The organism is Paractinoplanes polyasparticus (assembly GCF_019710575.1).
Taxonomy (GTDB): Bacteria; Actinomycetota; Actinomycetes; order Mycobacteriales; family Micromonosporaceae; genus Actinoplanes; species Actinoplanes polyasparticus.
Genome location: NZ_JAHWFK010000006.1, coordinates 1 through 56,482, shown reverse-complemented (window position 1 = coordinate 56,482; position 56,482 = coordinate 1). Strand labels below are relative to the sequence as shown.

Genomic DNA, 56,482 nt, shown 5'->3' with positions numbered 1-56,482 from the left:
GCGACCAGCTCGACGACGCGCTGACCCGCCTCGACGACGAGGTGATGCGCCGTCGCGTCCGGCACATCGTGACCGAGGACGACCGCGTGCTGGCCACGGTGAAGCTGCTGCACGCCGGCCAGGTGCGCGAGATCGGGCCGCTGCTGACCGCCTCGCACGTCTCGATGCGCGACGACTTCGAGATCACGGTGCGCCAGGTCGACCTCGCGGTCGAGACCGCCCTGCGGGCCGGCGCGTACGGCGCCCGCATGACCGGGGGCGGCTTCGGTGGGTGCGTGCTGGCCCTGATCGACTCGGACAAGGCGGCCGAGGTCACCGCGGCGGTCGAAGAGGCGTACGCCAAGGAAGGCTTCACACCCCCGACAGCCTGGACCGTCACGGCGGGACCGGGCGCGGGACGGCTTTAACGCTGGGTGGCTTCAAGGGCATGCCCATCGGGTAACCGATGGGCATGACTGCACAGAACGAGGGCCGCGAGCAGGAACACGACGAGCCCAACGAGTTCGGCTTCGCCGGCGGGGCGACCGCGCCCGAGCCCGAGCGCGGCACCGGTGAGGGCCTCGGCGAGAGCGTCGCCGTGCCGGCCGGTGACCTCACCGAAGCCATCAGCGAGGCGATCGACGAGGCCACCACCCGGGACGACAAGTCCTAACGCGGAACTGCTTGAGCCTCGACGGTCGGACCCTTCACCACGGGTCGCCCGTCCACCCAGTCGACCCGGTCGAGCCAGAGCTGCCGGCCGGGTGCGACGCTGCCGACCGCGCTGGGTGGCCAGGCGTGATAAAGCATCCACGACTCACCCGCCGGCGTGGTGACCAGGAAGCCGTGCCCGGGGCCGGCCGCGGCCGGTGACGTGTGCAGGATCGGGTTCTCCGAGGCCTTGACGCACGGCCCGAACGGACCTTCGCAGGTGGCGTAGCCCAGGGCGTACTCCTCCTTGTCGAAGGCGTTGGCCGAATAGAACAGGTAGAGCCGGCCGTCGTGGCGCACCATCTGCGGCGCCTCGATGACGTGGGCCTCCCAGCCGGCGTCGTTGACCAGCAGTTGTTTCGGCTCGCCGCTGATCGAGAGCCCGTCGTCGCTGAGGCGGGCGCCGTAGAGGTACGTCGGCTGCCCGATCGCGTTGCCGTCGTTCTTCCAGTAGAGCCAGCGCTCCCCCGACTCGTCGGTGAACGGGCTGGCGTCGATCGACCCGCCCTCGTCGGCCTGGCAGATCAGCGGCTTGTCGGAGTCGTCGACGAAGGGTCCCTCCGGCTTTCCGGCGACGGCCACGCCGATGCACTGACGGTTGGTCGCCGTCGAGCGGGCCGTGTAATAGAGCAGAAACTTGCCGCCCGGGGCGGTGATGACCTCGGGCGCCCACGTGTTGCCGCGCTCGGCCCACCTGCCCACCTGCGGCAGGACGTCGCCGACGGGCGTCCACGCGACCAGGTCGGGCGAGGTCAGCAGGGGCACGTTCTCGGTGGAGTTGTTGGTTCCGTACGCGTACCAGGTGTCCCCGACGAGCAACGCGCCCGGATCGGGGAAGTTGTCGCTGAACACGGGGTTCGTGAAAGTCACCTCGGCCTGTTCCTTCTCCGCCGGAGCGGGTGACGGGGACGAGCAGCCGGACGAGCAGCCGGCCGCGACCAGGGCCGCGGCCAGGGCCGCGGCCAGCAATGCTCGCTTCACCACTGGTAGAACCGCAGATAGTCGAACGACGCCGTGACTGCCGGCTCCGCCCCGCCGTGGGCGACCAGGCCGATCCGCGGGTTGCTGTCGGCCGGCAACGTCCACACGCCACCCCACGTCCAGCCCTTGCCGTCGCGGCTGACGCCGGCGCGGTATTCGTGCTCGCCGTTCACCGGGTCGACCCGGTGCGCCAGCCGCAGCCACGTCGTCGTGAGCCCCGGCGTCCCGGCGATGGTCCCGCCGTACGAGAGAGCATCCGCGAACGGCATCTCCTTGCCGAACTCGACCTGCCGCGTGTTCCAGATCGCGACCGAGCTGAGCCGCGCGAACAGGTCGTCGCCGGCGTAGGCGATGAGCCCGGCCTGCTGGAAGTTGCGCACGACGTCCTCGCCCAGCGGCAGCGTCAGCTTCGTCTCGGCGATCCATCGGCCCTTCGGCGGCGTCCGCAGCAGCACACCCGCGCTGTTCGACGTGCCGGTGAGGTCAGCGCCCTGCACCGGCCAGCGCAGCGCACCCCCGCTCACCGTGGCCGCGGCATCTTGCCGCACCCAGCTCCAGCCCGGCAAAGTCGCGCTGAACTCGTCGGAGGAGGAGGCCAGCAGCCGTCCCGGCACCGGCGTGGGGGCCGGTCGCGCGTCGCGGCTGTCGGAGGCCCAGTTACCGCGGTTCACGGTCGGCCAGCCACCGGTCCAGTCGAGACGGTCGATCAGCATCGGGCGTTCGTTGATGCCGAACGGCTCGTCGAGATAGGGGTCGTTGCGGTCGATCGCGTGATACACGAACCAGTCCTGCCCCCGCTTGTCGGTGATCAAGCCGTTGTGGCCGGTGCCGACCCAGCGGTTGCCGTTGGGCGCGATCACCGGCGTGCCACCGGCGCGCGAGACGTTGAGGCTGAGGCCGTCGCGGTCGGTGAAGGGGCCCAGCGGGCTGCGTGACCGGCCGACCGACACGGAGTAGCCGGTGGTCGGGCCCGCGCAGCAGTTGGCCGACGAGGCGAACAGGTAGTAGTAGCCCGAGCGCCGTACGACGTACGCGCCCTCGAACTTGTTGTCGACGGCGACGCGGGTCGGCGTGCCGGTGATCCGCAGGCCGTCGGCGGTCAGTTCACTGACCCAGATACCGCCGAAGTAGCTGCCGTAGTAGAGGTACTTCTTGCCGTCCGGGGTGGTCAGCTGGGACGGGTCGAAGGTCCACCACCAGCCGCCGTCGGGGGCCGCGCGCGGGGGCACGGCTGGTTCGTCCGTCCAGGTCCACGGGCCGGTCGGCTTGGGCGCGGTGGCCACGCCGATCGACGAGGCCCCGGGGGTGCCGGCCGTTTCGGTCACCGTCGCGTACAGCACCCAGCGGTTGCCGATCTTGCGGACGTCCGGCGCCCACAGCGAAGCGTTCGCCGCGGCGTACGGGGGCAGCTCGCCGAAGGCGTCTCCCACGTACTTCCAGTTCTTCAGGTCGGTCGAGCGCGCGATCGGAATCCGGTGCGCGACCTTCTCGCCCTCGCGCAGCGGGTCGGATGTGCCGAAGCCGTAGTAGTAACCGTCGTCGCCGCGGACGATCACCGGGTCGGCGAAGGTGTCGGCGAAGCTCGCCGAGATCGGGTTGCGCGGTCCGGGCGCGCTGCCGGCGTGCGCCGCCGACGCGGTCAGACCGATCAGAGTGATCGCCGCCGCGAGTGCGGCCGTCAGACGTCGCATGATCATCCTTTCAGGCCGGAACGGGAGACACCCTCGATCACGTAGCGCTGCGCCACCATGAACAGCAGCAGCACCGGGATGCTGGCCACGAGCGCGCCCGCCATGATCACCGGGTAGTTGATCGTGTACGCGCCCTGCAGGATGGCCAGGCCGGGCGGCAGCGTGAACTGCTCGGGGCTGAACAGCACGTAGATCGGCCAGATGAAGTCGTTCCAGTTGGTCAGGAAACTGATCACCGCGAGCGTGGCCAGGGCCGGCTTGGACAGCGGCAGGACCACGCGGGTGAAGATCTGCCAGGAGTTGGCCCCCTCGAGCACGGCCGCCTCCTCGAGCTCCTTGGGCAGGCTCAGGAAGAACTGCCGCAGGAAGAAGACGCCGAACGCGCCGGCTGCCCCCGGAATGATCAGGGCCCACAACGTGTCGAGCATCCCGAACCGGTCGACGATCAGGAAGTTCGGGATGATCAGCACGAAGCTCGGGATGAACAGCGTCGCGATGATCATGCCGAAAATCAGCTTCTTGCCCCGGAACTCGAGCCGGGCCAGGGCGTAGGCCGCCATCGAAGCGACCGCCAGCACCAGCACGGCCTGGCCGGTAGCGGCCAGCACGCTGTTGAGGAACCAGCGCAGCACGGGCGTCTGGGAGTTGCCCAGCAGCGTGTCGAAGGCGCCCGTGGTGGGCTCCGCGGGGAATACCGTGGGCGGCACCCGGGTGGCCTCGCCCGGCGTCTTGAACGCGGTGAGCAGCATCCACACCAGGGGCGCGATGAAGACCAGGCTCAGTCCGATCAGGACGGTGTACCAGGCGATCGGGCGTACGCGTCTCATGATGCGTCCTTCTCCCGGAACATGCGGAACACGATCAGGCTGATCACCAGCAGGCACGCGGTCAGCAGGTAGCTCATCGCCGCGGCGCTGCCCATCTTGTAGTCGCTCAGGCCGACCTGGGCGATGTACATGATCGCCGTGCGGGTCTCGGTGCCGGGCGCGCCCTGAGTGATCAGATAGGACTGCCCGAACATGTTGGCCGACACCAGGACCGTGTTCACCGTGACGAACAGCAGCACCGGGCGCAGACCGGGCAGCGTCACGTGCCGGAACTCGGCCCATTTGCCGCCGCCGTCGATCCGCGCTGCCTCGTACAGCTCACGCGGAATGTCCTGCAGACCGGCCAGATAGATCACGGCGTTGAAGCCGAGCGTCCACCAGACGGTCACGCCGACGAGCGTGACCCAGGCCCAGGGCAGCGCTGTGGTCCACGGCGTGTCCCCCGGCAACCCGATCGCGCCGAGCACGGAGTTGACCACGCCCAGGTTGGGGTCGAGCACGAAACGCCAGAGCACACCGATCACGGCGACCCCGAGGACGTACGGCGCGAAGTAGACCGCCCGGAAGAACGTGCGGCCCCTGAAGCTGCGGTTGAGCAGCAGCGCCAGCATCAACGGGATGATCAGCAGGAGCGGAACGCTGAACAGCGTGAAGATGCCGGTGGCCGACAGGCTTTCCCACCAGAAGCTGTAGACCGCCGAGTTCGAGTCGAACAGTGCCTTGTAGTTGTCCAGCCCGACGAACGGCTTGCCCGGGAGCAGGTAGTCCCAGTCGTGCAGGCTGATCCACAGGCCGTAGACCGCCGGCGCCAGCACGAAGGTGGCGAACACGACGAAGTACGGCAACAGGAACAGGTACGCCGTGAGTGGCCCGGTCCGGCGCACCCGGCCGCCGGCGCCGGCCTCCCCAGCCTGCGCCGGCGGCGTACGGGTGACTGCGGTCTCAGCTGCCATACTTCTTGGCGTTCTGCTCCAGGAGCTGGTTGGCCTTGGCGGCGCCGTCGGAGAGCGCCTTGGCCGGCTCCTTGCGTCCGAGGACAGCCTCGTTGATCGCCGTGACCATGGTGGCCATGACGTCGGCGATTCCCGGCTTCGGCGGCAGGAAGTGCAGGTAGTCGATCTGCGTGCCGATGGCCGCCTGCTCGGGCAGCGCCTTGAACTCGGCGCCGTTGCGGATCTCGGCACGGGCCGGCACCTGGCCGCCGCGGGCCCACTCGATCGAGTGCTGGCTGATCCAGTTGATGAAGACCTTGCCCGCGGTCAGCTTGTTGTCGTCCTTGGTCTTCTGCTTGAACTGCACGAACTGGTGCGAGCCGGCCCAGGCCGCCTTCTGCGTGCCGATCTGCGGCAGCGGCGCCACGCCCCACTCGAGGTTCTTGTCCTCCTTGAGCGTGTTGATGGTCCAGATGCCGTTCCAGTTGAACGCGTTCTTACCGTTGCGCAGGGCCACGATGTCGGCGTCCTGAGCCACGTTCTTGGGGCTGAAGCCGTTCTTGACGTGGTCGGTCATCCAGGTCAGCGCCTGCACGCCGGGCTGCTCGGCGAAGAGCGCCTTGGTGCCCTGGTCGTCGAAGAGGTCGCCGCCGAACTGCCACAGCAGCGACTGGAACTGCATGCTGCCGGTGAACTCGAACGGGGTGACCCAGTCGCCCTGGATCCCCTTGGCCTTCATCGATTCCAGGGCCGCCTGGTACTCGTCGTTGTTCGTCGGCGGCTTCTCGGGGTCGAGACCGCCCTTCTCCATCACGGCCTTGTTGTAGAAGAAGCCGAGCGGGTGCACATCGAGCGGGATCGCGTAGCGGACATTGTTGTAGACCCCCGCGTTCCACACCGGCGGCGAGAAGTCCTCGGCCTTGAAGTTGAGCGCCTTGGCCAGGTCGTCCAGCGGCAGGACCACGCCGCGGGCGGCGTTGGTCGAGACGTGGTCGACGTGCATGACCCCGACGTCCGGGCCGTTGCCGGTGGCGACGGCGGCCGGCGTCTTCTGGTAGTAGTCGGCCCACTGGTACGTGTTCATCGTGACCTTGATGTTCGGGTGCTCGGTGTTGAACTGGTCGACCAGCTTCTTCATGAACGGGCCGTCGCCGCCGGTGAAGCCGTTCCAGAAGGCCAGAGTCACGTTCGGCCCGGTGTACGCGGTCGCGGCCGGCGCGGCGTTCTGTCCGCCACCGGTCACCTTCTCGTTGGGGCCGCTGTCGCCACAGGCGCTCAGGAGCACGGCGCCGCCGGCGCCTACGCCCAGACCCATCAAATTACGGCGTGAAAGATTCATCGAGACTCCTCAGGGGTGAGGCACAGCGCGTGCCAGGACACGGGCGGAAGGAGGATTTCGTCGCCGTCGCTCATCGGAACCGAGGTGAGCTCGGGCTTTTCGGCGCTGAGGGTGAGGTGCTCCCGCAGGCGGTGGCGAGGGAAGGCGCGCAGGTCGACAGCGAGCGGCACCGGCTCGGTGCCACGGTTGACCAGGAAGAGGGTGAGGGCGCCCGACTCTTCGTCGTGGGTGGCCACGGCGTCGACGGACGGCACCTCACCGAAGCGGCCGGTGGTCATGTCCGGCGAGGTGAGAGCGGGGCGCAGCACGGTGCCCCGCGCGAGCCGCGCGGTGTGCGCGAACGGGTGGAAGATCGTCTGCCGCCAGGCCTCGCCGCCGGCCCGGGTGCGGATCGGCGCGATCACGTTGACCAGCTGGGCCTGGGCGCCGACGGTGAGCCGGTCGGCGTGCCGCAGCATGCTGATCAGCAGGTTGCCGACCACCACGGCGTCCGTGCCGTTGTAGTCGTCCTCGATCAGGGCCGGCAGCTCCTCGATCGCACGGTCCTCGGGCTCGGTGAACCGGGACTGGTACCAGACGTTCCACTCGTCCAGCGACAGCTTGATCCGCTTCTGGCGGCGCAGCTTGGCGCGTACGTGGTCGGCCGTGGCCACGACGTTGTCGATGAACCCGTCGAGGTCGACCGCGGACGCCCGGAAGCTGGCCTCGTCGTGTTTCTCGGGGTCGTAGTAGCTGTGCAGCGAGATGTAGTCGACCTGGTCGTACGCGTGCTCGAGGACGGTGGCCTCCCACGCGGCGAAGGTCGGCATGTCCGAGTTGGAGCTGCCGCAGGCGACCAGCTCGATGCTCGGGTCGACCCGGCGCATGGCGTGCCCGGCTCGCGCCGCGAGCCGCCCGTACTCGTCGGCGGTGAGGCTGCCGATCTGCCAGGGCCCGTCCATCTCGTTGCCGAGGCACCACAGCCGTACGTCGTGGGGTTGCGCGACGCCGTGCTTGCGGCGCAGGTCGGAGGCGGCCGTGCCCTCGGCGAGGTTGCAGTACTCGACCAGCTCGGCGGCCGCCTCGATCCCTCGGGTGCCCAGGTTGACGGCCATCATCGGCTCGACACCGGCCAGCGACGACCAGCGCATGAACTCGTTCAGTCCGAACGCGTTGCTCTCCAGCGCCCGCCAGGCCAGGTCGAGCCGGCGCGGGCGGTCGCCACGCGGGCCCACCCCGTCCTCCCAGCGGTAGCCGGAGACGAAGTTGCCGCCCGGATAGCGGACGGTGGTCACGCCGAGTTCGCGCACCAGGTCGAGCACGTCGCCGCGCAGGCCGTCGGCGTCGGCGGAGGGATGACCGGGTTCGAAGATGCCCGTGTAGACACATCGCCCCATGTGCTCGACGAACGAGCCGAAGAGCCGCCGGTCGACGGGGGCGATCGTGTAAGCCGGATCGAGGGTGAGCTGCGCCACTGCCATGCCCCACTTTTTACAACGTTGCATTCATCGTTGTAAAGAGACCGCGGCAAAGATCTCGAAACGAAACGGAAACGACGTCAGCCGGACGTGCTCTCGCGGGCGACGAGCCGGTGATCCACTCGCAGCTCGCGCGGGGCTCCGGCCGCGGCCGGCCCGTCACTCAGGCGCTCAGCCAGCAGATCGACCGCGAGCTGGGCTATCCGGGGCGCATCGGGCGCGACGGTGCTCAGCGTCGGCGTCGAGAACCGCCCGTCCTCGATGTCGTCGAACCCGATCAGCGCGACGTCGCCGGGCACCGAGACCCCGCGCGACAACAGCGTCCGCATCGCCCCGAGGGCGAGCAGGTCGTTGAAGCAGAACACGGCGTCCGGCGGTGACTCCAGATCGAGCAGGCGGGCCATCGCGGCCGCCCCGTCGACCCGATGGAAGCCGTCCGCGGGCATCTCCAGCGCCGGATCGAACGGCAGCCCGGCCTCCGCCAGCGCGGCCCGGTAGCCGGCCAGACGCTGGTGGGCGGTCACCGCCGAGGGTCTGTCCTGCACGCCGATCGCGGCGATCCGGCGCCGGCCCAGCGAGGTCAGATGCCGGGTCGCGTCGGCCGCGGCCGCGGTGTTGTCGATCGCGACGTGATCGGCCGGCCCGTGCCAGACCCGCTCGCCGAGCAGCACCATCGGCGTGCCGTCGCGCAATGCCAGCTCCTCACCGGCCAGGGCGAGCGGGCTGAAGATCAGGCCGTCGATTGCGTGCCGCCGCAAGCCCTCGACCAGGTCACGCTCGCGCTCGGCCTGTCCGTCGGTCTGATCGATCAGCACCGTCCATGATCGACGCTCGGCGGCCTGCACGATCAGTCCGGCGATCCCGGCGAAATAGGGCGACTGAAGCTCCGGCACGGCCAGCGCGATGACACCGGAGCGGCCGCTGCGCAACTGGCGGGCAGCCATGTTGGGCACGTAGCCGAGGGCGTCGATCGCAGCCTGCACCCGGGCACGGGTGGCCGGAGCCACGTGCACGTAACCATTGACGACGTTCGAGACCGTCTTGATCGATACACCGGCCCGCGCCGCGACGTCCTTGAGGCCTGCTGGCACGAAAAGGGACTATACAACGTTGCAGGACTTAAGTCCGATCACCCGGCGGAGCTAAGGGGCGCCTCAGAGATCGGCGAGGGGGATTACCGTGGCGACATGTCCCTGAGCGCAGCGTGTCTGCCGGTGAAGGAGTCAGCGGTGCACCTCGAGAGTGAGGTCGATGCGTCGATCGCGCTGCTGACCGTGACCGGGCGATGGGATCGCGCGCTGTGGCAGCGGACCACCGAGCGGTTGCAGCAGTGCCTGGCCGAGCACCCGGAGGCGCTCATCGTCGACCTCACCGGTCTCGACGATCCGACCGGCGCCAGCGCGCCGACCTGGGTGGCGGCGCGGCAGACGGCCGACGCGCTGGCGCCCTCCGTGCAACTCGCCCTCTGCATCCCGCCCGAACTGCCGCTGGCCGACCGCATGCAGCGTCTGGGCTCTCGCACCCATCTGCCCATCTACGCCCGCGTGCGGCAGGCCCGGGTGGCGATCGCGAGCCGCCTGCCCCTGACCGAGCGCCTCACGCTCACCCTGGGGCCCGACCCGGAATCGCCCAGCCTGGCCCGCAACCTGATCAGCGACGCCTGCCTGGCCTGGGGCCGGGTGGCGCTGTTGCATCCGAGCCGGTCGGTGATGTCCGAGCTGGTCAACAACGCCATCGAGCACGCCGGCACCGAGATGACAGTGGCGGTCAGTCTGCGGGGCGCCGGCATCCACCTCAGCGTGGCCGACAGCGTCGACGATCTGCCGCAACCGCTCAAAATGACCCGGGTGCGCCGCGGCCTGCCCCTCGACGAGCGCGGGCGCGGCCTGCAGGTGGTCAGCGCGCTCGCGGTCGCCTGGGGCAGCCTGCCGACCCGTACGGGCAAGGTGGTCTGGGCGACGCTGCAACCACCGCTGGAGACGGAGCGACGGCAGCCGCGGAACGACGCTCCGCGGCTGCCGCCCAATCGGCGTAACGAGGGCCCTACTGAGCCTCGATGATCATGCCGGCCGCGACCGTGCGGTTGGTGCTCTCGTCGATCAGGATGAAGCCGCCGGTGGTGCGGTTGCGCCGGTACTCGTCGGCGAGCAGCGGCACCGTCGTGCGCAGCCGCACCCGGCCGATCTCGTTGAGCTGAAGCTCGCCGGCCTGCTCGTCGCGGTGCAGGGTGTTGACGTCGAGCCGGTACTGCAGGCCGCGGACCACCGTGCGGGCCGAGCGGGTGGTGTGCTTGATGGCGTACTTGCCGCCGACCCGCAACGGGGCCGTCTCGTCCATCCAGCAGACCATCGCCTCGATGTCCTGAGCGACGGCGGGAGCGTTGTGCGGCCGGCAGATCATGTCGCCCCGCGAGATGTCGATCTCGTCGTTGAGCCGCACGGTGACCGACATGGGCGGGAAGGCCTCGTCGACCGGGCCGTCGGCGGTGTCGATGGCGGCGATCGTGCTGGTCATGCCGGACGGGAGCACCAGCACCTCGTCGCCCGGCTTGAGCACGCCGGAGGCGACCTGGCCCGCGTAGCCGCGGTAGTCGGTCACGGTCGTCGACTGGGGACGGATCACGTACTGCACCGGGAACCGCACGTCGACCAGGTTGCGGTCGCTGGCGATGTGCACGTGCTCGAGGTGGTGCAGCAGCGACGGGCCGTCGTACCACGGGCTGTTCTCGCTGCGCGACGCGATGTTGTCGCCGTTCAGCGCGGACACCGGGATGATCGTCAGGTCGCCGATCTCGAGCTTGGCCGCGAACGAGGTGAACTCGTCGGCGATCTTGTCATAGACCGCCTTGTCCCAGTCGACCAGGTCCATCTTGTTGATGCAGAGCACCAGGTGCGGCACGCGCAGCAGCGACGTCAGGAAGGCGTGCCGGCGCGACTGCTCGACCAGGCCCTTGCGCGCGTCGACCAGGATCAGCGCGAGGTCGGCGGTCGAGGCGCCGGTGACCATGTTCCGCGTGTACTGGATGTGACCCGGGGTGTCGGCGATGATGAACTTGCGCCGCGGGGTCGCGAAGTAGCGGTACGCCACGTCGATCGTGATGCCCTGCTCACGCTCGGCCCGCAGACCGTCGGTGAGCAGCGCCAGGTTGGTGTATTCGTCACCGCGGGACGCGCTGGCCGCCTCGACCGCCTCGAGCTGGTCGGCGAAGATCGTCTTGGTGTCGTAGAGCAACCGGCCGATGAGGGTCGACTTGCCGTCGTCGACGCTGCCGGCGGTGGCGAACCGCAGCAGGTCCATGCGCGCGGCAGGCGCCGTCTCGGTCTCCAGGACGGCCTGGCTCATCAGAAGTAACCCTCTCGCTTGCGGTCTTCCATCGCGGCCTCGCTGACCTTGTCGTCACCGCGGGTGGCGCCCCGCTCGGTGATCCGGGTGGCGGCGACCTCGTCGATCACCTTGTCGACCGTGTCGGCCTCGGAGAGCACGGCGGCGGTCTGCGAGGCGTCGCCCACCGTGCGGTAGCGGACCCGGCGCACCTCGGAGGTTTCGCCGTCGCGGAGCCGGATGAACTCGTTGACCGCGTAGAACATGCCGCTGCGCTCGACGACCTCACGGTCGTGGGCGTAGTAGATGCTCGGCAGCGGGATCTGCTCCTTGGCGATGTAGTGCCAGACGTCCAACTCGGTCCAGTTCGACAGGGGGAACACCCGGATCGACTCGCCCGGGTGGTGCTTGCCGTTGTAGAGCCCCCACAACTCGGGCCGCTGGTTCTTCGGGTCCCACTGGCCGAACTCGTCGCGGAAGCTGAACATGCGCTCCTTGGCGCGCGCCTTCTCCTCGTCGCGGCGGGCGCCGCCGAAGAGCGCGTCGAGGCGGTACTTCTCGACCGCGGCCAGCAGCACCGGGGTCTGGATGCGGTTGCGGGTGCCGTCGGGCAGCTCGCGCACCAGGCCGGTGTCGATCGCCTCCTGCACGCTGGCGATCACCAGGTTGAGTCCGAGCGTGGCGACCCGCTGGTCGCGGTATTCGAGCACCTCGGCGAAGTTGTGGCCGGTGTCGATGTGCATCACCGGGAACGGGATGCGCGCCGGGGCGAAGGCCTTCTCGGCCAGCCGGAGCATGACGATCGAGTCCTTGCCGCCGGAGAACAGCAGGACGGGACGCTCGAACTCGGCCATGACCTCGCGCATGACGAAGATGCTCTCGGCTTCGAGGGCATCCAGATGCGAGACGCGGTACGGCTTCGTCTGGCTCATCGGTGGCTCCCAGACATCGGATCTAGAGGATCAGGGGGTTTGCGGCTGTGTTGCTAGTGAAGAACCGTCATTCTGACGGAAGGTGACGCTGCAACGCTGCAAGCAACCGAGGAGCGAGATCCTTACGGCACACCACCAGGTCCGGCAACTTAGGGTCGGCCCCGTTGTATTTCAGCTCAGATCCGTCGATTCGGCTAGCGTGCAGGCCCGTGGCCAACGCCACAGCGACCGGTGCGGCTGAGTCCCACTCGTACTGGCCGCCGGCGTGCACGTAGGCGTCGGCCTCGCCGCTGATCACCGCGGCGATCTTCACGCCGGCCGATCCCATCGGCACCAGCTCGGCCCCGATGTCCTCGGCGAGGGCGGTCACGAAGGCCGGGGGCCGCGTGCGGCTGGCGGCGATCCGGATCGGACGGGCCGTCGCGTCGAGCGGCATCGGCGGATAGGCCGGGGAGTGGTCGGTGGCGATCGTGCGGTGCTGAGCCGGCATCGCGACCGCGCCCGCGGCCAGGCAGGACGGGCTCGAGCAGTCGGCCGTCCAGAGCGCCACGTGGACGGCCCAGTCGGTGCGGCCCTGTTCGGAGAACTCGCGGGTGCCGTCCAGCGGGTCGATGATCCAGACCCGCGAGGCGCCCAGGCGTTCGGGGCGCACGGTGCTCTGCTCGCCCTCGCGCCAGGCGTCGCGCGCGTGGTCGTCCTCCTCGGAGAGAACCGCGTCGGCTGGGCGCCAGCGCGCCAGTTCGGCCCGCATCAGGTGGTGCGCGGCCTTGTCGCCGGCCGCCTTGAGTGCCTTGCCGTCGGCGTAGCCCATCTCTTCCCGTACCTGAAGCAGGGTCTGCCCCGCCTTGTCGGCCAGCCACCGGGCGAAGGCCGCGTCGATCACCGGCGGCGTGCCGCCGTCATTGCTCTCCCGCTGGGAGGTCACACGGGCCGACGTCTCTGTCCGCTCGCCCATCTGTTTGCAGCTCCCTCAAGCTCAGTACGCCCCGGACGAGCGCACCACTGCGGTCATGGTGCGTAACAGGATCACCAGATCCAAACTCAGCGTCCAGTTCTCCACATAGCGCAGGTCCAGCCGGACCGCTTCCTCCCACGGCAGATCCGAACGTCCGGATACCTGCCACAGGCCTGTCATACCCGGCTTGACGGCGAGCCGGCGCCGCACGTCGTCGGCGTACGCCGCCACCTCGGAGGGCAGCGGCGGCCGCGGTCCGACCAGCGACATCTGCCCCAGCGCCACGTTCAGCAACTGCGGCAGCTCGTCGAGCGAGAAACGTCGCAGATAGCGCCCGATCCGGGTCACCCGCGGATCGTCACGCATTTTGAAGAGCACGCCGTCGTGCTCGTTCAGATGCCGCAACTCGGCCAGCCGCGCCTCGGCATCCACATACATGCTGCGGAACTTGAAGATGCGGAACAACCGGCCGTCGCGGCCGACCCGCACCTGTCGAAAGAGTACCGGCCCGCGCGAGGTGCAGCGCACACAGAGTGCGAGGCCGAGCAGCAAGGGACCGAAGATCATCAATAGCGCGAGCGCCCCGATCCGGTCGAACACCTCCTTGACCAGCCTCGATCCGCCGTGCAGGCGCGGGTGCTCGACGTGCAGCATCGGCAGCCCGTCGAACGGCCGGATCGTCGTCCGGGCGCCCGCCACGTCGACCAGGGAGCTCGCCACCACCAGGTCGACCTCGTCGCGCTCGAGCCGCCAGGCCAGCCGCCGCAGTGCCGCGCCGTCGAGCTCGGGGCAGCTCAGCACCACCACCGTGTCCGCGTCGGCCTGCTCGACCGCACCCGCCACGTCCTCGAACGTGCCGTAGACGGCCAGCCCCTGCGGCCCGCTCACGCCCACCCCGTCGTGCCCGGGCGGCAGGCACGCGCCCACCACCTCGAGCCCGTGGTAACGCTCGCGCCGCAGCTGGCGGGACATGCCGATCACCGCGAGCTCGTGCCCGACCAGAATCACCCGGCGGAGGCTCTCGCCCCGGGCCCGCGACAGATGCAGCCGCTTGCGCAACGCGAAACGCAGGACGATCGACGAGACGATCGCCGTCGGCAGGGCGGCCAGCACATAGCTGCGGGCCAGATCAAGATCCAGCGCGTACGACACCAGGGCCACGCCGGCGATCAGGCCGACCCCACCGCGGAGGACCCGCTGGTACTCGTCGGTGCCGACGAACAGGTACCGCCGCTCGTAGGCCCGCGAGACCGCCAGCACGGTCAGCAGCAGCGCCGGCAGCAGGAACGACAGCAGCACGTACGCGCGGTTGTAGCTGGTCACCTCGTCGCCGAAGCGCAGTCCGAAGGTGACCGCGCCGGCCGCCGTGCCCGCCATCAGGTCGCACAGCACCAGCGAGCGCACGTACTGGCGTTCCCAGCGCTGCCGGCGCGACATGGCGGCGTGCCGGCCCCGCACCCGCAGGAAGGGGCGCGCGGCCGGGCGGGTCGCCGCCGACTTGCTGGGGCGCTCCGACCAGTGCCGGTCGACCGCCTGGTTGCGCGCGACGTCGGACTTGCCACCGGCCGACAGCGGCGGGGCGTTGTCGGACCGGCCGGACGGCTGGTCGACCCGGTTGGGCGAGGTCGGCCGGGGGCGGGCCGGTGCGGTGACGCCGAGGTGCATCGTCGAGCCGGGTGACGAGGATCCGGCCGGTGGCGGGCTCAACGGCACGACCGGAGCGGGGATCTTCGTACGCATGGACCCGGTGTTGGCCGGCGGGTGGTTCGCCCACCCGTAGCCCTCGGGCGGGCGCACCGGTGGACGCACCGGCCGGATCGCCGGCAGCAGCACGGTCGGCTGGGACAGCACCGCCTCCTGCGCGGACAGCTTCTGCTGCACCCCGAACCTCCCCCAAACGCCGGTCGCTTTTGCACCGATCCGGTGCATACGTCTGACCAACGGTCGGACAGTCGTGAGCGTCACGGGATCGGGAGACGGACAAAACCGCCCAAACGATCTAAACGTTTCGACCCCGCGGCATCAACCGCCGTGGTATTTGTTCTGCGCCCACTCCACGCCCTCGAGCACGATCGCCTCGACGACGTCGGCTGCCCGGTCGACCAGGAAGTCCAGCTCCTTGCGCTCGGCGCCGGAGAAGTCGGAGAGCACGTAGTCGGCCGGGTCCTGCCGGCCGGGCGGACGGCCGATGCCGAACCGCACCCGTGCGTACTCCTTGTCCGCCAACGACTTCGACATGGAGCGGAGACCGTTGTGGCCACCCTCACCACCGCCACGCTTGGCCCGTATCTGTCCGAACGGCACATCAAGCTCATCGTGCACGGCAATCACGTTCGACACAGGCACTTTGAAGAACTGAGCGAGCGAGACCACAGGCGCACCGGAAAGGTTCATGTAGGTCAGCGGCTTCAGGAGAACCAGCTTCGGACCCCCGAACCCCAACCGCCCCTCGGCCACTTCGCCCTGAACCCGCTTCGCCCGGCCGAACTTCGCGCCCACCCGGGACGCCAGCAGGTCGGCCACCAGGAAGCCCACGTTGTGCCGGTTGCCGGCGTACTCCTTGCCCGGATTACCGAGACCGACCACCAGCCACGGCGACTCGTCGCTCACTGACTTTCCCCTCCCCATCCCGGACACGACTGCGGGGAAAGTGCCTGTAGCGGCACTTTCCCCGGTCACTTGCTCGTACGCCGACTAGGCGGGTCTTACTCCTCGGTCGCAGCCTCGGTGGTCTCGCCCTCGGCGGACTCGCCGGCCTCGCCGGTGTCGCCCTCGAGCTGCTCAGCGGTCTGCGCCTGCGAGATGATCGCGAGCACGAAGTCGGGCTCGACGGCCAGCTCGGTGCCGGTCGGCAGGCTGACGTCGCCCGCGGTGACTTGGGAACCCGCCTCGAGGCCCTCGATGGACACCTCGAAGCCGGAGGGCAGGTGCATCGCCTCGGCGACCACGGCCAGCGTGTTCGACTCGTTGACGACCAAGGTGTTGCGAGCGGCCTCGCCGACCAGCGTCACGGGGACGTCGACCTGGACCTTCTCGCCACGCTTGACGATGATGAGGTCGACGTGCTCGTAGGTGTCCTTGATCGGGTCACGCTGGATGGCCTTGGGCAGGGCCAGCGTGGCGCCGGAGGCACCGACGATGTCGATCGTGAACACGGTGTTGAGGCCACCGTGCCGGATGGCGGCGGCGAACTCACGGGCCGGCAGCGCGATGTGCACCGGCTTCTCGCCGTGGCCGTAAAGCACGGCGGGCACCAAACCGGCCCGGCGCGTGCGGCGGGCACCACCCTTGCCGAACTCGGTGCGGGGCTCGGCGCTGATCTTTACCTCGGACACGGGGAAACTCCTGAAACTCTTGGATCGGGCTGCGACGTAGTCGGCGTTGCTTGCCTTTGCGGTGGTGCAATTCGGCAGTGTGTCGGTGGCTGACGGCCGCCGTCGGTGCTGATGGCCGTCGTCGGCGCTGCCGGGCAAGGGGCGCGCGGGGCACAGGCCCGGAGCACCGCGTCGATCACGGTGCCCCCGAAAATGGCTGCGAACCTCAGCAGACCGCGGGGCACCCTCGCCGTGGCAACCGCACTATCTTACCTACTGCGTGAGCGTACGGATCAGCGGGTCCGGCGCGGTCCGGCACTCTGCGCGAACTTCACCCGCTCGATGCAACTTGCACGGCGAAAACTTCGGTGTATGACCCCATAAAACCGGCAAAGTTCCTCACCCGCGCGACGCATGAATCACAAAGCCGCCTTTCGCGGGATTGCCGCCGCCGCGATCGTCAGCTCAGCCCGCCGAAGAGGGTCGTCACCGAGCCGTCGTCGAACACCTCGCGGATCGCGCGGGCCAGCAGCGGCGCGATCGACAGCACGGTGATCTTGTCGAGCCGCTTCTCGGGCGGCAGCGGCAGCGTGTTCGTCACCACCAGTTCGCTGATCCGGCTGTTCTTCAGCCGCTCGGTCGCCGGGTCGGACAGCAGCGCGTGGGTCGACGCCACGATCACGTCGGCCGCGCCCTCCTCCCACAGGATGTCGGACGCCTTGGTGATCGTGCCGCCGGTGTCGATCATGTCGTCGACGATCAGGCAGACCCGGCCCTCGACCTCGCCGACCACGCGGTTGGCCACCACCTGGTTGGGCTTCAACGGGTCGCGCGTCTTGTGAATGAACGCCAGCGGGCAGCCGCCCAGCCGGTCGGTCCATCGCTCCGCCACCCGCACCCGGCCCGAGTCGGGCGCGACCACCGTCAGCGGGCGGCCGGCGTACTTCTTCTCGACGTGCTCGGCCAGGATGTCCATCGCGAACAGGTGGTCGACCGGGCCGTCGAAGAAGCCCTGGATCTGCGCGGTGTGCAGGTCGACCGTGAGGATCCGGTTGGCGCCGGCGGTCTTCAGCAGATCGGCCACCAGGCGGGCCGAGATCGGCTCGCGGCCGCGGTGCTTCTTGTCCTGCCGGGCGTACGGATAGAACGGCAGCACGACGGTGATCCGCTTGGCCGACCCGCGCTTGAGCGCGTCGATCATGATCAGGGTCTCCATGACCCAGCGGTTGACGCCCTCGGTCATCGACTGCACGACGAACGCGTCCGAGCCTCGCACCGAATCCTTGAAGCGGACGAAGATCTCACCGTTGGCGAACTCGTACGAGTCGGCGGGGGTCGGCGCGACGCCGAGCACCTGGCCGATCTCTTCGGCCAGCTCCGGGAAACCCCGACCGGAGAAAAGCATCAGAGACTTACGGTTCTCCGCGACGATGCTGCCCATCGGCTCGCTACTCCCGTTGGATCGAGGGGGTGGGGGATGTGATTCGAGTGAAGTATCCCCCGCGGCCACTTTCCCGCCACGTTCCGCGCCCGTGGCGTGGGATGCCTCACCCTCGCCGGATCATTCCAGCTCAGGGGCGGTCCACCCCGCGGCGTAGGCGCGTCGGATTCCCGTCAGAGGCGGGCCGTCCCCTCAGCTAACCGCACCCGGCGCGGATCCGCCTGTCACTCGGCCGTGCTGATCTCGCCGCCCGCGTCCTTCTCGGCGATCGCGCGCTCGGCCGCCGCGGCCGAGACCGTGCCGGCCCGGCGCCGGGTCACCCAGTTCTCCACGTTGCGCTGCGGCGCCCGGGTCACGCCCAAGCTGCCCGCCGGCACGTTCTTCTGGATCGCGCTGCCGGCCGCCACGTAGGCCCCCGGCTCGATCTCGACCGGCGCGATGAGCACCGTGTCCGAGCCGACGAACGCGGCCTCGCCCACGGTGGTGTGGCTCTTGTTGACGCCGTCGTAGTTGGCGAAGATCGTGCCCGCCCCGATGTTGGCCTTCGCCCCGATCGTGGCGTCCCCCACGTACGACAGGTGGGGAACCTTCGCGCCCTCGCCCAGCTCGGCGTTCTTCGTCTCGACGAAGCCGCCTACCTTGGCCTTGCGCCCCAGGCGGGTGCCCGGCCGCAGGAAGGAGAACGGGCCCACAGTGGCCTCGGCGCCGATCTCGGCCCCGATCGAGTGGGTCCGCAGCACCACCGCGCCCGCGCCGACGGTGGTGTCGATCAGCGTCGTGTCCGGCCCGACGATCGCGCCCGCGCCCACGGTCGTCTCGCCCAGCAGCTGCGAGTTCTGGTCGATCTCGGCGTCCGGTTCGAGCCGCACGGTCACATCGATCCAGGTGGTGGACGGGTCGAGGATCGAGACGCCGGCCCGCATCCAGGCCTCGTTCACCCGGTCGCGCAGCAGCGCCCGCAGGCTCGCCAGTTCGGCCCGGTCGTTGCATCCCAGCGTCTCGTCAGCGTCCGGCGCCACGAAGACCCCGACCGGGTGACCCACCGAGGCCAGGATCCCGAACACGTCGGTCAGGTATTCCTCGCCCTGGTCGTTGTCGGTCGACAGCTTCGACAGCGCCTCCCGCAGCGACGCCACGTCGAAGGCGTAGATGCCGGCGTTGATCTCACGGATCGCGCGCACCTCGGCCGAGGCGTCCCGCTCCTCGACGATCCGCTCCAGGTTGCCCGCGGCGTCGCGCACGATGCGTCCCAGCCCGGTCGGGTCGCCCACCTCGGCCGCCAGGACGGTCGCGCCGCGCGCGCCGGACTCGTGCGCCTCGATCAGGCTGCCCACCGTCTCGGCCCGCAGCAGCGGCACGTCGCCGTTGAGCACCACGACGGTGCCGGTCACCTCGGGCACGGCCTCGAGCGCCAGGCGTACGGCGTGACCGGTGCCGTTCTGCTGGGCCTGGAGCACCGGCGTGGCGGTCGGCGCGACCTCGGCCAGGTGGGCCTCGACCTGCTCGGCCTTGTGCCCGACGACCACGATCGTCCGCTCCGCACCGGCCGCCGCCGAGGCGCTCAGCACGTGCCCGACCAGGGTGCGCCCGAGCAGCGGGTGCAGCACCTTGGGGGTGGCGGACTTCATCCGCTTGCCTTCACCGGCGGCGAGAACGACGACGGTACGAGGGGCCTGACTCACGCGGTACTCCTGTGCTCGCTGTAGTCATTGAGGAAGAGGCGGCGACAACTCAGCCGCGGAAGACTGCTCCCGGAAGAGGATTCGAACCCCTATAAACGGCACCAAAAGCCGCGGTCCTACCATTAGACGATCCGGGACCAAATGGGACATTTACCCATCGGGCGATGTCCACCGGTCACATCTTAGCGGCACGGTCCGACCACCACCCGCCCCCGGCAGCGTCGGACCGTCACGGGGCGATGGCCGCGGAGGGGACCTGACAGGATGGCCCGGTGACGGATGCGGGCGATGGCGACGGCAAACAACGGCGGGCGCGGCCAACGGCGGCCCCCCGGGTTCGCATGTCGGCCGCCCAGCGGCGGGAGCAGTTGATCGCCATCGGCCGTCAGTTGTTCGCCGAGCGGGGCTACGACGCCACCAGCGTGGAAGAGGTCGCGTCGCGGGCCAAGGTCTCCAAGCCGGTCGTCTACGAGCACTTCGGCGGCAAGGAGGGCCTGTACGCGGTCGTCGTCGACCGCGAGGTGCGGGCGCTGCTCGACCGGATCGCCACGGCGCTGACCGCGGGCCACCCCCGGGAACTGCTCGAACAGGCCGCCCTGGCCCTGCTCGACTACATCGAGGAAGAGCCGCACGGATTCCGGGTGCTCGCGCGCGAATCGCCCGTGCTGTCGCCGGCGGGCACCTTCTCGAGCGTGATGAACGACGTGGCCCACCAGGTCGAGCACATCCTGGGCGCCGAGTTCAAGTCCCGCGGCCTCGACCCGAAGTTCGCCGAGCTCTATTCGCAGGCCCTGGTCGGCATGGTCGCGCTGGTCGGCCAGTGGTGGCGCGAGGCCCGCAAGCCCAAGAAGGAGATGGTGGCCGCCCACCTGGTCAACCTGGCGTGGAACGGCCTGTCCAACCTCGAGGTGAAACCGACCCTGCTGACCCGCAAGACCCGCTAGGCGCGGATCCCGTGCGCCGCTCGCGACTCGCCCGGGGCCGGTTCCGGGGTGCCGACCTTGCCGTAGAGGCCCGCCGTCAGCACGATCAGCCCCAGCACCGTCAGCACGATCACGTTGACCATCGAGACGTTGAAGACGTTGGCGTCGGTCTGGATCATCGCCATCATGATCATCGCGTAGCCGGCCAGCGCCCAGCCCAGCACCAGCGTGACCCGGTGATAGAGGTTGCGGCCGACCAGCACGACGGCCAGCAGCACCACGCCCAGCAGCAGCGTGAGCCACGCCGTGGCCGGGTTGGTGCGCAGGCCGAGCACCCAGTCGGAGCCGCGGTGGAAGACCGGATCCCCGGCCGTCACGCCGAGGCCGATGGCGCCGAAGAGCGTCAGGTAGGCCCCGGCGAGAAAGGCCAGGAAGCGGAAGACGGGACGCAGAGGGTGGTTGAGGGGGTAGTGCGCCATCAGGCCGTACGGCCCTCACGCACCTGCCGCGGGGCGCCGGCCTCGGACTGCGGCGCCACCTTGAGGTAGAGGCCGGCGGTGATCAGGACGAGACCCACGAGGTAGGTCACCACGACCGTCGCGATGGTGAAGCCGAAGAAGTTGGCGTCGGTGCGGCTGGTGGCCAGCTCGTAGCTGCCGACGACCAGGATTCCCCAGCCCAGGTACTTGTTGGCCTCGACGTCGAGGTTGCGGCCGATCGCGGCAGTGGCCAGCACGATCGCGCCCAGGACGACGGCGAGGATCGACCACAGCATGTTGGTGCCCTGGCCGAGGACGCGGACGTCGCTGGCGCCGGTGAAGCTCTCGCCCGACGTCTGGATCAGACCGATGACGCCGAACACGACCAGGTAGGCGCCGGCGACGAAGCTCAGCGCCCGGTAGAGAGGCCGCAGCGGGTGGTTGACCGGGGTGTGCGCCATGGTGTCCGTCTCCAAGGTCAGATGTTGTACCCGCCGATTCTCGCGTATTGCCCCCGAGCGGCGCAGGCACACCCCCCGGATCAGCTTCCGGGCACCTGCTCGGCCAGCTCGAGCCAGGCCTCCTCGACCTCGGTGCGCTCCTGCTGGACCGCCTTGAGCTGCGCGTCGAACTCCATGATCTTGTCGTAGTCGCTGCCGTGCTGGGCCAGCTTCTCGTTGATCTTGACTACGCGTTCGTCGAGCTTGGCCAGCTGCCGCTCGAGCCGGGTCAGATCCTTGCGAGCCTGGCGCAGGTCACCCGCGGAGAGGCCACTCGCGGCCTCTTTCGGTACGCCGGAAGCTGTCACCCCACCGCCACCGCCACCGGCGCCCGCGGCCGTGCGGGCGAGGTATTCGTCGATGCCGCCGGGCAGGTGCACGAGCCGGCCGTCGCCGAACATGCCGTACGCCGTGTCGGTGACCCGTTCGACCAGGTAACGGTCGTGGCTGGCGACGATCATCGTGCCCGGCCACGAGTCGAGCAGGTCTTCCAGCGCGGCCAGCGTGTCGGTGTCGAGGTCGTTGGTGGGCTCGTCGAGCAGCAGCACGTTGGGCTCGGTGGCGAGCAGGCGCAGCAGCTGCAACCGGCGCCGCTCGCCGCCGGACAGGTCGCTGACCGGGGTCCAGATGCGCTTGTCGGTGAAGCCGAAGACCTCGGCCAGCTGACCGGCCGAGAGCTCGCGGTCGCCCAGCTTGACCCGCTTGGCAACCTCTTCGACGGCCTCGAGCAGGCGCAGGTCGCCCGGCAGCTCCTTGAGTTCCTGGGACAGGAACGCGGCGCGCACCGTCGAGCCGGTCACCAGACGGCCGCCGCCGGGCTTGGTGACGCCGGCCAGCAGCCGCAGCAGCGTGGTCTTGCCGGCGCCGTTGGCGCCCAGGATGGCGAACCGGTCGCCCGGACCGACCTGCCAGGTCAGCCCGTCGAGGATCCGCTTGGGCCCGGCGTCGAGCGTCACGTCCTCGAGGTCGTAGACCTGCTTGCCCAGCCGGGAGGTGGCCAGGCGTTGCAGGCTCACCTTGTCGCGCACGGGAGGCACGTCGGCGATCAGCGCGTTGGCGGCGTCGATGCGGAACTGCGGCTTCGACGTACGCGCCGGTGGGCCCCGCCGCAGCCAGGCGATCTCCTTGCGAAGCAGGTTCTGGCGACGGGCCTCGACGGCGGCGGCGACCCGCTGGCGTTCGACCCGGGCCAGCGTCCAGGCCGCGTAGCCGCCCTCGTACGTGAGCACCTGCTGGTCGGCGACCTCCCAGGTGGCCGTGCAGACCGCGTCGAGGAACCAGCGGTCGTGGGTGACGACGATGAGAGCGCCCCGGCGGGAGAGCAGGTAGTGCGCGAGCCAGTCGACACCGGCCACGTCGAGGTGGTTGGTGGGCTCGTCGAGAATCAGCAGGTCGCTCTCGCGGACGAGCAGCGCGGCCAGCGCGACCCGGCGGCGCTCGCCACCCGACATCGGGCCGACCGGGGTGTCGAGGCCCAGGTAGCCCATGCCGAGGCCCTCGAGGATGGCCCGCACGCCGGCGTCGCCGGCCCACTCGTGCTCAGCCCCCATGCCCTCGGACAGCCAGGCGGTGCCGAGCACGACGTCGCGCACGGTCGCCTCGGCGGCCAGGGTGAACGTCTGGGGCAGGCTGGCCACCCGCAGGTCGCGCCGGTGGGTGACCCGGCCGGAGTCGGGTTCCTCACTCTTGGCGAGCAGCCGGAGCAGCGTCGACTTGCCGGCGCCGTTGAGGCCGACGATGCCGATGCGGGCGTCGTCGTCGAGCCCGAGAGAAACGTCGGTGAGAAGCTGGCCGGCGGCGCCGTAACCCTTGCTCACCCGGTCAAGGTTGATGATGTTCGCCACGATGCTTCCTAGGTTACCCGCGCCCCCGGCATCGGACCGCGCGCGGTGACCGCGTCGCGGCACACCCCCGCGGCGTTGAGGCCGGCGGCGACCCGGCCCGCGTGGGCGGCGTCGGTGGCGAGGAACACGCAGGTCGGCCCCGACCCGGAGACCAGACCGGTGACCGCGCCGGCCTCGCTGCCCGCCTTGAGCACGTCGGCCAGTTCGGGCCGCAGCGCGAGCGCGGCCGGCTGCAGATCGTTGCCGAGCGCGGCCCCGAGCACCTCGGGGTTGCGCTGGCGCAGCGCGGACATCAGCTCGTCGGCGTCGCCCAGCGCCTTCGGCGGCCAGGAGCCGTCGCGCAGCTCGTCGAGCTTGCGGTAGACCTCGGGCGTCGACAGCCCGCCCTCGGCCACGGCCACCACCCAGTGCCAGGTGGTGGGCCGGGCCAGGATCGGGCTGATCGCCTCGCCGTGCCCGGTGCCGAGCGCGGTGCCACCGTGCAGCAGGAACGGGACGTCGGAGCCGAGCGTGGCCCCGATCTCGGCCAGCTCTTCGCGGGCCAGGCCGGTGCCCCACAGCAGGTCGCAGGCGATCAGTGTGGCCGCCGCATCGGCGCTGCCCCCGGCCAGGCCACCGGCGAGCGGGATGCTCTTGCGCAGGTGCAGCCGCGCGTAGGCCGGCACCCGCGTGCGCGCCGCCAGGGCCTTGGCGGCCCGGATGATCAGGTTGGTCTCGTCGAGCGCGAGCGCCCCCGTGCCCTCGCCCTCCATCGTCAGCGTGAGCGTGTCGCCCGCGCGCGCGGTCAGCTCGTCGAACAGGCTGATCGCGTGGTAGACGGTGTTGAGCTCGTGGAAACCGTCGGCCCGCAGCGGCCCCACGCCCAGGTGCAGGTTGATCTTTGCCGGCACCCGCACCCGAACCGGCCCGTGATGCCGCCGCGGCTCGTCGTCATCCGGTCCCCAGGCCTCGGTCACGGAGTGATTTCCCGAATCGGCAGCCTAAGTTCGTAGGGAGCCGTGAGAACCAGTTCCTCGTCGGCGTCAGCGACCAGCTCGTAGCGGCCGCCGACGAGGTCATAGGCATATATGTGGACAGGATTCTGCTCGATACGCCAGTAGTGCGGAATCCCGACGGACGCATAGACCGCCGGTTTCTCGAGCCGATCCCGTCGTTTGGTGCCCGGTGAGACGATCTCGATCGCCACCACGACCTGATCCGGTTCGTAGAAGTGATGCTCAAGGTCGACCGGGGCATGCAAGATCAAGCCATCCGGTTCGAGTGTGTTGCGATGTCCCACTGCTACCCCGACCGCGAACAGCGCCTCCAAGCTCTCAGGCAGGTGCTGGTCGAGCCAGGCGATCAGCCGGCCGTTGATCTTCTGGTGTGCGCCCGAGTGCGACGGAACCACGGACAGGACTCCATCTGTGAGTTCAACGCGGGGAACGTCATCCGGCAGCCTGAGGATGTCTTCGATCGTGTAGCCGGCGGCCCGCTGTTTGACCGGGTCTGGCACCCAGAAGCCGGCCGCGGAAAGGTCACTGATCGGCTCCGCGGTCATGAGTCCACCTCCTCGGGCTGCGCGTCGGACGGGCTGAGCTTACCGCCGGGAAGCGACAGTTTTGCTGCCCCGGCGATCGCGGCGAACTGGGCGACGGTCAGCGACTCGCCGCGGGCCTGCGGGCTCACCCCCGCCGCGACCAGCAGCTTCTCGGCGCGGTCGGCGCCACCGGCCCAACCGGCCAGCGCGGCCCGCAGGGTCTTGCGGCGCTGGGCGAAAGCAGCGTCGACCACGGCGAAGACATCCGTTCGATCGACACCGGGCGGGGCGGCGTGGCGGCTGAAGGCGACCAGACCCGAGTCCACATTGGGCACCGGCCAGAAGACGGCCGGCGGCACCTTGCCGGCCGCACGAGCCTGCGCGTACCAGGCCAATTTGACCGACGGGACCCCGTACACCTTGGAACCCGGACCGGCGACCAGCCGGTCGGCGACCTCTTTCTGCACCATCACCAGGCCGCCGCGCAGACTCGGCAGCTCGGCCAGCAGGTGCAGCACCACCGGCACGGCCACGTTGTAGGGCAGGTTCGCCACCAGCATCGTGGGCGCCGGGTCGAAGTCGGCGCCCCGCACGCGCATCGCGTCGGCGTTGTGCACGGTCAGATGGGCAGCCGTCACCGTCTCGGGCAGGGCAGCCGCCAGCCGAGGGTCGATCTCGACCGCGTGCACGTGCCGCACCGCGCCGGCCAGACCCAGCGTCAGCGAGCCGAGCCCGGGACCGACCTCGAGCGCCACGTCGTCGGGGGTCAGCCCGGCGGTCGCGACGATGCGCCGGATCGTGTTCGGGTCGTGCAGGAAGTTCTGGCCGAGCTTCTTCGTGGGGGCGACACCGAGACGCGCCGCCAGTTCCCGGATCTCCGCCGGGCCGAGAAGTGCGTCAGCCATGGTCGGAAAGCCTAGCCGGGGTACGAACGAGCGCATGACGCAGTTGCTGAGTCGCGGGCCGTGGTCGAGGCGGCGCCCGACCTGGTGGCCGAGGTGCTGCTCGACGTGACCGCAGCCTCGGCTAACGCCAGGGGCCGAAGACTCGTTCGCCGTTGGCCGAGATGGCGGCGCACAGCTCGTCGAGGTCGTCCCCGCGGATCGCGGCCAGCGCCCGCACGGTCAGCGGGATCAGGTACGACGCGTTGGGCCGGCCGCGGTGCGGCATGGGGGTCAGGTAGGGCGCGTCGGTCTCGACCATGATCTGCCCGGCCGGCGTGAGGGCCGCCGCCTCGCGCAGGTTGGCCGCGTTGGCGAAGGTGACCGTCCCCGCGAAACTCAGGTGGAACCCCCGGCGTACGCACTCGGCCGCGAACACCGCGTCGCCCGAGAAGCAGTGCATGACCACCGTCTCGGGCGCGCCCTCCTCGTCGAGCACGCGCAGCACGTCCTCGTGCGCGTCCCGGTCGTGGATGATCAGGGCCTTGTCGTACCGCTTGGCGATCGCGATGTGCCCCCGGAAGCTCGCCTCCTGGGCGGCGCGGCCCTCCTCCCCCGTACGGAAGGTGTCGAGGCCCGTCTCGCCGATGCCCCGCACGCGCGGCTGCTGGGCCAGCGCCTCGATCGCCCGTAGCGATTCGTCCAGATCGGACAGCAGTGGGGCCTCGTTCGGGTGCAGCGCGACCGCGGCCAGCACCGACGGGTGACGCGCGGCCAGTTCGGCGCCCCACCGCGAGGACGGCTCGTCCACGCCCACCTGCACGATCCGGTCCACTCCGGCCTTGGCCGCCGCGGTGAGCAGCGACTCGACCGGGTCGGCGGCCTCGCCGCCGGGCACGCCGGCCTCCTGAACGGTCAGGTCCAGATGGGTGTGGCTGTCGAAGACGGCCACGGCCAGCGGCTCGGGCGGCGGCGGAAACTCGCCGGCCCGGCGGCGGGCCTTCTCGCGGCGGGATTCCGAAGGTGACGATGACATGTGAGACATTCTGCACTTCGACCTCGAGGACACCGGCTGTTCACCTGACATCCACCGCTGTTGACTACCTTGCGCCGGGTGACTGTGACCGGCGAGGACAGCGTCATGGAGGCCGATCCGCTCGAGCCCCCGCTCTCCGCACCGCTGAGGCGCGATCTCGGCTGGGCCCAGGTCCAGTCGATGAGCCAGTCGGCCAACTACCGCGACGATCCCGTCCTGCGCCAGATCCGGGCGACGGCGGCGGTCCGGCGCGGCACCCGCATGATCAAGGTGCTCTCGCCGGCGCAGGTCTCCGGGCATCTGGGCGGCTGGCTTCCGTACGGCTTCTGCTACCGCGCCTGCGACGTTGCCCACCTGAGCGACCCGCGCGACCTCGCCCTGCTCGGCACCGACGGCGTCACCGACTCCGAGGTGGCGTACGCCCTGCGCTGGCGGGCCGTCGACCCGCTCGACTACGAGGTGCCCGGCGGCCCGTCGCAGCCCGGCCTGGCCATGCTCCAGGCGCACAACCGGATCGGCGCCATGATCCTGGGCACCGGCTTCACACCCAGCAATTCCGAGCTGATCCCCGAATACATCACGGCCGGGTTCGCCGACCTGCCGATCCCGGCCAACTCGCAGATCATCGCTCACCTGCCCGGCGGCGAAGAGGTCATCCTCTACACGTATCAGCCGGAGCAGAACGGCTGGTTGCGGCTGGCCGGCCCCCGCTGGCGCGGCCTGCTCGACAACCTGCCCGGCGTCAGCCCCGACCGTGAATACGTGCCCTGCACGACCACGGGCTCGGCCCGCCTCGTCGGCCAGATCAAGGGCAAGGAGTACGAAGCGGTCGCCGACCCGCCCGAGGAGTTCCGGGTGCGTGCCCTGACCCGGGCCGCCCGCTATCCGGTCTCGACGCTGAGCCGCCGCGCCGAACAGGCGTTGTGGCGGGGCACCCCGTGCTGGGTGCTGCAGCGCGACGAGGCCTGGGCCCGGCTGCGGCTGGTCCGGCCGGACAACGACTCGCTGCAACACACGGGCGCGCGCTGCTACGAGCGGGGCGTCTACGAGTCGTGGGCGCCGGTGGGCGAGCTGCTCGACCACCACATCGCCGACATCCCGTACGCGCTGTAGCCGTCAACGCCGAAGCCGGCGCCACCCTCGCGGGGTGACGCCGGCTTCGCTGTCTGGCAACAGCTCAGCTGATGCGCCGCGTGTGGACGAACGGGAACGTGGACTCGGGGATCGAGTTCATGTTGCCGGCCCAGTCCGCGGCGATCGCGATGATGCCGAGCTGACCCTTGGGAGTGCTCTTCAGCGGGGTCGAGAACTTACCCTTCGACGGCTTCACCACGACGACACACGCGTCGGGCGTGTCGTTGTTGGCGTTGAGCCACTTCTTCTTGGAGGGCGCATAGCAGACGGCGTTGTTGTTGGTCTTCAGCACCAGGGTGACCATCGCCATTTCCTTGATGCCGGAGCCGGTGTCGGTCGCGGTGCCCTTGACGGCCTTCCACGACGAGGCCTTGCTCGGCTTCGAGGGCGCGGTGACCCTGACGACCGGGCGGGAGGTGTCGTTCTTCAGCGAGACCTTGCCCGCGACCTGCGGGGTGGCGGCGCCGTACTTGTTGTAGGCCGTCACCTTGATGGTCTTCACGCCCGGGTCGACGATGTACTTGTTGTCCGGGGTCGAGTAGTAGTGCCGCGTGATCTTCTGCTTCTTGGGCTTGGTCAGCACCGTGGCCCGCCCATCGCCCCAGGCGATCGTGATCTTGGTGGCGCCGGCCGGCACGCTGAGCAGCTCCCAGACGAACTTCTGGCCGTGGAAGACCGTGGTCCGGCTGAGCTTGTACTTCACCGACTGCGGGACGACGGTGGGGCCGGACGACTTGAGGACCCTCTTGTTGCCCGCGGCGTCGGTCAGCGTCAGCGTGATCGGCTTCTTGCCCGACGACTTGTACGTGTGGGCGACCGTCTTGGCGGTCGGGTTCACGGTCGAGCTCGTGCCGTCACCCCAGGTGACCACGCGCTTGATCTGCGCGGCCGGGCTCACGTTGTCCTTGATCCCGCTCAGGGTCAGCGTGATCGACTGGCCGGGGAAAATGCTCCACCGGTTCACGCCGATCGCACCCGTGGGCGCGGTCTTGTCCACCGGCGGCGGCGTGGTCGTGGTGGGCGGTGGCGTCGTCACCGGCGGCGTGGTGGTGGCGGGCGGCGTGGTGACCGGCGGCGTCGTCTCGGTCGGCGGCTCCGTCGTCGCGGGCGGCGGCGTCGTTTCCGTGACCGGCGGCGTGGTGGCCGGCAGGTCCGTGGGAGGCGGCGGCGTTGTTACGGGCGCCGTGGTGGTCGGCTCCGTGGTAGGAGTGCTCGTCGACTCCGGCGCGCCGGGCGGCGGCGGTTCGGCGAGGGCCGGCGCGGCGAAGATGCCACCGCCGACCAGGAACGCTCCACTGACGACGGCCGCGAGCAGCGGACGTGAGAGGCGAGACTTCAAGGAAATGCTCCTTCGAGGGGTTGAAACCGCACGAAGGGGACGCATAGATGCAACTCCGATAGAACGGAGCCGTATCGATGAAACGCTGGTGTTCCCCCGTGGAGCGCCGACGCTACCTGATCAACATCACGGGGATCAATCCCATGAACGGACCAGGCCCGCCCGCACCTTCGTGCGGACGGGCCCGGCATCCGGCCTAGATCACCCTGCTAGACGAGCCAGCTCCTCCTCGATCACGGACGGCTCGAGCTTGCGGAACACCGGCTTCGGGGCGGCCAGCGGCGTGCCGGCCACCAGCGGCACCGATTCCCAGCGCGCGCCGACCGTGTAGTCGCCGGTGAGCACCGGGTAGGACGGGCCGCCGTCGAGGTCGTCGACCTGCTCGATGCTCGGCATCGGCGCGTGCACGCCCTCGCCGCCGAGCAGCTCGAAGACCTTCTGGGCGGAGTGCGGCAGGAACGGGGTCAGCAGCGTGTTGGCGTCGCTGACGACCTGGAGCGCGACCGCGAGGACGGTGCCCTGGCGAGGCTTCTGCTCCTCGGACTTGAGCTTCCAGGGCGCCTGCTCGGACAGGTACTTGTTGGCCTCGGCGACCACCTTCATGGCCTCGCCGATGGCCGCCTTCTGCCGGTGCTTGCCGATCAGCTCGCCGACCGTCGCGAAGCCCGTCCGGGCCACGGCCAGCAGGGCTTCGTCCTCCGGTGTGAGTTCACTCACGGCCGGGATGGCGCCGAAGTTCTTGGCGGCCAACGAGATCGACCGGTTGACCAGATTGCCCCAGCCCGCGACCAGTTCGTCGTTGTTGCGCCGGACGAACTCGGCCCAGGTGAAGTCGGTGTCGTTGGACTCGGGACCGGCGACCGCGATGAAGTAGCGCAGCGCGTCGGCGTCGTAGCGCTCCAGGAAGTCGCGCACATAGATGACGACCCGGCGCGACGAGGAGAACTTCTTGCCCTCCATGGTCAGGAACTCGCTGGAGACCACCTCGGTGGGCAGGTTGAGCCGGCCCAGCTCGCCCGGGTCGCCGCCCTTGTCGCCCTCACCCGAGTAGCCGAGCAGCAGCGCCGGCCAGATCACCGAGTGGAAGACGATGTTGTCCTTGCCCATGAAGTAGTAGCCCAGGGCGTCCTTGCCCTCGCCGTCGGCCGACCACCACTTGCGCCACGCCTCGGGCTCGCCGGAGCGGCGGGCCCACTCGATCGAGGCCGACAGGTAGCCGATGACCGCGTCGAACCACACGTAGATGCGCTTGTCGTTGCGGTCGCGCCAGCCGTCGAGCGGGATCGGCACGCCCCATTCGAGGTCACGCGTGATCGCCCGGGGCTGCAGGTCGTCGAGCAGGTTGCGCGAGAACTTCAGGACGTTCGGCCGCCAGTTCTCGCGCTGGTCGAGCCAGTTGCCGATGGCCTCGGCGAAGGCCGGCAGGTCGAGGAAGAAGTGCTCGGTCTCGACGAACTCCGGGGTCTCGCCATTGATCTTGGAGCGGGGATTGATGAGCTGTTCGGGGTCGAGCTGGTTGCCGCAGTTGTCGCACTGGTCGCCCCGGGCGCTGTCGTAGCCGCAGATGGGGCAGGTGCCCTCGATGTAGCGGTCGGGCAGGGTGCGCCCGGTCGACGGGGACCGCGCGCCCAGCGTCGTGCGCTTGACGATGTAGCCGTTGCGCTCGAGCGCGGTGAACAGCTCCTGCACCACGGCGTAGTGGTTACGCGTGGTGGTGCGGGTGAACAGGTCGTAGCTCAGGCCCAGACCGTGCAGGTCTTCGACGATCACCCGGTTGTAGCGGTCGGCGAGCTCGCGCGCGGTCACCCCCTCGGCGTCGGCCTGCACCTGGATCGGCGTGCCGTGCTCGTCGGTGCCCGAGACCATGAGCACGTCGTGGCCGGCCATCCGCATGTACCGGCTGAAAACGTCGGAGGGCACCCCGAAGCCGGAGACATGACCGATGTGGCGCGGGCCGTTGGCGTAGGGCCAGGCGACCGCGGCGAGAACGTGACTCATGAGGACTAAGAGTAGTGAGCGGCGGGGGCGGCGAGCGAACGGATTCGTTCTGCCCTCCGCGAGATCCGTATTTATCCCGACACGCCCGATTCAAAACGCCGCACTCACCCGCCCGCGTAGTCCAATGGAGCCGTGCCCGGAGACACGCCACAACCTGGGGAAACGCCTCGCAGCGAAGGCGACCCGTGGTCGTTCGCCGATCCCGACGCGGCCTGGTGGCGCGGCGAGACCGACCGCTCGGCCGGGGACCCGATGCCCGCACCCGCCCGCCATCCGCGCCGACGGCCCGCTCAGGCCACCGAACAGGCGGCCGGCGGCACCGGCGTGCTGCTCCCGCCCGAATCCGTACCCCGCACGGGCGCCGCAGCCGATGCGCACGCCGCCGGAGCCCAGGATGTGGCCGAGGGACTCGGCACGGGCCGCTCCCCGCGCGCCGCCGCCGAGCCTCTCGTCGTGGAAATGCCGGCGGTCGAGCGCGACCACGACCGCCCCGACCCGCACCGGTACGACCCCCTACGCCCCGCGGCGGGCCATGCAGCCCGGAAGTCACCCGAAACGGTGGCCGCCGACGCCCCGCCGCCCGCGTCCCAGACCGCAGCGATGCTGCCGCCAACGTCCCAGACCGCGGTGACACCGACTGCCGGGTCCCAGACCTCGGTGACAACACCGGCTGCGTCCCAGGCCTCCGTGACGAAGCCTGCCGCGTCCCAGACCTCGGTGACGCCTCCCGCCGCGCCTCAAGGCTCTGTGACGCCGCCTGCCGCGTCTCAGGGCTCGATGACGCCGCCGGCCGCCGCGCGGACGACGGTCACGCCGCCACCCGCGCCTCAGACCGTGACGAAGCCGCCAACGCCGCAGGCCTCGACGACGCCGCCGGCGCCCCAGTCCTCGGCAACGACATCCGCGCCTCCGGCCTCGGTGACGCCGCCCACCGCGGAGACCACGGTCGTGCCATCACCGGTCTCGAAGGACGCAGCCGTGCCGCCGCCCGCTCCGAAGCCTCCGATCACTCCGACTCCGACTCCGACTCCACCGGCACCGGCCCCGAAGGCCACCGTCACCCCGCCGCCGGACGACGTGATGGTGCTGCCCGAGCCGAGCCTGCGCCACCGCCCGACCGTGCCCCTGGACCGCCCGATGCCCGCGCGGCCCCGGCAGGGCGGCCCGCGTCCCACCGTGCCGCTGCCCCCGGCGACCGGCTCGCCGTCCACCGACGCCCGCCTGGAACGCCTGGAGAACTCCCCGTTCTGGCGCGGAACCTCGACCGACGACACGATCGAAGTGCCGCCCGGCGAGGAACCCCCGCCCGTGCTGACCCGGCCCCGCCATCGGGGCACCGGACGAGCGGCCCGCAAGCACACCGGTCGCCCGGTCTCGGCTCAGGTCTCGCTGGTGGCGCTGGGCCTGGTGGCGGCGTTCTTCGCCTGGGTCAGCGCCGAGCCCTTCTGGCTCGCGGTCGGCCACGGCGACCACGGGTACGCCACCACGACGCAGTGCACCGGCGACGGTGTCACCCAGCGCTGTGCCGGCCGGTTCGCCGACGCCGGCGGCCGTTACACGATCACTCAGGTGCGCCTGCTCGGCGTGGAAGGGCAGGCGCGCCAGCCGGGCGCGGTCACTCCGGCCCGCATGGTCAGTCCGGACAGCCTTCAGGCGTACGTCGGAGGGACCGGCGCCCTGCTCCAGCTGCGCTGGATGCTCGGCTTCGCGCTCGTGCTGCTCTGCGGCTACGCCATCGCGGGGGTGACGAAGGCGCGGCGGCTCGACACCGCCAAGGCCCGCCGGGCCGCCGTGCTCCTCAGCCTGGCCGGCCCACTGGCGCTCCTGGCCGGCTTCCTGGCCGCCGCCTACTGACCGCCCACACAAGGAAAACAACAGCCGCCGCGATCGACAGCAGCCACTGGCCGCACCCGCACGACCGGCGGCTGCCTACTGGCCGTGCACCAGCGCGTACACCTCGCGCTTGCGGATGCCGTATTCGTCGGCCACCGCCTGGATGGCGTCGCGCCGAGACGAACCGGCCGCCTCGCGCTCGGCCACCGCGGCCCGCAGGTCGTCGTCCGCCGGGCGCTCGGCCGGGCGGGGCGGGGCGCCCCCGACCACCACGGTGATCTCGCCCCGGGGCTCCTCGCGGGTGGCCCAGGCGGTCAGCTCGGCCAGGGTGTCGCGCCGGATCTCCTCGTACGTCTTGGTGAGCTCGCGGCAGACCGCGGCCGGCCGCTCGTCGCCGAAGGCGGCTGCCGCGTCGGCCAGCATGCCCGTGATGCGGTGCGGCGCCTCGAAGAAGACCAGGGTGCGCGGCTCGGCGGCCAGCTCCCGCAGGCGCGAGCGGCGGTGGGAGCCCGTACGGGGAAGGAAGCCCTCGAAGACGAAGCGGTCACTCGGCAGCCCGGAGAGCGCCAGCGCCGTCGTCACCGCACTCGGTCCGGGCGCGGCGGTGACCGGGTAGCCCGCGTCCAGGGCCGCGCGGACCAGGCGGAAGCCCGGATCGGAGACGCTCGGCATGCCGCCGTCGGTGACCACCGCGACCACAGCCCCGCCGGCCAGGGCTTCGACCAGTTCGGGCGTACGCCGCTCGTCGTTCCCCTCGAAGTACGAGACGACCCGCCCGGTGACCGTCACGCCCAGGTCCCGGGTCAGCCGGGCCAGCCGGCGCGTGTCCTCGGCCGCGATCACGTCGGCGGTCGACAGCACCTCGCGCAGCCGGGCCGAGGCGTCGCCGACGTTGCCCAGCGGGGCGCCGAGCAGAACCACCCGGCCTTTCTCTGTCGAGTCCACCGCGAAAGTCCATCACACGCCCGGACGCGGTGACGGCAGGCGTCACCTTCCGGGCGCACGCCCTACGATCGCGGGGTGACTACGGCGCCCACGACGGAGACTGAACTCACCCCGGAACCGCCCGCGGCGGCCGAGTCCGGGGGTGTCCGCGGCGTCCCCGAGATCGTCCGGCGCCGGCTGAGCACGCTCGACAACTGGCTCAACCCGCACTCGTGGCTGGTGACCGCCGTCGTCGTGGCGATCGCGGCCGTCCTGCGGCTCAACGGGATCAGCAACCCGAAGGGCTACATCTTCGACGAGGTCTACTACCCGACCGATGCCTGGGACATGCTGCAGCACGGCGTCGAGTGGGACGAGAAGACCGGCAGCGCGGCCTACGTGGTGCATCCGCCGCTGGGCAAGTGGCTGATCGCCCTCGGCGAGATGCTGTTCGGCAACACCGAGCTGGGCTGGCGCTTCCCGGCCGCGATCGCCGGCACGGTCATGATCCTCATCCTGATCCGGGTCGCCTACCGGCTGTTCCATTCGGTGCTGCTGGCCGGCCTGGCCGGGTTGCTCATGGCGCTCGACGGCTTCCAGCTGGTGCTGTCGCGCACGTCGCTGCTCGACATCTTCCTGGCCACGTTCCTGCTCGCCACCTTCGCCGCGCTGGTGCTCGACCGCGACCACTACCGCCGCCACCTGCTGCGGGCGCTCGAGAACGGCTACGAACCGGACAAGACCCCGTACGTGCCGCGGATCGTCCCGTGGTGGATGCTGACCGCCGGCGTGCTGTTCGGCCTGGCCTGCGGGGTGAAGTGGAGCGCGCTGTTCTTCGCGCCGTTCCTGGCCGGCCTGGTGATCGCCTGGCGGACACAGGCGCGCCGCTCGGCCGGGGTCCGCGGCCCGTTCCTGGCCGGCATCATCGGCGACCTGGGCTGGCTGTTCCTCAGCTTCGTGCTCACCTTCGTCGTCTACCTGGCCACCTGGACCGGCTGGTTCGTCACCGACACCGGCTACTTCCGGCACTACCGCGAGGCCAACGGGCTCAGCGAGCCGCCGGTCATCGGCGCCCTGCTCAACCTGTGGCACTACCACCACGAGGCGTACACGTTCCACAGTGGCCTCACCGAGCGGCACGTCTATCAGTCCTGGCCGTGGCAGTGGCTGCTGCTCGGGCGGCCGGTCGCGTTCTACTGGAACAACGGCGGCGACTGCGGGGCCACAAGCTGCGCCCGCGAGATCCTGCTGCTGGGCACGCCGGTGCTGTGGTGGTCGTTCCTGCCCGCGCTGGCCGGCGTGGTGTGGTTCGGTCTGGCCCGCCGCGACTGGCGCGCCTGGGCGATCCTGGTGCCGGCGGCGGCCGGGCTGTTGCCGTGGTTCTACTACGCGGTCAAGGACGGCCGCACGATGTTCTCGTTCTACGCCCTGCCGGCCCTGCCGTTCCTGATCCTGGCCGTCGTCTACGTGCTGGGCGCGATCATGACACCGCCGCAAGGCATCGCCACGGGTTCGGCCCGGACGGACCGCCAGTTGGTGGGCACGGTGGTGGCCGCGGCCTACATCGTGCTCGTGGCCATCTGTTTCGCCTACTTCTATCCCGTTTTCGTAGGTCAGATCATTCCGTACGAAAGCTGGTCGAACCGCATGTGGCTGGGCGGCCGCTGGATCTGACGCCGCCCGCTCGATCGAGCCGCCGCCGTGGGCACAACTCACGCGGCGGCTCGCTGCCGTTTCCGGCGAGTGAAGAAAGCCCGCGAGCTCGACCGGCGCGACGGAGAACCAGGGCGGCGCGGGAGCAGAAGGCGAAGAAAGTAAGAGCGCGCCCCGATCGCCTGCCACGGGGGAAGCGGGCGATAGGGGCGCGCAAGGTGAAGTTTAACCACCTCGGATGACCAATTCAACGGGTGGCCGAGAGAACTTTCAAATTTCGATCACGCACAGGAAGGACAACTTGGACATAGTGGTATATTCTCGTTAAGACACGCAATTAGGGCCGTGAAGAAGCTTCGCCATTTTGCCTCTTTCATTGTCGCCAATGCGACAGGAAACAAATGCGGAAAACGGCGTAACCTTCGGCCTTCCATCATTCCGATGCAGCTCAGCGATGTGCGCCCAGACGTGGCACAGATGACGTGCCATCTGGTCAAACGCTGGCGCTCATCATTTCGGTTGATTTCCGGGAAACGATCATCCGTCACTCACCAGAGTGAGTATTACCAAGATCGCTATTTATCTTTTTAAGCTCGCCGCGTGACTTCGCAGGAGCCAGAAAACCCGCATTTCGTTGCGACCGATGTCCTCGCGACCGAGGTGATCTCCGTCGAGGTGCCGGCCCCGGTCTTCGTGGACAGCACCGGCCGCCGTAGCCGGTTCTTGCGGCGGATCGCGTACGCCTTCGGCGTGCTGGTCATGCTGTACGGCGGACTGATCAGCGTCAGCCTCGCCGGCGGACCGGTCCGCTCCAGCGCCGTGCTGCCGCTGCCCGGTCTCGAGCCCGAAAAGAAGGAGACACCGGCCCCCAAGCCGCCCGACCCCAAGCCGACGCCCGCTCCGACTCCGACTCAGGTATCGCGGGCCCTGTCCGTCGCCGATCCGCTACCGCGCCGCGCGACCGCACGGCCGCAGACACCCCGGCTGGAATCCACGCGGACGCCGACGGCGACGCGGAAGCCCACGCCGACCCGGTCAGTCGTCAAGCCGAAGCCGGTCACGCCCCCGAAGCAGCCGGAGTCGACCACCACGACCAAGCCGGTGGAGAACCCGCCGGTGCAGAACCCGCCGGTGGAGACCCCGCCCACGGACACCACCACCCCGCCGGTCGACACGAATCCGCCCCCGCCGGTGCCGCCCGGCCCGGAGGGGGCAGGCGGCGCCGGCGGTGGAACGGGTGATGCCGGTGGCGGATCCGGTGGCGCCGGTGGCGGAACCGGCGTCGACAAACCGACGAGCGCGAGCCCGAGCCCGACCGGCTCGGGCTCGTCCGCCTCTGGGGGCAGCACGGGCTCCGGCAACGGCGGCGGTTCCGGCAGCAGTGGCTCCGGCAGCGGATCGGCCGGCAGCGGAGGGTCGGCCGGCAGCTCGTCCAGCGCGGGCTCGGGCGGCGGTTCGACCGGTTCGAGCGACAGCGACACCACCCCGGGATCGGCCATCGAACTCGTCCTGGCCCGCGACGACGACCTGACTTCCAAGGTGCTCCAGTGAACTCCCACACCCCCGCCCACAAGGCCCCGGCGCCCAACACCCCGCCGCCGATGCCCGCCCGCGGCCGGCGCACCCGCGGCCGCGGCCCGGTTCGCCGCCGTCTGCTCCCGCGCCCCCGCGTGCTGCTCGGCACCCTGCTGCTGGTCGTCTTCGTGGCCGTCCTGGTCGTCCAGGCCTACGTGAACGCCGAGTTCAAGGGCGACCACGTCGAGACCGAGGTGGGCGACAACGTCACCGTCCCGGCCGAGATCCTCAACGGCGGACCGGTCATCAACACCACCGGCGGCCAGGAGAGCACGAGCCGCATGCCGCCCAAGACCATCGCGCTCACCTTCGACGACGGCCCGGATCCGGTGTGGACACCGCGGGTGCTCGACGTGCTGAAGGAGAACGACGCGCACGGCACGTTCTTCGTGGTCGGCTCCGAGGTGGCCCGGCATCCCGACCTGGCCAAACGGGTCACCGACAACGGCAACGAACTCGGCCTGCACACCTTCACCCACCCCAACCTGCAACTGCTCGCCCCCTGGCGGCGCACCCTGGAGCTCTCCCAGACCCAGGTCGCGATCGCCCGGGCCACCGGCGTGCACACCAATCTGGCCCGCTTCCCCTACTCGTCGAAGAACGCCGCGATCGACGACGAGAACTGGAAGCTGATCAAGAACGCGGGCCGGCAGGGCTACCTGGTCGTCGTCAACGACACCGACAGCCAGGACTGGCAGCGGCCCGGCGTCGAGCAGATCATCAAGAACGCGACGCCGGCCGGCGAGAGCTCGGCCGTCATCCTCTTCCACGACGCCGGCGGCGACCGGCAACAGACCGTCGACGCCCTCCGGAAGTTCATCCCGATGATGAAGGCGCGGGGCTACCAGTTCACGACGGTCACCGAGGGCCTCAACCGCACGATCGAGCAGAGCAACACGGCCGCGGCGGCCGGCGCGAAGCCGGTGCCGAAGCTGCCGGAGAACCCGGACGCCGCCGGCAGCGACGTCTGGCGTGGCAGTGCGGTGATCTGGACCGTGCGGCTGGCCGACGGTCTGGTGTGGGCGATCGCCATCCTGTTCCTGATCGTCGGCGCGCTCACCATCGGCCGTACGGCGTTGTTGCTGTTGCTCGCGACCCGGCACACCCGGCAGCGCCGCAAGCCCGGCTGGAGCTGGGGTCCCCCGGTGACCGAGCCGGTGTCGGTGATCGTGCCCGCGTACAACGAGAAGGAGGGCATCGAGGCCGCCGTGCAGTCGCTGGCCGGCGGCGACTATCCGCACATCGAGGTCGTGGTCGTCGACGACGGTTCCACCGACGGCACCGCCTCGCTCGTGGAGCAGATGCGGCTGCCCAACGTACGGGTGGTCCGCGTGCCCAACGGCGGCAAGTCGAACGCCCTGAACACCGGGATCGCCCTGGCCCGGCACGACCTCATCGTCACGGTCGACGGCGACACGATCTTCGAGCCGGATTCGATCCGCAATCTGGTGCAGCCGTTCGCCGACCCGTCGGTGGGCGCCATCGCCGGCAACGTCAAGGTCGGCAACCGCGAGAAGATGGTCGCCGCCTGGCAGCACATCGAGTACGTGATCGGCTTCAACCTCGACCGCCGCCTCTACGAGGTGCTGGGCATCATGCCGACCGTGCCCGGCGCGATCGGCGCGTTCCGCCGCGAGGCGCTGGCCCAGGTCGGCGGGATCAGCGACGAGACGCTGGCTGAGGACACCGACGTCACGATGGCCATGCTGCGGCAGGGCTGGCGGGTCGTCTACACCGAGGACGCGAAGGCGTGGACCGAGGCGCCCGCCACTTTGGAGCAGCTCTACCGCCAGCGTTACCGCTGGAGCTACGGCACCATGCAGGCGATGTGGAAGCACCGCCGGGCGCTGTTCGACAAGGGCCCGTCGGGCCGGTTCGGCCGGATCGGCCTGCCCTTCCTGGCCCTGTTCGGCGTGGCCCTGCCGATGCTCGCGCCGGTGGTCGACATCATGCTCCTCTACGGCCTGGTCTTCTGGGAGCTCGAGGAGACCATGGTGGCCTGGCTCGGGATGCTCGCCCTCCAGCTGTTCACGGCGGCGGTGGCGTTCCGCTTCGACAAGGAGTCGCTCAAGCCGCTGTGGCGATTGCCGTTGCAGCAGTTCGCGTACCGGCAGCTGATGTATCTGGTGCTGATGCAGTCGGCGACCACGGCCATGACCGGCGGCCGGCTGCGGTGGCACAAGCTGCACCGGGCCGGGCTCGGCGCTCGGGCGGGCACAGTGCCGCCGCCCCCGCCGCCGATGACCGCGGTCGCACCGGTCGTCGACACCTGGCCGTCGACCCTGGGTCAGAGCCGGCCGGAAACGCACCCGGCCGCGGGCCGCGCGGTCGCCCGCCCCGCCGTGCCGGCCCAGGCCACCCGCGACCTGGGCCCCGAGGACCTTCCGTCAGCCGGCTCGCCCCCGGGTGGCGGCTCCGGCCCGGTCTACACCGGGTAGACGCGTCGGCCCGCGCCTCGCTCGAACTGCAGCCGAGCGAGGCGCGGGCCGATGTGTCCGGTGGTCCCTACGCGGCGATCAGGTCGTCGATCGTCGCGGCCGGGTTCGCCGCGGCCGACGGGAAGACCACATGCAGCGAGGTGCCGTCACCGGGCCGGTCCGACAGCGCCACGGTCGCGTGGTGCGCGTCCAGGATCTTCTTGGCCACGGCCAGACCGCGGTCGGGCCCGGGCACGTCGGCCGGATTGGCGATCGCGCCGTAGTACAGGTGCGGAAACAGTTCGGGCCGCATCCCGTCGGGCATGTCGATGTCGTCCAGCCGCAGGGCCGGCCCGGACTCGAGGTCGGTGCCGACGCGCACCCGCCCGCCCGTCGGCGTGTACTTCACCGCGGCGAACAGCAGGTGGGTGAACACCTGCTCGAGCCGCACGGGGTCGGCGATGATCGGCAGGGTGGGCCCGCCGGCCTGGTTGAGAATCCAGATCTGCTTGGTGGCCGCGATCGGCCGCACCGCCTCGACCGCCCGCTGGGTGAGGCCGGTGAGGTCGATCTGGCGCATGTGCAGGCTGTCGGCGCCGAAGCCGGCCTCCGACATCTCGGTCAGGTGGTGCATCAGGTCCATGAAGCCGCGGATGTGCCCGGCGGTGGCCCGGGCGACCTGATCAGCGAGGTCGGCGTCGTGCCGGCCGGTCGTCCCCAGCCTCTCGAGGTACGCCGTGACGAGCCGCAGCGGCGCCCGGAGATCCCCGCCGACGAGGCCGGCCAGGTCGTCCTTGCGCCTTTCCAGCTCCTGCAGCCGGGCCGTGGTGTTCGCGAGCGTGACCGCATGCCGGCGCAACTCCATCTGCGAGGTCACCTGGCGGGCCAGCGCGCGCAGCGCCTGCAACTGCTCGATGTCGAGTTGCCGCGGTTGATCGTCGACCACGCACAGCGTGCCCAGCGCGAAGCCGTCGGTGGTGATCAGCGGGGCCCCGGCGTAGAAGCGGACGCCGTTGGCGCACTCGACCTGCGGGTTGTCGGCGAACCGGGGATCCTTGGTCGCGTCCGGCACGACGAGCAGGTCACGGCCGAGAATCGCGTGCGCGCAGAACGAGGTCTCGCGGTCGGTGCCGGTCTGATCCAGGCCGACCCGCGCCTTGAACCACTGCCGGTCCATGTCGACCAGCGTCACCAGCGACATCGGGGTCCCGCACACGGTCGACGCGAGCGCGACGATGTCGTCGAAATCCTGCTCGGGCGCGCTGTCGAGGATATCCAGGGCGTACAGCGCCGCGAGCCGGTCGGTCTCGTTGTCGGGAAGGGGAGCTTTCATGGGCACCTCCGAAGGCCTGCTTCAGAGGTACCACACGAAAGTAGCAATACCGACTTTTCGCCCGGTCGCTCAGGCGGTCAGTGAGCCCGCCTTGCGCCACTGCTTGAGCGGCTGGGTCGCGACCGGCCAGCCGAGATGGGTACGCAGCTCCTCGGGGGTGCAGAGGATGTCGGCGCCCAGCTCGACCTCGGCCACCTTGCGGGCGGCGATCGGGTCGGGGTCGTAGCCGTAGACCTCGGGCCACTGACGCCGCAGCCGGGGCTCGCCGCCGAAGGTGGGGTCGGCGTTCTCGAGCACCATCGGGTCGCCGTAGACCGCGCCCTGGGCGCCGGCCAGCAGGCCGTACCAGATCGCGCTGCACAGGCGGTTGGACACGACCCGCTTGTGGCGCCGCAGCTCGGCCAGCTGGCGCACCAGGAAGTCACGGTCGTGGTCGCGCCACCAGAAGCCCCGGTAGCCGTGGCAGATGACCCGGAAGCCGGCCTTCTCGTACAGCCGGCGGATCGCCTTGACCTTGTGCTCGTTCCAGTACAGACAGACCGTCAGCGGGCCGGTCTCGTGGGCCTTGAGCTCGTCGATCAGGCGCTGGTGGTCACCCATGACCTCCTGCCCCTCCCATCCGTGGAAGGGGTAGAAGATCGTGCCGTCACGCTTCGACTCGTCGACCGGGGTCTCGTCCATCTCGAGCAGATAGGCGAAGGGCGAGCCGATGGCGATGACGTCGCGCCGGCCCTGCGACCAGGCCCGGCGCCGCAGCTGCTCGGACCAGACCAGCAGGCGGCTGCCGTCGACGAACGGGACACCGGGGGCCAGGCCGTCGCCGATGTTCCACCCGTGCTGCAGGTAGCCCTGCATGCGCGGCGGGTGCATCCAATCGTCCAGCTGGGCGTAACGGGCAAGCAGGTGAGCGTGACCGTAGTAGTAGTTGGCGTGGTGCATACCCTCATCCAGACAGCGCAGCGGTGGGCGATACGTTCAGTTCCGGGCGTACGGCTTCGTTCAGGGCGTACGGCGAGCGATTGTACCGTTCGGATCAACCATCAACTAACGGCGTTGCCGCCGGCGAAGGACGACTGATGAAAGACCAGGCGGGGCCGGTCGTACCGGTCCGGGCGCGCGGCGCCTACCGCCAGTCGGCGCTGGTGCTCGGCACGGCTCAGCTCGGCGGAACGTACGGCATCGCCAACCGCACCGGCATGCCGGACGACGACGCCACCGCGCGCATGCTGGTGGCGGCCCGCGAGCTCGGCGTCACCCACGTCGACACGGCCCGGGCGTACGGCGACAGCGAGCACCGCCTCGGGGCCGCGCTGCCCGGCCTCGGCCTGGCCGTCATCACCAAGATCGGCCCCGGCGCCGACGTGCGGGACAGCCTGGCCGCCAGCCGCGAGGCCCTGGGACTCACCGGCCCGCTGACGATCCTGCTGCACCGCGCGGCCGACGCCGCGGCCGGCTGGTCGGACCTGCGCCGCTGCCTGGACACCGGGGAGGCCGACCGGGTCGGTGTCTCGGTGCAGTCGCCCGACGAGCTGCGCCAGGTGCTCGAACTGCCCGATCTCGGCTACGTCCAACTGCCCTGCAACATCCTCGACAAGCGCTGGCTCGCCGCCTTGTCCGGCGAGCAACCCGACCTCGTGGTGACCGTGCGCAGCGCTTACCTGCAGGGCCTGCTCGCTGCCGGCAGCGACGTGACCTGGCCGCACCTGCACGACGCGGAGCGCGACGCGGTGGTCGCCACCCTCGACCGGCTGGCCGTCGAGTTCGGCCGCGAGGACCGTACGGACCTCTGCCTGGCCTACCTGCTGTCGCTGCCCTGGGTGACCTCGCTCGTGGTCGGGGCCGAGACCGAGGAGCAGCTGCGCCGCAACGCCGACCTGATCAGCCGCAAACCGCTGACCGCCGCGGAACGGGAGCAGGCCCTGGCCGCGCTGCCCGAGATGCCGGTGGAGCTGCTCGACCCGGCCCGGTGGTCCGCGTGACGACGTTGGACGACCTCTTCGGCCTGCGCGGGCGGGTGGCCGTGGTGACCGGCGCGACCGGCCGTCTGGGCCGGGTGATGGCCGAGGCCCTGGCCGGTGCCGGCGCGACGACCTACCTGGTCGGGCGGGACCAGGGCCGCCTGGAGGAGCTGGCCGGCAAGCTGGGCGAAAGGTGCCGTCCGGCCCGGTGCGACGTCACCGTCGACGCCGACGTGGCCGCGCTCGGCGCCCGGCTCCGCGAGGAGCACGGCCGGGTCGACGTGCTGGTGCACAACGCGCACGTGGGCCGGGGTGGTTCGCTGCGCACATCCCGGACGGCCGACTACCTGGAAGCCGCCGACCTGGCCCTGGGCGCCTTCCAGCGCCTGCTCGACGCCACCCACGACCTGCTCGAGGCGGCAGCGGCCGACGGGTCGCCGTCCATCGTCAACGTCGCCTCGATGTACGGCGTGGTCAGCCCCAAGCCGCACCTGTACGACCGGCCCGAGGCCGGCAACCCGCCCTACTACGGCGCCGTGAAGGCCGGCTTGGTGCAGCTCACCCGCTACGCGGCGGTCGAACTGGGACCGGCCGGCATCCGGGTCAACTGCGTCACGCCGGGTCCGTTCCCCGGCGAGGGCGGCGACCCGGCCCTGCTGGCCCGCCTGGCCCAGCAGACGCCCGTGGGCCGCGTCGGCGACCCCGCCGAGATCGCGACCACGGTGCTCTACCTGGCCTCGCCGCGCTCCAGCTACACCACCGGCGCCAACGTGATAGTGGACGGCGGCTGGACCATCTGGTGACCCGATCCCCGGCGAGCCGGTTGCCCGTTTTGTCGGTATTCCTCCGTACCCTGATCGTCGTCGCCGGCGCCCGGCCGGCCCGCGATCCGACGGAGGTGGACATGCGAGCGATCCTGCGAACCGCCGCGGCCGTGACGATCGGAGTCTCGGCCACCGCGGCCGCACCCGTCCTCACCGACGGTTTCGAGCAGCCGCCCGTTCCGCACAGCTACCAGCGCCTGACCGCCGGCCACCAGTTCGGCGCGTGGACCGTGACCAGCGGCGACGTCGACCTGACCACGACCGACCTGTGGAGCGCCGCCCAGGGCCGCCAGTCCCTCGAGCTCGACGGGGCCGCCCCGGGCACGGTTGCCCGCACGTTCAGATCCACCCCGCTGCTGACCTACCGCATCTCGTACGCCCTGGCCGGCAACTACGTGGGCGCCCCCGCGATCAAGACCGGCGAGGTGCGCGTCAACAACAGGATCGTGCAGCGGTTGTCGTTCGACACCACCGGCAAGTCGCGCAACAACATGGGCTACACCCGCCACCAGGCGTACGTCCTGGCCAAGAGCACAAGCCTGCGCCTGGAGTTCGCCAGCACCACCACCCCCGCCGGCCACGGCCCGGTGATCGACGACGTCAAGGTAGACACCTGCCTGGCAATCCTCTGCCCCAAGAGCGCAGCCACCCCCGCCTGAGACCAGGTCAGATCAGTCGAAGCGGTCCCTACAGCGCCCAGTAGCAGTAGAGATGCCACCCGTTGGCTCGCCGGGCCGGACCAGCCAAGCGGACAAGGAAGTCGGCAATGCCCGCAGGATCCAGCCCGGCCAGCTCCTCGGTACTGGTCAGACGTAGGGCAGCGGCATCGAGCGTGGCGGGCGCGGCATCGGCCAAGGCGTCCCGCAGGGTGTCGGTGACCGCGACGATCACCTGGTCCACATCCCAGCAGCGGCGATGGTGTCGTCAGGCGCCAAGAAGTAGTCGGCGGAACCACCCCAGCGGAACCACCACGCCAAGCTGAACCACGACACCGCAGGGTTTCCGGGGGCTCGGCCCCCGGAGCAGATATGACGAGTGCCCCGTGTCCGCGCTTTTTGCGGACACGAGGCACCAAAACTCGTGGAGCTGTGGGGATTTGAACCCCAGACCCCCTCGATGCGAACGAGGTGCGCTACCAGACTGCGCCACAGCCCCTTACCAGCCCTCGGACCGCAGTCCGTGGAACCGCAAGAAGGCTAACAGGTCGCGCGCCGCTGCCGCGAACCGACCCCACCTATGCGGTGTGGTGTCGGCCGCCCGCTTCGTAGGCGCGGCCTCGCAGGCCGCCCACCCGGCGGTAGTGGACCGACGGCGCGGCGGCCGGCGGCTCGTCGCGGTCGAGGCCCATGGCCGTACGCCGGGCCGCCTCCCGCTGGGCGGCCAGCTGCTTCTGCTTCTCGCGGCGGTCCCGCGCCCGGCGGGCCTGTTCCCGGCGGACCATCGCCTGCTGGGCCGCCAGCCACGCAGCCTCCCGGGCCTCGACGCGGCGCCGCCGGCGGTCGGCCAGGGCACGGTTGCGCAGGTGCACCAGGTCGAAGGCGAGCAGCATCCCGGTGACCGCGAAGCCGATCCAGAAGCCGGGGCCGACCGCGGCCACGCCGATCAGCTCGATCACGTTGAGCAGCAGCAGGGCCGCGAAGACACGGCGACGGCGGACGACCGCCGGGGTGTGCCGCCGTGGGGGCGTGCGGCGGATCGGGCGGCGGCCCGGCGTCACCAGGCGCAGCCGGCGCTGAGGCTTTTCCGGAACGGCCGGGACCGTAACCGTGACCAGGCGTCCGGGGTTGATCGGTCGGCGTCCGGGCACGGTGCGGTGACGGCGCCGGCGCTGTAGCACCCTCGCCGTGGACGACGCCCGCTCCGCGGCGAGCCGCTCGGTGGCGTCGTACCGGCGAACGAGCGCCGGCGCGAGGGCGAGCAGTCCGGCCGCGGCGAGGACGGCGAGGAGCACCGAGGTCGGCACCCTCACCCCTCCCGTCAGCTACGGGCGGTCCGCCATACACGTCTCCGGTGGCGGACCGCAAGACCCAATCTCCCCGAGGCTACGGGCGCGAGCTGCGGAAACACGCTCGACGCGCCGGGCGTGTCGGGCGTAAGGATCAATAGGCACACGCGGGTCAGGCCCGCACGCGCCGCCACCGTGCCATCAGGCCGCCTTCGGCGGCGACCTCCTCGCTGGTCAGGGCATATCCAAGGTGATCACGCCAGGTGCCGTCGATGTGCATGTAGCGCTGGTGGTACGCCTCTTCGCGGAAGCCGAGCTTCTCGACCACGCGGCGGGACGGCCTGTTCTCGGGCCGGATGTTGACTTCGATGCGGTGCAGGCCGCCCGGCCCGAAGGCATGGTCGACGGCGAGCGCGAGCGCGGTGGGGATCACGCCCTGGCCGGCGACACGATGGTCGACCCAGTATCCGGCGTACGCGGAACTGAAGGCTCTTCGCACGATGTTGCCGAGGTTGAGGTGGCCAACCAGCCGGTCCTGGAAAAGGACCGCGAACGGCATGCTCTCGCCTCGGCGGGCAGACCGGCGCATGTCCTGGTAGACGTAGCCGTACGCACGTGTCGAGTTCATCTCGGACCAGGGGCCGGGCGGAGCCGATTCCCAGGGGGCGAGCCACTTCTGGTTGGCGATGCGCACGTCGGACCAGGCCCGGCCGTCGCTTCGCTTGTAGGGCCGCAACACCACCGGGCCGTCCGCCAACACGGCGGGCCACCCGGGCGTGGACCCCAGCATCTATCGCCTCCGGTTGAGAAGCAGAACATCCACGGTCGAGCCGGCGGCCGCCGTGGTGACCCGCTCGCCGAGCACCAGCAGTCCGTTGGCCTCGGCCAGGCCGGAGAGAGTGTACGGCCCGCCGGCCAGCGGTTGCACCGTATGTCCGCCGCCGCGCCGCTCCGCCACGTGGGCCGGGCGGAATTCGCGCAGCCCGCCGGGGGACGACACAGTCTCGAGCAGATGGGCCTTCACGCTGGGCCGGAACACCGGTTCGGCCCCGGCCAGCAACTGGATGACCGGGCGGGCCAGCACCTCGAAGCCGATCAGCGCGGCCCCGGGCTCGCCGGGCAGGCACACGACCGGCACTTCTTCGCCGCCGACCGTACCGAAGCCCAGCGTGGCGCCCGGGCAGAGCGCGACGTCGGTGAACTCGACGGCGCCCCGGCCCGGATCGCGGCGCGAGAGCACCCGCCGCAGCATGTCGCCCGGGCCGGTGCCGGTGCCGCCGGTGGTGATGATCAGGTCGGCCCGGAGGGTCTGGTCTTCCAGCAGGCCACGCAGGCCTTCCGGGTCGTCGTCGCAGATGCCGATCCGGTACGCCAGGGCGCCTGCCTCGACCGCGGCCGCGGTGAGCGCGTGCGAGTTGGCGTCGACGACCTGGCCGGGCTGGCTGGGCCGGCCCACGTCGACCAGTTCGTCGCCGGTGGCCACGACCACGACGCGCGGGCTGGGCCGCACGACGACGTGCCCGATGCCCGAGGCGGCGAAGGTGGCCACCATCGGCGGCGTGACGTAGGCCCCGGCGGGCGCCAGAACCTGCCCCGCCGCTATCTCGTCACCGGCCCGGCGTACGCCGGAACCCCGCTTCGGCGCGTGCAGGATCTCGACCGCGGCCATGCCCTGGTCGGTCCAGTGCACGGGCACGACCACGTCGGCGCCGATCGGCAGCGGCGCGCCCGCGGCCACCGAGAAACACGTGCCGGGGTTGAGCCGCACCGGCCGCCAGCTGGCCGCGCCGAGGTCGCCCACGACGTTGAGCCGCACCGGCCGGCCGCCCTCGAACCGCCCGAAGGAAGGGTGGGATCCCACCCGTCCCGCTCCGGAGAGGTCTTCCCACCGGGCCGCGTACCCGTCGATCGCGGCCTGGTCGAAGGCCGGGAAGGGGTGTGGCGCCAGCACGTCGTTGGCCAGCACGTTGCCGTGGGCCTGGGTCAGGTCGAGGTCGAGCGGAGGCAGCGCCCGTAGCCTGCGCAGCACGCTGCCCAGGTATTCGGCGAGAGGCTTCAGCTCGTTGGCGGCCGCCTCGGCATCGGCCGTGGCCGTCATCCCTTCGCACCGCCGGCGACGAACTCGGCCAGCCAGCTCCGGAACTCCTCGCCCAGGTCGTCCCGCTTGGACGCCAGCATGACGACCGTCTGCAGGTAGCCCAGCGGCATGCCGGTGTCGTAGCGGTGGCCACGGTAGACGATGGCGTGCACCGGGACGCCGTCGGCGAGCAGCTGCGCCATCGCGTCGGTCAGCTGGATCTCGCCGCCGCTGCCGGGCTTGGTGTTCGCGATGGCCTCGAAGATGCTCGCGGGCAGGATGTACCGGCCCAGGACGGCCAGGTTGCTCGGCGCTTCCTCGGGCGACGGCTTCTCGACCAGCCCGGTGACCTTGACGGCGTCGTCGCCCAGGTCGGACGCCTCGACCGAGGCGATGCCGTAGCGCGACGTCTCCTCCGGCTTCACCTCGCCGAGGGCGAGCACAATTCCGCCCGTACGGGCCTGGAGGTCGATCATGTCGGGCAGGAGCGGCTTGTCCTGTTCGACGAACTCGTCGCCCAGCAGCACGGCGAAGGGCTGGTCGCCGACGTGCGAGGCGGCGGTGCCGACCGCGTGGCCGAGGCCGAGCGCCTCGCCCTGGCGGACCGTGTAGATGTCGGCCAGCTCGCTGGTGCGCCGGACAGCGGCGAGCCGCTCGAGGTCGCCCTTCTTCTCGAGCCTGTCCTCGACGTCGGGCCGGCGGTCGAAGTGGTCGACCATCGAGGTCTTGCCGCGACCGGTGACCAGCAGGACGTCGGTGATGCCGGCGGCGGCTGCTTCCTCGACGATGTACTGCAGCACGGGCCGGTCGACGACCGGCAGCAGCTCCTTGGGCACGGCCTTGGTGGCCGGCAGGAACCGGGTCGCCAGGCCGGCCGCCGGAATGACGGCCTTCACCGCCCGACGGCCGGACTCGTGCGCGTTCGAGGTCATCAAGGTCACCGCACCTTCGCTCAGTCGTGCCCGTGGTATGCCGCGAGACTATCGGCCACGTCTGCGTTGCGGCGGTCGTGGCCCGCTCGGCACAGCCGTCGTCGCATCAAAATCTCCATCATGATCGCCCGGCGAAACCCCTGACTTCGTCACATCCGCGGGTTCGGCCAACCGATATGTGTCGCGCCCGGCGTTTTTGGCCGCGTACAGCGCCCGGTCGGCCGCCGCGAGCACCTGGAGTGAATTCTCACCGTGCTCCGGGAAGACCGCCACTCCGATGGACACGCTGATCGGCACCTGGACTCCGTCGATCGACACCGGCTGGGCGCGCACAGCGGCGCCGAGGCGCTCGGCGACGATCGCTCCGCCGTACGCGTCGGTCTCGGGCAGCAGCACCACGAACTCCTCGCCGCCCTGACGGAACGCCACGTCGACCTCGCGCAGGCCGACCCGGATGCGCCGCGCGAACTCGCCCAGCACGGCGTCGCCGGCGGCATGCCCGTACGTGTCGTTCACGTCCTTGAAGTGGTCGAGGTCGAGCACCAGCACCGCCAGCATGCGCCCGAAGCGGCTCGCCCGCTCCACCTCCCGGCGCAACGATTCCCGCAGGTAGCGGTAGTTCCAGAGGCCGGTCAGGGGGTCGGTGAGCGAGAGCCGCTGCGCCTCCTCGTGCAACCGCACGTTGTGCACCGCGACGCCGGCCTGTCCGGCGAACGTGCGCAGCGTGCTGAGGTCGGAGTCGTCGAAGCTGTCGCCGCCGACCCGGTCGTAGAGGGCCAGCACGCCCAGCGTCTCGGGAAAGGGAACCGGGTCACCCGGCTCCTCGGGGACCCCCGGGGCACAGATGGGCACCGCCACATAGGTGCGGCAGGGCGGTTCGGACGAGGCAAGTTCGCCCTGGCCACGGCGGGGTTCCCCGCTCGCGGCGACGGCGCCCAGCACCCCCTCGCCGATCGGCAGGCGCTGCTGGGGCAGCTCGGCCTCGGGGACGTCCCAGCGCCCGGCCAGGCCCACCCCGCACTGCGCGACCAGCTGGCCCGACGGCCGGTCGATCAGCAGCACCAGGCCGGCCCGGGCGCCGGTCGCGGCCAGCGCCGTCCGCAGGATCACCTGCAGGATCCGGTGCAGGTCATGCGTACTGGAAAGGGTCTCGCCGAGGATGGCGAGGTGGCCGCGCAGCTGGTCGCGGCTGGCGGTCAGGGCCTGCACGTAGGCCTGGAGCTCGCGGGTCATCCGGTTGAAGGTCGCAGCCAGGCGCCCCAGCTCATCGGGGTGCGGGATGGGGACGCGGGTGTCGAGGTCGCCTTCGGCCACGCGGCCGGCGGCCCAGGCCAGCTCGCCGAGCGGGCGAGTGGTGGAGTGGGCCAGCCAGCGCGCCACGAGCACGGCGGCCAGGGCAGCGGCCAGAACCACGGCCGGAAGGACCGCGTACAGAAAGATCGGTCTGTGCGGGGGGAGGGTCACCGTCAAAGCGAGCGGCTGGCCCGGTTGCGGGGTCATTCGGCGGCGTTCTCCGCTGGGCTGCTTTCTTTCGGTTAGCTCGGGCGCAGTGACGGCGACGTCGGCCCCGGCAGCCGCCTCGAGCCGGGCCAGGAATCCTTCGTCGATGGTTTGAGCTGCGGTGATGGTGAGATCGCCGGTGACCGCTCGGGCGGCGATCACGTTCATGGGTCCGCCGGTCGGGGACGCGCAGTCCGGCCGGCCGCCGATCTTCCCATCGTCCGGGCGTGGGGCTGTCCCAGCGATGCGGATGTCGGTGGCGAGGCCTCGGGCGATGAGCCGGCCCACCACGTCCTGCCTGTTCGCCGCGGGCACTGTCGCCACCGTGTCCGCCGCCGCCTGAAGCTGCTGGCAGGTGGCGGCCATGCTGGTGCGCACCGTGGCGGCGGCGTGGTCGAGCCGCTCGGCTGCCCGATCCCGGCTCACCGTGGCGACCGTCATGGCGACAAAGATGGACCCGAGCAGGACCGGACCGAGAACGACCACCAGAAAGGCAGTGGTGAGCCGGCCACGCAGCGTCACGCGTCCTCCCGGCAGTGGCCCTCTTTGGAGCGATGCTGACATAGTGTGCACCGTTTGCCGCTTTTCAAAAGGGGGTGTTGTGTGCCCGATTTAACCCGTGATGCGGAAGGATCTCGATCCGCCAAGATCGCGCTCCGCAACCGCCTCCTCACTTCTCGTCGCTCTCTCACTTCCAACGAGCTAGCCGCGGCGGCCGCACAGGTTCAACAGCAGACCCTTTCCCTCGTACGCCGTGAGGGGGCGGCCGTCGTGGCGGCGTACATGCCCATCGGGTCCGAGCCGGGCGGGCCGGGCCTGGTCGAGGCACTCGCTGCCCAGGCCCGCGTGCTGCTCCCTGTCCTGCTTCCCGACGGCGATCTGGACTGGGCGGCGTTCTCCACGCTGACGGCCGGGCCGCGGGGACTGCTCGAACCGGTGGGACCGCGGCTCGGGATCTCGGCGATAACCACCGCCGACCTCGTTCTGGTTCCCGGGCTGGCCGTGGATCGCGCCGGCCTGCGGATGGGGCGCGGGGGTGGCTCGTACGACCGGGCGCTGTCCCGGCTGCCGGCCTCGGGGGGACCGCTGGTGGTGGCGTTGCTGCACGACGGCGAACTGGTCGAATCGGTGCCGGCCGAGCCGCACGACCGCCCGGTTCATGCGGTAATCACCCCCGCCGAAGGGCTGACCGTTTTTGCCAACCGGTCGGTGTGAGCGCTCAGACGCCGCCCCGAGTGGACGAAATGACCTCCGATGGCGCAACATTGGCACTCGGAGCTGGCGAGTGCCAGCAGCCGACAGATCCGGAGGAGCCGTGCCTACCTACCAGTACGCCTGCACCGAGTGCGGACATCAGCTCGAAGCCGTGCAGTCGTTCTCCGACCCGGCGCTGACCGAGTGCCCGAACTGTGCCGGCAAGCTCCGCAAGGTCTTCAACTCGGTCGGCATCGTCTTCAAGGGCTCGGGCTTCTACCGGAACGACTCCCGCTCCGGCAACGTGAGCGCCGAGAAGTCCGCAGGCAACGAGGCCGCCAAGAAGTCCGACGCACCGTCCACGTCGTCGAGCGATTCGTCCTCGTCGTCGTCCACCACGCCGTCGACCACGTCGTCCTCGTCGTCGTCCAGCTCCTCGAGCTCGTCGTCCTCGAGCTCCGGCAGCAGCACGAAGGCCACGACCTCGTCCTGACCCACCACGCCACCGACCGCGCCAGGCCTCCGCGCCTGGCGCGGTTCGTCGTGCAGTAGCCACGCCGCTCGACCAGGCCCGGCTCCGGCCGTGAGCACACCGCGTCGTCGGCGGCTGGGCCCGCGTAGCACATCCAGGCCGCGCGAGGCGGTTATCCACAATTGCGCTCTGTCCACAGGCTTGGGGCGAGCGATCTCTGCTTCCGCCTAACGTTCGCCCCGGCGCCGCCAGACCGCGACGCCAGAGCGGAAGGGGCAGTCGATGGGCAGATCCAGCACATCCCGGTTGGGCTCCGCCCTGCCCCAGGCGCAGGGATCGCCGAGCCGCGACGGCGGCGAAGGACGCCTCGATCCTGTGCGCTGGCGCCCGCCGGCCCGTGGCCTGCTGCTACGCCTCGTAGCGGTCGCGCTCCTGCTGGGCACCGCCGCTCTGGTGTCGTGGTCACCCCCACCGGCCTGCGACCCACCGGTCTACACGGTTCCCGCGGCGGGCTCCGCTCCACCGTCCACCACGCCCGGCGCGCGGTCCGTCCCCACCGGCAGCATGGGTGTCCCCGTCCGCCTGTCCGACCCCGCCGCGTTGGCGCTTGTCGAGCCCGGCAACCGGGTCGACCTGCTACGCCTCGACGAGGCCGACGGCAGCACCACCCAGGTGGCCGCGTCCGCCCTCGTCCTCCAGGTGACATCCCCCGACGACCCCACCACCGGTGGCCTGCTGCTGGCCCTCTCCCCCACCGAGGCCCAACGCGCCGTAGCCACCCGCGGGCAAAGCTTCAGCGTCCTGATCCGCCCAACCTGACCCACCACAGACTCTCCTGACGTGCCAACGTCAGCCACGCCGACAGATCAGCGCCCCACAACGCCGAGCAGGCCGCCACAGCGGAATCAGCACCGGGCCCGACACAAAGCGGGGTGGCCCCAGCCGCCGCGATTATCAGCGCCGCGGTTCACCAATGCTGTGACGGACGCTCTGCGCTTGCCGACAGTGCGGTGACCAGCGCAAAGGCGCGGTCGAAGATCCGCCAACGCGCACCCACGTCGGGGCCACCAGCAGCCGGCCCTGCTGGCGCCGCTTTTGATCGCCGGCGCGCCTGGGTCCGATCTGCGACTGGCGCCGCCAGAACACACCGCCTACCCACGATTGCCGACGCTACGGACACCAGCGCGGTAGCCGAGCCTCGACGCCGGTCGCCGGCGCGTGGTCCCGAGCGGCGCTGCCGACACCACGACCACCAACGCACAGGTCTGCTTGCGGACGCCGGCGCACGATTAATGAGCCGCGGGACTCTGACCTGCGGTTGCTGGCTTTGCGGTCGTCGGCCTGCGGTAGCCGGCGCGGATCACCAGTGCGGCGGGCGATCCTCCAGGAGGCGCTCGTCGTTTTCGTATGAGCGCTCACCCCAGCCGCGCTCGGTGTCGTCGCGGGTCTGGTCGGGCAGCACGGTCGCCTCTTCCGAATCGAAGTCAACTTCGCGCTCGGCGTCGTTGTCGCGTTCGGGCTCATCCAGGATGTCCACGTCTACGAGCCTAGGCCCGCGCCGCTGCCGAAGTCTTCCCCCTGCGGCTGTACCGTCGGTGAACGTGACCACCCCCACCGGCGTCCCGGACGACGCGTACTGGCAGCGACCGGACCCGAACTCCGCCGTGCCCGCCGGGGAGCCGGAAAAGCCCACCCCACAGCCCGCCCCCATTTACCCGGGCCCGCCGCGTACCCCGCCACCCTCCGCCAACTGGCGCCCGCCCACGATCGCCAGCCCACCCCCGCCGCGCAGCATGCCCACGCAGGACATGGATGCCCTCGACGACTCCGAGGGCTCCGCTCGCACGGTCACCTACGGCGTGGGCCTGGTAGCCGGAGCCATCGCCCTGATCCTGCTCTGCCTGCTCTGCGCCCGCTTCCTCTTCTGACCCGCAACCCAGCACCCGCACCCCAGCACCCCCTAACCCAGCCCAGCAACTCGGGCCCTAGCACTCCACATCCCAACGCCCGGGCCCCAGCACCCCGCACCCCCCGCACCCCCGGGCCCCGGCACCCCGCATCCCAACACCCCGGCCGCAGCACCCCGCACTCCAGCGCCCAGGCCCTGGCAACCCGCACCCAGCCCCAGCGCCCCGGGCCAGTCCATGCCACTTCGCCTCAGCATGAGCCGGTACCACCGAAGGCTCCTCCAGCAGACGCACCACCTCGCGTCCGGATCCAGGTAGCGAGAGCCGCAAACCCCCTCCTCCGGACGTGAGCGATGAACCTTCGCGCCAGGAAACGACGACCGCCCCGGAGGGCTGAGCCCCGGGGCGGTCGAAAAGCCGGATACGCCGGCGCGGTGGCTCTAGTACGTGCCCCACACGGCGGTCGCTCCCGAGTCGCCGGTCTGGAAGACGAAGTAGCCCGAGAGCGCGGCCAGCACGATCAGCGCGACGGCGCCGCCGAGTTCGCCCGGCAGTGGGAGGCGGGTGCTGCCCCGGCGCCACGTCAGGGCCACCATCACGAGGCTCACCAGGCCCAGGCCGAGCGTGAGCCAGGCCGTCAGCTGGCCGTACCCCATGTGGTCGTCGAGAATCTCCTTGCCGGGCCCGCTCAGCCCCTGGTCGAGCAGGCGGTTGTAGAGCTGCGTCCCCGAGGCCATCGCCACGAAGGCCGACGCCGGCGCGACGATCGCCAGCAGTCCGAGCGCCCAGCCCATCCGGGGCCGCCAGCGGGGAACCAGCGCGTAGACCACTGCCCCCAGCGCTAGCAGCGGGACGAAAACGACCGCCGCGTGCAGCACGAGCACGTGCACCGGCAGGCCGTTGATCTGGTCGAACACGACGCCTCCTCATGAACTGGTGGGGCCGCCAGCTTAGAAGTATCTGACGACGCAAGCATTGCTTCGTCTCCGCTTACGCCCATCGGCCGGTGCCGGTTCACCGCTTCAGCCGATCTTGACCAACTAGTGCTCGACCAGGCTCTCAGATGATCGAGCGGTTGGGGTTTGCGGCGAAGCATGTTGTCATTGAGCAATGTCCACCGGCGAGAACCTGCTGCGGGAGCACGGCCTGCGGGTCACCAAGCCGCGCCTCGCGGTGCTCGAGATCCTCGCCGAGGGCGGCCACCTGGAAGTCGACGAGATCGCCCGCCGGGCCCGCACCCGGCTCGACTCGGTCTCGACCCAGGCGGTGTACGACGTGCTGGGCGCCCTCTCCCGCGCCGGCCTGGCCCGGCGCCTGGAGCCGGCCGGCAGCCCCGCCCGCTACGAGGCCCGAGCGGGCGACAATCACCACCACGTCGTCTGCCGGGGCTGCGGCGAGATAGCCGACGTCGACTGCTCGGTGGGCGAGCGCCCCTGCCTCACCCCCGCCTCCGCCCACGGCTTCGAGCTGGACGAGGCGGAAGTGACGTTCTGGGGCCTGTGTCCCGCCTGCCAGAAGCGCCGAGCCACAGACGCAGCCTGAGCAGAACCGACAAGCGCCGCCACGGACTCAGCCTGACGAAGCAGAGCCGACAAGCGCCGCCGCAGACCCGACCTGATGAGGCCGAGCCGAATTTGAAACTGAACGGGTTCAACTTTGGGCGCCGGGCGTGGCACTGTGGAAGGCATGAGTGTTGACGTCGGGTTGTTCGGACCGGAGTCGGTCACCTGGAAGCTGCACCGGGAGCCGATCCTGCTGATCGGCGGCCTCCGCTCCCTGTATCTGCAGGCCCTGCATCCGCGGGCGGTAGCCGGCGTGGCCCAGAACTCGGGATACCGCGCCGACCCGTGGGGCCGCCTCAACCGCACCTCGGAGTACGTCGGCACAGTCATCTACGGCACCACCGAAGAAGTCGAGCGAGCCGCCGGCCGCCTGCGCCGGCTGCATTCGCGCATGACCGCGACCGACCCGCGCACGGGCGAGACTTTCCGCATCGACGAGCCCGACCTGCTGCGCTGGGTTCACGTGGCCGAGGTCGAGTCGTTCCTGACCACGGCGACCCGGGCCGGCCTGAAGCTGACTCCGGACGAGGTCGACCGGTATTACACCGAGCAGCTGAAGGCGGCCGAGCTGGTCGGCCTGGACCCGTCGACGGTGCCCGCCACGGCGGCCGAGGTCGAGGCCTACTACGAGGCCATGCGTCCCGAGTTGTCTCTCACCAGGGACGGGGCGGAAACGGCCGCCTTCCTGACCGTGCCCCCGGTGCCCGACTTCTTCGGCAACCGGGCTCTGCGCCTGGGCCTCACCCTGGGCCCCGCCCGCTGGGCCTATCTGGGAATCGCCGGTACCGCGATCGGTCTGCTGCCGCCGTGGGCCCGGCGGCTCTACGGCGGGCTCGGCTGGCCGACCACGGATGTCAGCGCCGACCTCTCGGTGCGGGGCCTGCGCCTGCTGCTGGCCGGGGTGCTCAACACGCTGCCGAGCAGGTACCGCACCGCGCCGATGCGCCAGGCCGCCCTCGACCGGGCCAACCTGACCGAGGCTTAGGGTCTGTTTCGCAGCGGGGGTGGGAGTGAGGCGTGGTCCAGATTTCGTCTGGTGGCGTCCCGGCGGGATCTGGGCCTCGCCGCAGCCCCGGCCCCGCTGCGAAACAGAACCTAGCTTGAGTTTTAACCCGTGCGGCGGGGTCGAGGGGTGGTCGTGGGCTTCTTGGATTGTGTGTC

53 protein-coding genes, 2 tRNA genes and 1 pseudogene (1 of these 56 cut by a window edge) are annotated in these 56,482 nt (G+C 70.5%); 18 read left to right on the top strand and 38 right to left on the bottom strand.

Annotated elements, in window-relative coordinates:
• Together galK and KXC43_RS09010 are read left to right on the top strand one after the other, a co-directional pair.
• On the top strand, window positions 1-407 hold the end of the coding sequence (gene galK, locus KXC43_RS09015) for a galactokinase (RefSeq protein WP_221375523.1). 733 nt of this gene lie to the left of the window's left edge; 407 of the gene's 1,140 nt are visible here — the last part of the coding sequence; the start codon falls outside the window, past its left edge; it ends in the stop codon at window positions 405-407.
• A gap of 44 nt (window positions 408-451) precedes the next feature.
• Entirely contained in the window at window positions 452-652 is a 201-nt protein-coding gene (locus tag KXC43_RS09010) for a hypothetical protein (RefSeq protein WP_221375522.1), read from the top strand.
• On the opposite strand, the gene KXC43_RS09005 is transcribed toward KXC43_RS09010, so the two are convergent.
• The 7 genes from KXC43_RS09005 to KXC43_RS08975 form a co-directional block, all read right to left on the bottom strand.
• Window positions 649-1,674, bottom strand: coding sequence for a glycoside hydrolase family 43 protein (locus KXC43_RS09005; protein ID WP_221375521.1), 1,026 nt, complete (start codon window positions 1,672-1,674; stop codon window positions 649-651). The genes KXC43_RS09010 and KXC43_RS09005 overlap by 4 nt on opposite strands.
• A complete protein-coding gene (locus tag KXC43_RS09000; RefSeq protein WP_221375520.1) occupies window positions 1,668-3,362 on the bottom strand; it encodes a family 43 glycosylhydrolase in 1,695 nt (564 codons plus the stop codon). The genes KXC43_RS09005 and KXC43_RS09000 overlap by 7 nt, the downstream gene beginning before the upstream one ends.
• 2 nt (window positions 3,363-3,364) lie before the next feature.
• Window positions 3,365-4,189, bottom strand: coding sequence for a carbohydrate ABC transporter permease (locus KXC43_RS08995; RefSeq protein ID WP_221375519.1), 825 nt, complete (start codon window positions 4,187-4,189; stop codon window positions 3,365-3,367).
• Window positions 4,186-5,142: a carbohydrate ABC transporter permease gene (locus KXC43_RS08990; RefSeq protein ID WP_221375518.1), complete on the bottom strand. Its 957-nt coding sequence runs from the start codon at window positions 5,140-5,142 to the stop codon at window positions 4,186-4,188. The genes KXC43_RS08995 and KXC43_RS08990 overlap by 4 nt, the downstream gene beginning before the upstream one ends.
• On the bottom strand, window positions 5,132-6,460 hold the full coding sequence (locus KXC43_RS08985; protein WP_221375517.1) for an ABC transporter substrate-binding protein: 1,329 nt from the start codon (window positions 6,458-6,460) through the stop codon (window positions 5,132-5,134). Before KXC43_RS08985 ends, KXC43_RS08990 begins: the two co-directional genes overlap by 11 nt.
• Window positions 6,457-7,920: an arabinosylfuranosidase ArfA gene (arfA, locus tag KXC43_RS08980; RefSeq protein ID WP_221375516.1), complete on the bottom strand. Its 1,464-nt coding sequence runs from the start codon at window positions 7,918-7,920 to the stop codon at window positions 6,457-6,459. Before arfA ends, KXC43_RS08985 begins: the two co-directional genes overlap by 4 nt.
• Window positions 7,921-7,997: 77 nt before the next feature.
• Entirely contained in the window at window positions 7,998-9,008 is a 1,011-nt protein-coding gene (locus KXC43_RS08975; protein WP_221375515.1) for a LacI family DNA-binding transcriptional regulator, read from the bottom strand.
• A gap of 138 nt (window positions 9,009-9,146) precedes the next feature.
• Between KXC43_RS08975 and KXC43_RS08970 the strand changes: the two genes are divergently transcribed.
• Window positions 9,147-9,977: an ATP-binding protein gene (locus KXC43_RS08970; RefSeq protein ID WP_221375514.1), complete on the top strand. Its 831-nt coding sequence runs from the start codon at window positions 9,147-9,149 to the stop codon at window positions 9,975-9,977.
• Here KXC43_RS08970 and cysN read toward each other — a convergent pair.
• The 9 genes from cysN to KXC43_RS08925 all read right to left on the bottom strand — a co-directional run bounded on the left by cysN (window position 9,961) and on the right by KXC43_RS08925 (window position 19,699).
• Window positions 9,961-11,259 (bottom strand): sulfate adenylyltransferase subunit CysN, encoded by a 1,299-nt coding sequence (gene cysN / locus KXC43_RS08965; RefSeq protein ID WP_221375513.1) that lies wholly within the window; start codon window positions 11,257-11,259, stop codon window positions 9,961-9,963. The genes KXC43_RS08970 and cysN overlap by 17 nt on opposite strands.
• The gene (cysD, locus tag KXC43_RS08960) at window positions 11,259-12,170 is read right to left on the bottom strand and encodes a sulfate adenylyltransferase subunit CysD (RefSeq protein ID WP_221375512.1); all 912 of its coding nucleotides are present in this window, start codon (window positions 12,168-12,170) and stop codon (window positions 11,259-11,261) included. Before cysD ends, cysN begins: the two co-directional genes overlap by 1 nt.
• A 67-nt stretch (window positions 12,171-12,237) precedes the next feature.
• The gene (locus tag KXC43_RS08955; RefSeq protein ID WP_221375511.1) at window positions 12,238-13,125 is read right to left on the bottom strand and encodes a 3'(2'),5'-bisphosphate nucleotidase CysQ; all 888 of its coding nucleotides are present in this window, start codon (window positions 13,123-13,125) and stop codon (window positions 12,238-12,240) included.
• A gap of 21 nt (window positions 13,126-13,146) precedes the next feature.
• Window positions 13,147-15,006 carry a sugar transferase gene (locus KXC43_RS08950; RefSeq protein ID WP_308129016.1) on the bottom strand — a complete coding sequence of 620 codons (1,860 nt, stop codon included), beginning with the start codon at window positions 15,004-15,006 and terminating at the stop codon, window positions 13,147-13,149.
• Between the two features lie 141 nt (window positions 15,007-15,147).
• Window positions 15,148-15,753: an aminoacyl-tRNA hydrolase gene (pth, locus tag KXC43_RS08945; RefSeq protein ID WP_221375510.1), complete on the bottom strand. Its 606-nt coding sequence runs from the start codon at window positions 15,751-15,753 to the stop codon at window positions 15,148-15,150.
• A gap of 77 nt (window positions 15,754-15,830) precedes the next feature.
• Window positions 15,831-16,460 (bottom strand): 50S ribosomal protein L25/general stress protein Ctc, encoded by a 630-nt coding sequence (locus KXC43_RS08940; protein ID WP_221375509.1) that lies wholly within the window; start codon window positions 16,458-16,460, stop codon window positions 15,831-15,833.
• A 439-nt stretch (window positions 16,461-16,899) separates the two neighbouring features.
• Window positions 16,900-17,880 (bottom strand): ribose-phosphate diphosphokinase, encoded by a 981-nt coding sequence (locus KXC43_RS08935; RefSeq protein WP_221375508.1) that lies wholly within the window; start codon window positions 17,878-17,880, stop codon window positions 16,900-16,902.
• Window positions 17,881-18,104: 224 nt separating this feature from the next.
• Window positions 18,105-19,562, bottom strand: coding sequence for a bifunctional UDP-N-acetylglucosamine diphosphorylase/glucosamine-1-phosphate N-acetyltransferase GlmU (glmU, locus tag KXC43_RS08930; protein ID WP_221375507.1), 1,458 nt, complete (start codon window positions 19,560-19,562; stop codon window positions 18,105-18,107).
• 66 nt (window positions 19,563-19,628) lie between these two features.
• Window positions 19,629-19,699 (bottom strand) — tRNA-Gln (locus KXC43_RS08925).
• Between the two features lie 204 nt (window positions 19,700-19,903).
• On the opposite strand from KXC43_RS08925, the gene KXC43_RS08920 reads away from it, so the two are divergent.
• On the top strand, window positions 19,904-20,506 hold the full coding sequence (locus KXC43_RS08920; protein WP_221375577.1) for a TetR/AcrR family transcriptional regulator: 603 nt from the start codon (window positions 19,904-19,906) through the stop codon (window positions 20,504-20,506).
• Here KXC43_RS08920 and KXC43_RS08915 read toward each other — a convergent pair.
• From KXC43_RS08915 to KXC43_RS08885, 7 genes are all read right to left on the bottom strand, one after another.
• On the bottom strand, window positions 20,503-20,964 hold the full coding sequence (locus KXC43_RS08915) for a DUF4383 domain-containing protein (RefSeq protein ID WP_221375506.1): 462 nt from the start codon (window positions 20,962-20,964) through the stop codon (window positions 20,503-20,505). The two genes, KXC43_RS08920 and KXC43_RS08915, sit on opposite strands and share 4 nt — an antisense overlap.
• Window positions 20,964-21,425 (bottom strand): DUF4383 domain-containing protein, encoded by a 462-nt coding sequence (locus KXC43_RS08910; RefSeq protein ID WP_221375576.1) that lies wholly within the window; start codon window positions 21,423-21,425, stop codon window positions 20,964-20,966. Before KXC43_RS08910 ends, KXC43_RS08915 begins: the two co-directional genes overlap by 1 nt.
• An 80-nt stretch (window positions 21,426-21,505) precedes the next feature.
• Complete coding sequence (locus KXC43_RS08905) at window positions 21,506-23,308, bottom strand: ABC-F family ATP-binding cassette domain-containing protein (protein ID WP_221375505.1); 1,803 nt, start codon at window positions 23,306-23,308, stop codon at window positions 21,506-21,508.
• 8 nt (window positions 23,309-23,316) lie between these two features.
• Complete coding sequence (locus KXC43_RS08900; RefSeq protein WP_221375504.1) at window positions 23,317-24,264, bottom strand: 4-(cytidine 5'-diphospho)-2-C-methyl-D-erythritol kinase; 948 nt, start codon at window positions 24,262-24,264, stop codon at window positions 23,317-23,319.
• On the bottom strand, window positions 24,261-24,848 hold the full coding sequence (locus KXC43_RS08895; protein WP_221375503.1) for a Uma2 family endonuclease: 588 nt from the start codon (window positions 24,846-24,848) through the stop codon (window positions 24,261-24,263). The genes KXC43_RS08900 and KXC43_RS08895 overlap by 4 nt, the downstream gene beginning before the upstream one ends.
• A complete protein-coding gene (rsmA, locus tag KXC43_RS08890; RefSeq protein ID WP_221375502.1) occupies window positions 24,845-25,732 on the bottom strand; it encodes a 16S rRNA (adenine(1518)-N(6)/adenine(1519)-N(6))-dimethyltransferase RsmA in 888 nt (295 codons plus the stop codon). The genes KXC43_RS08895 and rsmA overlap by 4 nt, the downstream gene beginning before the upstream one ends.
• Before the next feature lie 121 nt (window positions 25,733-25,853).
• A complete protein-coding gene (locus tag KXC43_RS08885) occupies window positions 25,854-26,753 on the bottom strand; it encodes a TatD family hydrolase (protein WP_221375501.1) in 900 nt (299 codons plus the stop codon).
• A 69-nt stretch (window positions 26,754-26,822) separates the two neighbouring features.
• Here KXC43_RS08885 and KXC43_RS08880 point away from each other — a divergent pair, with 69 nt between their 5' ends.
• The gene (locus tag KXC43_RS08880; protein ID WP_221375500.1) at window positions 26,823-27,857 is read left to right on the top strand and encodes a hypothetical protein; all 1,035 of its coding nucleotides are present in this window, start codon (window positions 26,823-26,825) and stop codon (window positions 27,855-27,857) included.
• A gap of 64 nt (window positions 27,858-27,921) precedes the next feature.
• Here the strand turns inward: KXC43_RS08880 and KXC43_RS08875 are convergent, their stop codons facing one another.
• Window positions 27,922-29,217, bottom strand: coding sequence for a PKD domain-containing protein (locus KXC43_RS08875; protein ID WP_221375499.1), 1,296 nt, complete (start codon window positions 29,215-29,217; stop codon window positions 27,922-27,924).
• Between the two features lie 201 nt (window positions 29,218-29,418).
• Complete coding sequence (metG, locus tag KXC43_RS08870) at window positions 29,419-31,215, bottom strand: methionine--tRNA ligase (protein ID WP_221375498.1); 1,797 nt, start codon at window positions 31,213-31,215, stop codon at window positions 29,419-29,421.
• 132 nt (window positions 31,216-31,347) lie between these two features.
• Between metG and KXC43_RS08865 the strand changes: the two genes are divergently transcribed.
• Window positions 31,348-33,069, top strand: coding sequence for a hypothetical protein (locus KXC43_RS08865; RefSeq protein ID WP_221375497.1), 1,722 nt, complete (start codon window positions 31,348-31,350; stop codon window positions 33,067-33,069).
• Between the two features lie 75 nt (window positions 33,070-33,144).
• Here KXC43_RS08865 and rsmI read toward each other — a convergent pair whose 3' ends face one another.
• On the bottom strand, window positions 33,145-33,993 hold the full coding sequence (gene rsmI, locus KXC43_RS08860; RefSeq protein ID WP_221375496.1) for a 16S rRNA (cytidine(1402)-2'-O)-methyltransferase: 849 nt from the start codon (window positions 33,991-33,993) through the stop codon (window positions 33,145-33,147).
• Between the two features lie 75 nt (window positions 33,994-34,068).
• Between rsmI and KXC43_RS08855 the strand changes: the two genes are divergently transcribed.
• The 3 genes from KXC43_RS08855 (at window position 34,069) to KXC43_RS08845 (ending at window position 39,638) form a co-directional block, all read left to right on the top strand.
• Window positions 34,069-35,646: a dolichyl-phosphate-mannose--protein mannosyltransferase gene (locus KXC43_RS08855; protein ID WP_221375495.1), complete on the top strand. Its 1,578-nt coding sequence runs from the start codon at window positions 34,069-34,071 to the stop codon at window positions 35,644-35,646.
• Between the two features lie 579 nt (window positions 35,647-36,225).
• Window positions 36,226-37,176, top strand: coding sequence for a hypothetical protein (locus tag KXC43_RS08850; protein WP_221375494.1), 951 nt, complete (start codon window positions 36,226-36,228; stop codon window positions 37,174-37,176).
• Window positions 37,177-37,226: 50 nt separating this feature from the next.
• The gene (locus KXC43_RS08845) at window positions 37,227-39,638 is read left to right on the top strand and encodes a bifunctional polysaccharide deacetylase/glycosyltransferase family 2 protein (RefSeq protein WP_221375575.1); all 2,412 of its coding nucleotides are present in this window, start codon (window positions 37,227-37,229) and stop codon (window positions 39,636-39,638) included.
• Window positions 39,639-39,705: 67 nt separating this feature from the next.
• Here the strand turns inward: KXC43_RS08845 and KXC43_RS08840 are convergent, their stop codons facing one another.
• Window positions 39,706-40,950: a GAF domain-containing sensor histidine kinase gene (locus tag KXC43_RS08840; protein ID WP_221375493.1), complete on the bottom strand. Its 1,245-nt coding sequence runs from the start codon at window positions 40,948-40,950 to the stop codon at window positions 39,706-39,708.
• A 69-nt stretch (window positions 40,951-41,019) separates the two neighbouring features.
• Entirely contained in the window at window positions 41,020-41,889 is an 870-nt protein-coding gene (locus KXC43_RS08835; protein WP_221375492.1) for a hypothetical protein, read from the bottom strand.
• Window positions 41,890-42,026: 137 nt separating this feature from the next.
• Between KXC43_RS08835 and KXC43_RS08830 the strand changes: the two genes are divergently transcribed.
• The 3 genes from KXC43_RS08830 (at window position 42,027) to KXC43_RS08820 (ending at window position 44,391) form a co-directional block, all read left to right on the top strand.
• Window positions 42,027-42,929, top strand: a complete 903-nt coding sequence (locus KXC43_RS08830; protein ID WP_221375491.1) for an aldo/keto reductase — start codon at window positions 42,027-42,029, stop codon at window positions 42,927-42,929.
• Window positions 42,926-43,711: an SDR family NAD(P)-dependent oxidoreductase gene (locus tag KXC43_RS08825; protein ID WP_221375490.1), complete on the top strand. Its 786-nt coding sequence runs from the start codon at window positions 42,926-42,928 to the stop codon at window positions 43,709-43,711. Before KXC43_RS08830 ends, KXC43_RS08825 begins: the two co-directional genes overlap by 4 nt.
• A 101-nt stretch (window positions 43,712-43,812) precedes the next feature.
• Complete coding sequence (locus KXC43_RS08820) at window positions 43,813-44,391, top strand: DUF642 domain-containing protein (protein ID WP_221375489.1); 579 nt, start codon at window positions 43,813-43,815, stop codon at window positions 44,389-44,391.
• Between the two features lie 28 nt (window positions 44,392-44,419).
• On the opposite strand, the gene KXC43_RS08815 is transcribed toward KXC43_RS08820, so the two are convergent.
• From KXC43_RS08815 to KXC43_RS08785, 7 genes are all read right to left on the bottom strand, one after another.
• Window positions 44,420-44,623, bottom strand: coding sequence for a hypothetical protein (locus KXC43_RS08815; RefSeq protein ID WP_221375488.1), 204 nt, complete (start codon window positions 44,621-44,623; stop codon window positions 44,420-44,422).
• Window positions 44,624-44,813: 190 nt separating this feature from the next.
• Window positions 44,814-44,887 (bottom strand) — tRNA-Ala (locus tag KXC43_RS08810).
• A gap of 79 nt (window positions 44,888-44,966) precedes the next feature.
• A complete protein-coding gene (sepX, locus tag KXC43_RS08805; protein ID WP_221375487.1) occupies window positions 44,967-45,695 on the bottom strand; it encodes a divisome protein SepX/GlpR in 729 nt (242 codons plus the stop codon).
• Between the two features lie 154 nt (window positions 45,696-45,849).
• Window positions 45,850-46,467: a GNAT family N-acetyltransferase gene (locus tag KXC43_RS08800; protein WP_221375486.1), complete on the bottom strand. Its 618-nt coding sequence runs from the start codon at window positions 46,465-46,467 to the stop codon at window positions 45,850-45,852.
• On the bottom strand, window positions 46,468-47,775 hold the full coding sequence (locus tag KXC43_RS08795) for a molybdopterin molybdotransferase MoeA (protein ID WP_221375485.1): 1,308 nt from the start codon (window positions 47,773-47,775) through the stop codon (window positions 46,468-46,470).
• Window positions 47,772-48,686, bottom strand: coding sequence for a UTP--glucose-1-phosphate uridylyltransferase (locus KXC43_RS08790; RefSeq protein WP_221375484.1), 915 nt, complete (start codon window positions 48,684-48,686; stop codon window positions 47,772-47,774). The genes KXC43_RS08795 and KXC43_RS08790 overlap by 4 nt, the downstream gene beginning before the upstream one ends.
• A 48-nt stretch (window positions 48,687-48,734) precedes the next feature.
• The gene (locus KXC43_RS08785) at window positions 48,735-50,627 is read right to left on the bottom strand and encodes a diguanylate cyclase (protein WP_438870864.1); all 1,893 of its coding nucleotides are present in this window, start codon (window positions 50,625-50,627) and stop codon (window positions 48,735-48,737) included.
• Between the two features lie 162 nt (window positions 50,628-50,789).
• Here KXC43_RS08785 and KXC43_RS08780 point away from each other — a divergent pair, with 162 nt between their 5' ends.
• Together KXC43_RS08780 and KXC43_RS52640 are read left to right on the top strand one after the other, a co-directional pair.
• The gene (locus tag KXC43_RS08780; protein ID WP_221375482.1) at window positions 50,790-51,401 is read left to right on the top strand and encodes a 5-formyltetrahydrofolate cyclo-ligase; all 612 of its coding nucleotides are present in this window, start codon (window positions 50,790-50,792) and stop codon (window positions 51,399-51,401) included.
• Window positions 51,402-51,471: 70 nt separating this feature from the next.
• Window positions 51,472-51,594 (top strand): annotated as a pseudogene (locus tag KXC43_RS52640) (FmdB family zinc ribbon protein); the annotation flags it as partial.
• A gap of 62 nt (window positions 51,595-51,656) precedes the next feature.
• On the opposite strand, the gene KXC43_RS52635 reads toward KXC43_RS52640, so the two are convergent.
• On the bottom strand, window positions 51,657-51,878 hold the full coding sequence (locus tag KXC43_RS52635) for a hypothetical protein (protein ID WP_308129021.1): 222 nt from the start codon (window positions 51,876-51,878) through the stop codon (window positions 51,657-51,659).
• Window positions 51,879-52,134: 256 nt separating this feature from the next.
• Here KXC43_RS52635 and KXC43_RS08770 point away from each other — a divergent pair, with 256 nt between their 5' ends.
• On the top strand, window positions 52,135-52,671 hold the full coding sequence (locus tag KXC43_RS08770; RefSeq protein ID WP_255643770.1) for a hypothetical protein: 537 nt from the start codon (window positions 52,135-52,137) through the stop codon (window positions 52,669-52,671).
• A 541-nt stretch (window positions 52,672-53,212) separates the two neighbouring features.
• Here the strand turns inward: KXC43_RS08770 and KXC43_RS08765 are convergent.
• Window positions 53,213-53,389 (bottom strand): hypothetical protein, encoded by a 177-nt coding sequence (locus KXC43_RS08765; protein ID WP_221375480.1) that lies wholly within the window; start codon window positions 53,387-53,389, stop codon window positions 53,213-53,215.
• Window positions 53,390-53,453: 64 nt separating this feature from the next.
• Here KXC43_RS08765 and KXC43_RS08760 point away from each other — a divergent pair, with 64 nt between their 5' ends.
• Complete coding sequence (locus KXC43_RS08760; protein WP_255643769.1) at window positions 53,454-53,780, top strand: translation initiation factor 2; 327 nt, start codon at window positions 53,454-53,456, stop codon at window positions 53,778-53,780.
• Window positions 53,781-54,199: 419 nt separating this feature from the next.
• Here KXC43_RS08760 and KXC43_RS08755 read toward each other — a convergent pair whose 3' ends face one another.
• Window positions 54,200-54,676, bottom strand: a complete 477-nt coding sequence (locus KXC43_RS08755; protein WP_221375478.1) for a DUF2231 domain-containing protein — start codon at window positions 54,674-54,676, stop codon at window positions 54,200-54,202.
• Between the two features lie 193 nt (window positions 54,677-54,869).
• Here KXC43_RS08755 and KXC43_RS08750 point away from each other — a divergent pair, with 193 nt between their 5' ends.
• Together KXC43_RS08750 and KXC43_RS08745 are read left to right on the top strand one after the other, a co-directional pair.
• A complete protein-coding gene (locus KXC43_RS08750; protein ID WP_221375477.1) occupies window positions 54,870-55,301 on the top strand; it encodes a Fur family transcriptional regulator in 432 nt (143 codons plus the stop codon).
• Window positions 55,302-55,445: 144 nt separating this feature from the next.
• Window positions 55,446-56,306, top strand: coding sequence for an oxygenase MpaB family protein (locus KXC43_RS08745; protein WP_221375476.1), 861 nt, complete (start codon window positions 55,446-55,448; stop codon window positions 56,304-56,306).
• Window positions 56,307-56,482: the final 176 nt, after the last annotated feature.

Bases quoted from the DNA above. Each gene is read 5' to 3' on its own strand.
- KXC43_RS09010 (WP_221375522.1), top strand. From the start codon at position 452: ATGACTGCACAGAACGAGGGCCGCGAGCAGGAACACGACGAGCCCAAC.
- KXC43_RS09000 (WP_221375520.1), bottom strand. From the start codon at position 3,362: ATGCGACGTCTGACGGCCGCACTCGCGGCGGCGATCACTCTGATCGGT.
- KXC43_RS08995 (WP_221375519.1), bottom strand. From the start codon at position 4,189: ATGAGACGCGTACGCCCGATCGCCTGGTACACCGTCCTGATCGGACTG.
- KXC43_RS08990 (WP_221375518.1), bottom strand. From the start codon at position 5,142: ATGGCAGCTGAGACCGCAGTCACCCGTACGCCGCCGGCGCAGGCTGGG.
- KXC43_RS08985 (WP_221375517.1), bottom strand. From the start codon at position 6,460: ATGAATCTTTCACGCCGTAATTTGATGGGTCTGGGCGTAGGCGCCGGC.
- arfA (WP_221375516.1), bottom strand. From the start codon at position 7,920: ATGGCAGTGGCGCAGCTCACCCTCGATCCGGCTTACACGATCGCCCCC.
- cysN (WP_221375513.1), bottom strand. From the start codon at position 11,259: ATGAGCCAGGCCGTCCTGGAGACCGAGACGGCGCCTGCCGCGCGCATG.
- cysD (WP_221375512.1), bottom strand. From the start codon at position 12,170: ATGAGCCAGACGAAGCCGTACCGCGTCTCGCATCTGGATGCCCTCGAA.
- KXC43_RS08955 (WP_221375511.1), bottom strand. From the start codon at position 13,125: ATGGGCGAGCGGACAGAGACGTCGGCCCGTGTGACCTCCCAGCGGGAG.
- pth (WP_221375510.1), bottom strand. From the start codon at position 15,753: ATGGGGAGGGGAAAGTCAGTGAGCGACGAGTCGCCGTGGCTGGTGGTC.
- KXC43_RS08935 (WP_221375508.1), bottom strand. From the start codon at position 17,880: ATGGGCAGCATCGTCGCGGAGAACCGTAAGTCTCTGATGCTTTTCTCC.
- KXC43_RS08920 (WP_221375577.1), top strand. From the start codon at position 19,904: ATGTCGGCCGCCCAGCGGCGGGAGCAGTTGATCGCCATCGGCCGTCAG.
- KXC43_RS08915 (WP_221375506.1), bottom strand. From the start codon at position 20,964: ATGGCGCACTACCCCCTCAACCACCCTCTGCGTCCCGTCTTCCGCTTC.
- KXC43_RS08910 (WP_221375576.1), bottom strand. From the start codon at position 21,425: ATGGCGCACACCCCGGTCAACCACCCGCTGCGGCCTCTCTACCGGGCG.
- KXC43_RS08895 (WP_221375503.1), bottom strand. From the start codon at position 24,848: ATGACCGCGGAGCCGATCAGTGACCTTTCCGCGGCCGGCTTCTGGGTG.
- rsmA (WP_221375502.1), bottom strand. From the start codon at position 25,732: ATGGCTGACGCACTTCTCGGCCCGGCGGAGATCCGGGAACTGGCGGCG.
- KXC43_RS08885 (WP_221375501.1), bottom strand. From the start codon at position 26,753: ATGTCTCACATGTCATCGTCACCTTCGGAATCCCGCCGCGAGAAGGCC.
- metG (WP_221375498.1), bottom strand. From the start codon at position 31,215: ATGAGTCACGTTCTCGCCGCGGTCGCCTGGCCCTACGCCAACGGCCCG.
- KXC43_RS08845 (WP_221375575.1), top strand. From the start codon at position 37,227: ATGCCCGCCCGCGGCCGGCGCACCCGCGGCCGCGGCCCGGTTCGCCGC.
- KXC43_RS08840 (WP_221375493.1), bottom strand. From the start codon at position 40,950: ATGAAAGCTCCCCTTCCCGACAACGAGACCGACCGGCTCGCGGCGCTG.
- KXC43_RS08835 (WP_221375492.1), bottom strand. From the start codon at position 41,889: ATGCACCACGCCAACTACTACTACGGTCACGCTCACCTGCTTGCCCGT.
- KXC43_RS08830 (WP_221375491.1), top strand. From the start codon at position 42,027: ATGAAAGACCAGGCGGGGCCGGTCGTACCGGTCCGGGCGCGCGGCGCC.
- KXC43_RS08820 (WP_221375489.1), top strand. From the start codon at position 43,813: ATGCGAGCGATCCTGCGAACCGCCGCGGCCGTGACGATCGGAGTCTCG.
- KXC43_RS08800 (WP_221375486.1), bottom strand. From the start codon at position 46,467: ATGCTGGGGTCCACGCCCGGGTGGCCCGCCGTGTTGGCGGACGGCCCG.
- KXC43_RS08795 (WP_221375485.1), bottom strand. From the start codon at position 47,775: ATGACGGCCACGGCCGATGCCGAGGCGGCCGCCAACGAGCTGAAGCCT.
- KXC43_RS08790 (WP_221375484.1), bottom strand. From the start codon at position 48,686: ATGACCTCGAACGCGCACGAGTCCGGCCGTCGGGCGGTGAAGGCCGTC.
- KXC43_RS08785 (WP_438870864.1), bottom strand. From the start codon at position 50,627: ATGACGGTCGCCACGGTGAGCCGGGATCGGGCAGCCGAGCGGCTCGAC.
- KXC43_RS08770 (WP_255643770.1), top strand. From the start codon at position 52,135: ATGGGCAGATCCAGCACATCCCGGTTGGGCTCCGCCCTGCCCCAGGCG.
- KXC43_RS08750 (WP_221375477.1), top strand. From the start codon at position 54,870: ATGTCCACCGGCGAGAACCTGCTGCGGGAGCACGGCCTGCGGGTCACC.
- KXC43_RS08745 (WP_221375476.1), top strand. From the start codon at position 55,446: ATGAGTGTTGACGTCGGGTTGTTCGGACCGGAGTCGGTCACCTGGAAG.